This window comes from Streptacidiphilus albus JL83, from assembly GCF_000744705.1.
Lineage (GTDB): Bacteria > Actinomycetota > Actinomycetes > Streptomycetales > Streptomycetaceae > Streptacidiphilus > Streptacidiphilus albus.
Genome location: NZ_JQML01000001.1, coordinates 6,690,045 through 6,747,715 on the forward strand (window position 1 = coordinate 6,690,045; position 57,671 = coordinate 6,747,715).

Consider the following 57,671-nt stretch of genomic DNA (forward strand, 5'->3'; position numbering starts at 1 on the left):
GCCGGAGCGTGCGGTTCATCCCGTCCAAGCTCGCGGACAACCCGCACGTCAACGCCGAGTACGCGGACGACCTGCGGAATCTGCCCGAGCAGCTCCGCCGGGCGTTCCTCGACGGCGACTGGGACAGCTTCCTCGGCCAGGCCTTCGGCGAGTGGTCCCACGACCGGCACACCCTGGACCCCATCACCCTGCCGCCGTCCTGGCGCCGCGTCATGGGCCTGGACTGGGGCTTCGCCGCACCGTGGGCCGCGCTGTGGATCGCGGTCGACGAGGACGGCCGGGCGTGGGTCTACCGCGAGGCGTACAAGACGAAGGTCGGCGAGGAGGACCAGGCCCGCCGGATCCTCGCGGCTGAGGCCCCCGGCGAGCACGTCGCACCGCGCTGGGCGGACGACGCGATGTGGGCCACCCGCGGCTCGGCCCGGCCGATCGCCTCGATCTACGCCGAGCACGGCGTCCACCTCACCGAGGCCGGCAAGGGCGGCCGTGTCGCGGGGTGGCAGCGCCTGCGCTCGTACCTGGGTGACGCCCCAGCGTGCGCGCACCACCGGGCGCTCGGCTGGGACGAGTGCCCGCGGCTGCACGTCTTCCGGACCTGCGAGAACCTCACCCGCGAGATCCCCGCGCTGCCGTTCGCCACCTCCGGCGACCCGGAAGATGTCGACTCCACTGCATCGGATCACGCGGCCGATGCCCTGCGGTACGCGCTGATCAACCTCGGCGGTGGCCCCAAGTTCCCGATCCACGACGAGGCGCCGACGCCGGCCCGCCCGGACGAGCTCAAGCAGCCGTTCGGCGGCCGATACGCGGTCAACCCAGATCCTGATGGACCCGACGACGATCCCGATGAGCAGCGGGGGAAGGTGGCGGTGTCTCCGTGGGCGCAGTGATCGACGCCGTGAAGCGGTTCGCGAAGCCGTTCGGCGAGGCCGCACCCGTGCAGGTGCTGGCGGGCAACGGGCGGCCGACTGCCGCGCAGGTCGCCCGGCGCGGCTACGAGTACGGCATTCCGCGCGGCGGCACCACCGAGAACAACCAGGGCGGCGGCGACCTCGGCGGCGACCGGCGCGAGCAACTGCAGCAGCTCTACCAGGTGTACGCCACCTGTACCTGGTCCTCGACGTGCGTGGATTCCATCGCCCGCACCGTCACCGCCGGCGGCCTGTACCTGGACTGGGCCTCCGACTCAGGCGAGGGCGACCAGGACGAGCCCGCCCGGCCGCCGGAGGTGCAGCGGCTGCAGCGGCTCCTGGACTACGTCAACCCGACCGAGGACATCCAGCAGCTGCTGCGCGGCATCGTCACGGACCTGGAGGTCGCAGCCGACGCCTACGTGGAAGTCATCTGGTTCCTCGGTGAGCCCATCGCGCTGTACAGCCTGGACGCGGCGAGCATGCGCGTGATCTCCGACCCCCACGGCGTCGTGACGCAGTACGTGCAGATCACCGAGGACGGCCAGAAGGCGTACTTCGAGCCGCACGAGATCATCCACATCACCAACGACACCCCGCGCTCCGGCCTGCACGGGATGAGCCCGACCGAGAAGGCGCTCCTGCCGATTACCACCTGGTTGTACGCGGCCGGGCTGCTGAAGGAGATCGTCCGCAAGGGCGACCCGCCGGTCCTGCACATCGACATGCCCGACTCGATGAGCGACTCCGCGATCAAGCGCTGGCTGCAGCAGTTCCGAGTGCGGATCCTGGGGCCGAAGAACCGCGGCGAGCCGATCGTCACCCAGGGCGGCGCGACAGTCGTCGAGCTCCAGCCGTCCAAGATCCCGGACCTGCACGCCACCAAGGCCGAGGCCCGGGACGAGATCCTGTCGACGTACGGTGTCCCGCCGGCCGAGGCCGGCGTCATCGAGTCCGGCAACCTCGGCGGCGGCACCGGCGATTCGCAGCGGCGGACGTTCCTGACGAACACCTGCGGACCGGTCGGCGGCCTGATCCTGGAGAAGCTCAACTACGCGCTGACCGACCAGGGCTTCGGCATCAAGGGCTGGACGCTGAAGCTCCGCGAGGTCGACATGCGGGACTCGCAGGTGATCGAGGGCATCCGGGACACCCGGATCCGCAACGGCACCTGGACGATCAACCGGGGCCGCGCGGACATCGGTGAGCCGCCGGTGAAGGGCGGCGACGACGCCGCGATCATCGACCGCCAGAACATGGTCCTCGTCAGCGACTTGGCCGTGATGTCGAAGGCGATCCTGGCGAAGGCCGCCGCGAGCGGTCTGCAGGCAGGGGCGCAGGTCGAGGGCCTCGACATGGCGCCGACGCCTCCGCCGCAGCCCGTGCCGCCGGCGCTGGCCGCCGCTGCCGCACAGGGCGGCGTCCAACTCACGGTGCCGGGCCAACCCCCGGCGCCGCCCGGGCCGCCACAGGAGTCCGTCACTGACTGGCAGCACTACGAGACGGACGGGGGCGACGACGCTGATGTCTTCCGGGACCGACTCCGCCGCGCCCTCGCCACAGCCGCCTGACCCGCCCGGCCCGACCAGTGATCTGCCGGAGCCGCCCCGCGAGGGCCCGGACCAAGCACCGGACGGCGCGTTGACCGCCGCCGGCGCGTGGGCGCTCGTCAGCAAGCGGGTGTTCTGATGGCCGACCGGGCGCCGACGCTCAACCTCGGTGCGCTGAGCGGTGTGTGGGCGTCGGTGTACGCGCTGCGGGACCGCCTGGAGGCTGCGGCCGACCGGGAGGTCATCGCTGAGTGGCGGTCCGTCGTGGAGGGCCTGGACCTCACCGACGTCATCGCGACCGTCGAGCAGAGCGCCCCGGCAGCGGGCGGGGATCCGGCGGCGGCCGCGCTGCGGCGCCGACACCTGCAGCAGGTCACGGCCGCCGCGGTCCTGGCCCGGCTCACGATGGTGACCCGCGCACCCGGGTGGCCCGCGCTGATCGCCGTCCTGGTCGCGGCTCTCCGCCGGGCACGGGCCGCCGGGCAGCGCGCCGGCCACGCCGTGGGCGACGGCAGCGACGACGGTCTCGACGACGACGGCCAGGACGACGACGCCAGCGGCGATGACGCGCGGGACCAGGTGTCGGCCTACGACGTCGCCGCCGCCGCGCTCAAGGCCCTGGCCGCGGTCGTCGCCCGGCAACTGCTCGCGGCCGTGGCCGGTGGGAGCTCGACCAGCGCCCTGGCCTCCCTGGTCGCCACCGCGCTCAGCGACGGCCTCGTGTGGACGCTGACCGTCACTACCGCGCTCGGCGTGGTTTTCACCACCGGCATGGGCACCGCCTACGCCGCCCGCGGCGTGCTGCAGTTCGACTTCGTCACCGCTGGCGACGCCAGCGTGTGCGCGACCTGTGCGGACGCCGAGGACGCGAACCCCTACCCCGCAGCGAGCGTGCCGTTCCCGCCGCTGCATCCCAACTGCCGCTGCTCGATCGAGCCAGCCGGATCGGAGGACTGATGGCCCGTCGGATCGCCACCGTCCGAGGCATCGCCCTGGCGCCGGGCGTGAGCAAGAACGGTCGCCTCTACACGCCGGAGAACATCGGCAGGGCGTTCGAGCGCGCGAGTACCCGCCTCGCTGATCCCAAGGCGCGCCCACTGACGATGTTCACGCACCACGACGGCGCGGGCAACCCAACCCACCTCGTGGGCCGAATTGCCCAGCTCACCAAGGACCGATCCAGCACGGTGCGCTTCCGGTCCGACATCGCAGACACAGAGCACGGACGCGACATCGCCAACCTGACTGCTACTGAGGATGACCAACCGGCTTTCCTCGATGGTGTCAGCATCCGAGGCCGTTGGATCGGGCCGGTGCGTCGGGTGCGGTTGCCGGACGGGTCCATGGTGGAGACCGCTGACGACCTGGAGATCCTCGGTCTGGACTACACCGACCGGCCCGGCGTGGACGACGCCCGGATCGAGTCCAGCACCCCGGTAGGCCCCGATGACCCGGCCGAGGGCGAGCTCGGCGGCAGCCTGATCTTCGAGTCTGTCGACCGGGTGCTCGTCGAGGCGACGTCCGCGCCCTACGGGGAGGTCCCTTACGCCGATCCCGGCTATCAGAAGGACCGGAAGAAGCGGTACCCGATCGACACCAAGCGGCACGCCCAGGCGGCGTGGGCCTACATCAGCCAGGGCGACAACGCGAAGCCGTACACGGCCAGTCAGCTCAAGCGGGTCAAGGGCCGCATCCGGAAGGCACTGAAGGGGTTCGGAGTGACGACATCAGAGGCGGCACCGTCGGTGCCGCTGGCCGAGGACGCCGCGTACGAGGCCGTCACCGAGTGCATGGGGGACAGCGGCGCCGGGTTCTCCATCCAGGCCCGGAACGGGCCGATCAGCGTCAGCATCAGCGCCTACGACGGCATCGAGCCCGCCGAGCTGGAGGTCATCGCGCAGGCCGCGATGGGTGCAGCGTGCCTGGCGCTGAAGGCCATGGACCCGGACATGGACGCCGACATCGATGTCCCCGGCGCACCGGACGCCGACACCGACGCCTCGATGGAGGCGGCTAACCAGCGGCCGGACGACGACCAGATGGAGGCCGCGCCGCAGGTCAGCGACCGCCTGACCGAGGACCAGCAGCGCGCCCTGGCCGCCGCAGGGCTCCCTCCCGGCACCGTCGTCACACCCGCGGTCCTTACCGCAGCCCTCGCCCAGACCGCCCCGCCCGCGCCTGCGGCCGGGGCCCACCCGATCACACAGGAGGTGCCCGCCGTGAGCGAGCCCCAGACCCCGGCCGTCGCCGAGCAGGCACCTGCCACGCCCGCGCCGGCCATCACCCTGACCGCCGAGCAGTTCCAGCAGCTCCTCGCCGGCCGCGCGCCGGTCGCCGAGTCCGCGCCCGCGGCCCCGGCCGCCCCGGTCGTCGAGACCGAGGACCAGCGCGTCGCACGCCTGGTCGCCGAGGGCATCGCGGCCCAGCGCGGCGCGATCCTCGACGAGCTTCGCGAGGAGGTCCGCCAGACCGGGCCGGTGCGGAAGGGAATCCGGACCGAGCGGCCCGGCGGCCGGGCCGTTGCCGAGCAGGCCGAGGGCGGCACCGAGCAGAGCCCGGAGGACGAGCGCCGCGCCCGCAACGAGGCGCTCCTGAGCTGGGTCTCCAACGGCCGCTACAGCCTGGACGACTGACCCGAGACTGACTGCCCCACCTGACCGCCGCAGCACGGGCTGCGGTGCCGACACCGGCAGGAATGGTCGCCAAGCCCCGCCATCGAGCGGGGCTTTCGCATTTCCCCCATTCCCTGCCCTGGAGGCACCCCTATGTCTGCGGAACTCCGCGAGGCCCTGAATGCTGCTGGCGCATCTGCGCTGGTCAGCAAGGTGATCGATCCGAATCTCTTCGAGCTCTTGGCGCGGTACTCGCCGTTCATCGAGTGCCTGCCGTCGCAGAAGATCAACACGACCACGTACTACTACAACACCCGCAACCAGGTCGCCTCCGGTGGCGCGGTCACCGACGGCGGCGCCCGCGCTGTCAGCGTCGGCAACTACTTCCAGAGCTCGTTCACCGTCAAAAACCTGCAGGTCGTCGGGGCCGTGACTGGCTTCGCCGAGGAGGTCACCGCCGACGTCATCGGTGACCTGCGAGCCCGAGAAATCATGGGCGCGATCAAGGGCCTGCGGTGGGACACCGAGCAGATGCTCGTTGCCGGATCGGCTGGCGCGACGCAGTTCGGTCCCTACCCGCAGTTCGACGGCCTCGCGTCGCTGATCAACCAGTTCACCGCCAGCGGCAGCGCCGGCCAGAACGCCCTGGACGCCGCTGGCTCGAACATCAGCATCTCCCTGCTGAACCAGCTCATCGACATGGTGGAGTCGTACACGGCGGCGCAGGTCACCAACCCGGACTGGATGCTCGTGATGTCCTCGACCTCCGAGGGCGCGCTAAGCAGCCTGCTGACGAACCAGCAGCGGTTCGTGAACACGACCGAGGTCATCCCGGGCCTGATCGTGCCGTCGTACCGCAACATCCCGATCGTGCGGTCGTCCTACCTGGGCACCAAGGGCAACAGCATGGGCACCGTCACCGGCACCCCGGCGACGACCGGCGGTGTGCTGCCGGCGGGCACCTACTACTACAAGCTGGCGCCGGTCATGTCCCGCCAGGGCGAGGCCGCGGCCTCGGCCGAGGTGACCGTCACCACGACTACCGCTACCAGCACCGCGACCCTCGCGTTCACCCCGCCGACCGGGTTCCAGAGCTCAACCCCGCAGCACTACATGCTCTACCGGGGCACTGCGTCCGGGGCTGAGACGCTGCTGGGCGCGGTCGACGCGGTGGTCGGCCTCGCGGCCGACAACATCACCCCGATCCTGACCACGTCGATCGTGGACACCGGCAGCTACCTGGTGCCGCAGAACGGTGTGCAGGTTCCGGCGCAGGGGCCGACCACGTACATCGGCACTAACGCCGGGCTCAAGCCGCGGTCGACGGGGCAGGAGGACATCTACCTGACCTCGCGGGACCGCGACAACGTGTTGCGGCCGTACGTCCGCGACATTCAGCCGAAGGACGTCTACCCGACCACGGCCAGCCCGGACTCGATGCCGTTCGCGGTCGTGTCGGACACCTGCCTGGCCGTGCGCGGCCCGGAGTGGATCGGCCGACTCACCCGCGTCGCGCCGGCGCTGTAGCACCTCCTCCCCGGTCACCCCGCCGAGTCCACGGGGCGACCGGCCCCCTTCGTCCTGCTGGGAGGCAGCGATGTACGTGAAGAAGAAGCGGCCGGGCGGCACGAGCCACGGCTACGTCTGGCCGAAGGCCGGGATGTGGGTCGAGATGAGCCCCGAGCACGCCCACGAGCTGGTCAGTATCCAGCCGGACGAGTTCGAGGCCGAGCCCGAGCTCCCGCGCGGCGCGAAGGTCCACAAGCAGGGCGACGACAGCGACGGCTCGACCGATCCGGATCCGGAGGAGTAGCCGATGGCCACGGACACGCCCACGCCGCTGTGCACCTGGGCACAGCTCACCGAGGGCGCGTTCGCCGACCTCGTCCGCGGCTACACCAACCCGCAGGCGCAGACGGACGTCCTGTCCGAGGCCACCCGCATCTGCGAGGGCTCGGAGGGTGCCGGGCGGCGGCTCGCACCGTTCACCGGTCTGGTGGAGACGGAGCGGGCCACCGGCATCGACCCGGACGAGTACATCGACGCGGGCAACGTGCCGCTGGACTTGGCCGGCACGCTGGGCCTGTCTTACGCCTACTCGATGGGCACTACCAGCCTGGTCCGGCACGGCTGGCTGTCTCAGTACGCGCCGCGCTACCCGGACCTGTGGACGTACAGCGTCGAGTCGATCCTGATCAGCCGGTCGTACGGCGGCGATCAACTGGTGAACCTGGCCAACGTGCGCGGACCGTACGCGGACAGCGGCGAAATCTGGTTTCCGATCGGAACGTTCCTGCCCGTCGGATCGATCATCACCTACACCTACGGCGGCGGGTACTCCACGATGCCCGCCGACGCCTGCCGGGCCGGGAAGCTCATGACGGCCTCGCTCGTGGCCCGTGAACTCGACCCGACCGGCCAGCAGCACGGGCACGACCCGGACGTCCTGGCCGCCGAGGCCACGGCGATCCTGGACGGCTACCGGTGACCTGGGGCGTCCATAGCGCGGCCCACCACACGGTGAAGCGGCACATGTCCGCCGCCGCGCGCAAAAGGCTCTCCGAGCGGATGAAGGGCAAGCACCACAAGCTCTCCGCTGCGGCGAAGGCGAAGATCCGGGCGAAGCTCAAGGGCAAGCACCACAAGGGCCACAAAATGAGCGCGGCCGAGAAGGCCAAGATCCGCTCCAAGCTGAAGGGCCGCCACCACAAGAAGCACCACCTGTCCGCCGCGGCCCGGGCCAAGCTCTCCGCAGAGCGCCGAGGCAAGCGCCACGCTCACCGGGGCCACGCGCTGTCGGCCGAGACCCGGGCCAAGATCAGCGCCGCGCTGAGGGCAAGGCGCGGAGGCTCATCCGGGGGACGTCGATCGCGCCGGGCGCATCCGGCCGGCGCACCGCGCCACCTCCGGTCCGGCTACCGCAAGGCACGGCGGCTGCGCCGGGGGCACCGCCATCCGGACCGGCACGGGCACCGGCGCGTCCACTGGACCCGGGCCGGTCACCGGCACCACCACTGGCAGATCGTCGGCCACCACGGCAAGCAGGGCGGCCCCGCGCCGCGCCGCCTGCGCGGCGGCAGCCGCATCGCTGCACGCGCCGACCGCGCGAAGAAGCTGCAGAAGTCACGACGGACACGGAGGCGGCGTTGAGTCTTGCCGATGCACCCGACCGGGAGGCCGCGTGGCTGGCCACGACCGGCGACGGTCTGCCGTCCCTGCTGACCGCCGACGGCGGTCCGTGGGACGTGATCCAGGCGTACGCCCCGCGCACGCCGAACATGCGACAGACACAGCTGTACGTGATCCGCCGGCGCTACCCGACGGCGCGGTTCGCCCAACAGCGGCGGATGGCGACGCATTACCTCCAGCTCACCGCCACCTGGCCAGTCGGGCAGGGCAGCACCGGGACCGGCATTGCCGAGAACGAGCAACGCGCGCTCGACGTCGCCCTGGCGCTCGTCGTCACGCGCCTGGAGGGCTTCGTCGCCGACAAGTCCCACGGCGGCCGGTTCTTGAGCGTGGGCGAGGCCCCCAACGGCTCGGCCTTCAACACCGAGCTCGGCGACCCGATCGCGGGCATCGCCAACGGCCTGCTGACGGCGACGATCACGTACACCGCAGACGACGACGAGTACATCGAGTAGAGGGGAGGCAGCTGTGCTCCAGCGGAACGCCACGGATCATCCGTTGGACGTGATGGCCATCCCGGCCACTGTCCAGCCCGGCGAGCAAGTCGACTGGCCTGACCGGATCGTCGGGTTCGAGCCCGAGTCCGACGGCGAGGACCAGGGCGTCGACCCGGCGCCGACCAAGAGCGTCCGCAGGACGTCCAAGAGCGCAGAGGGGACTGACTGATGGCGCTTCTCGCACGCCTGGGCACACTGGCCATGGGCAAAGAGGCATCGGGTGCACCGGGGACGTACGTCACACCGACGGTCGGGATCCCGTATACCGGGAGCTCCGGCTTCGAGGACGTCATCGCGCAGCTGCGCGACGAGTCGGTGCGCGCGGATGACTCGGTGCTGCACGGCTCGTACCAGGGCCCGGCGCACTCCGAGTGGTCCATCGACGTCCTCGCCTACCCGGATCTGGCTCCGTGGTTCTTCGCGGCGGTGATCGGTCCGGACGTCGTAACGGCGGGGACTTCGACCACACTGTCCGTCGGCACTGCAGCGGGGGCCAAGCTGGTCTCCCTTCCAGTGTCGCTGGCGGCGGGCACGCCCGTGCGTCTGGACTCGGCTGCGCTGCAGGAGTACGCCGTCACTGTCGGTGCTCCGACTGGCACCGGGCCCTACGTTCACACGGTCACCACGGTGGCCGGGCAGTCGGTGGGGCTGGCCTACGCGCACGCCGCCTCGGTGGTGGTGCAGACCCCAACCATCCACACCTTCCGGCAGAACCCGGCCGTGCTGCTGCCGACGTACAGCTTCACCTACTTCGACACCGTGGCCCCGGTGAGCTGCTCGTATGTCCGGTTCTCCGACCTTCAGATGAAGATCGACCCGAAGGCGTCGGTCTCGCTGAGCGTGAAGGCGATCGGTTTCCCCAGCGTCCCGCAGACCGCGGCTACGGGGGCCTACACGGCCTACGATCCGTGGCTGGGCTGGTCCTGGACGCAGACCATCGGTGGCGCGGCCTCGACGCGCGGGCTGAGCTACGACGCCACCTTCAAGCGGGCCACGGAGGCCATCGCGGGCTCCGACGGCACGCAGGCGCCGAGGGAAGTCTTCGCTGCCGCGCTGGAGTACGACGGGACGCTCAAGTGCGTCTACGAGAACAGCCTCGACTTGGCGCTGTTCCTCGGCAACACGCAGCTGCCGCTGGTGATGGGTCTGCAGCAGCCGATCAGTCGCGGTGGCCAGTCGCTGACGCTCACCAGCAGCAAGAGCGCGGCCTTCAAGGGCAAGCGGGACCTCAGCGGCCCGTACGCTGCGGCCGACTTCAGCGTGTCCGGTGTGGCGAACACGACCGATGGCGGCGTGGTCCAGGCCGTCGTGCAGAACTGGCAGACCACCGCCTACTGAGGCGGCCCCACTGACTCCCGGCGTGCTGGCTGTGGCGCTGACGTGTGAGGGCGCGGGGAGCGCCCCCAGCACGCCGGGACACCAACCCCCTGATCCCTCACCCCAGGAGCAGCACGATGAGTACTCCCATCCCGGCCGACCAGGTCCCCGTCTACTCGCAGCCCGTGGCGGTGGCCGCGCCGATGCCGGTGCCGGCGGCGTTCCTCTCGCCGCCCCCGGCCGTCGCACCCGCGCCGGTCGTTGAGCAGCCGACCGCACCGCAGCCGGCGCCGCTGCCGCAGATCCAGGCCGTGCAGTCGATCGAGCCGTCCGTACAGATCCCCGAGGGCGGCTACGCGCGCCGGATCGTGCGGGTGCCGCTGCCGCAGCTCCACCTGGAAGGGATGGCCGAGCCGTGGATCGAGATGCGCAATCCGGGGCTCATGTCGACCGAGGCCCTGGAGCAGATCGGTAAGGGTCTGCAGGGCATCCGGGTCGCGGAGGGCGAGGAGCCCACGGCGGAGGACGAGGGGGTCATCTACGAGACAGTCGCGCAGCTCCTACGCCGCTGGTGCATGTGGGACGGGTCGAGCGTCGAGGACACACCGTCGATGCTGCCCGAGATCCCCACCGCCGCGCTCCTACGGCGGGTCCCGCTGGTGGTGGTCCGGCAGATCGTGCGCGCCTTCCAGGAGCTGCAGGACCCTCAGTAGAGCTCGACTCCAGCTACCTCAACGATGTGCTGTGGCCTGCGGAATCCGTCTACGGCGGGACGTGGTCGAGCGGGCCGGTGCCGGTTGAGGTGCAGTGGGTCGAGCTCATGCTCGCCTACCACTGGTCGTGGGACCAGCTGGTGGCCACGCCGCCGTACGTGCGCCGGGTGTGCTGGGATCTGCTGGACGCGCGCCGACGAGCGCGGCAGGAGGCAGAGCGTCAGCGGAACGGGGGGTGATGGCGGTGCCGGAGTTGGAGCCCGGGGTGCTGCGGGCTGCGCTGGAGCGGATCGCCGAGGCGGGTGTTCAGCGGGCCCGGGCCGGGCTGGAGCTCCTGGCCGTCGAGGTCGAAGACCAGGCCCGGATCACCGCGCACAACGGGGAGCACTCGTACGGCACGCCGACGCCGGCACGGCCCGGCGAGGGCCCGGCGAAGATCAGTGGCACCCTGCTGGACTCCATCGGGCACAACGAGATCGCACCGAGCCCAGAGGGCTGGTCGACCAAGGTCGGTCCCCGCACTGGGTACACCCCGCCGTACGGTGGTCGGCGTCGCACGCCGGCGCACATGTACGGCTACTACCTGGAGACCGGCGACCACGGCATCACCTATCCGTGGCTCAAGCCTGCCGCCGACACAGCTGCGAAGAGCGCCGCGCTGCTGTTCGCGAAGGCCTTCAACGAGACCGACTGGGCCTGAGGCAGTCAGTGCTGCGGCGCGACGGAGCAGCCGTATGAGGTGCCGTCGGTGGCGGTCAGGTTGCCGCCGATGTCGGTGATCTGCGACAGCGGGACCGGCGCCGCGAAGGCGTTCGGGCCGGGGCTGACCTGGACGTCGTGGGGGTAGAGGTTGCCTGCTGCGTCGCCCGCGTGTGTGATCAGCTCGCCTGGCACGGTGACGGTTGCGGTCCAGCTCATGCTGCCGTCGCCGCGGTCGCGGTAGGTGATGGCGCATTGCGGGTCACCGGGGTAGACGAAGGTCGGCTCAACGGCCGGTGCTTGCGAGGCCTTCGCGGGCGCACTGGTTGTCTGGCTTGGGGATGGCGTGGTCGCCGATGCCGGCGGGGTGCTGGGTGCTGATGTCGTCGTCGACTTCTGCGGGTCGACGATGGCGACCAGGACGGCGACGCCGCAGAAGACGGCGATTCCGACGCCGATCTTCTGCCCCTTGGTCATGGGTTGCTTCTGCACGCCTCGGTGCCCGCTCATCTGTTTCCACCCCCGTGCCGTGCGCCCCTGTGGGCATGGCCGTTCCGCACCGTAGCCCGTCCCGGTGATCATCCGCACGCAATCCACACAACTCAACAGCGGGGCCGGGGGGCGAGATGTCGAGCGAGGTCGGGGACCTGTTCGTCACCCTGCGGGGTATCACCGACCCCTTCACCACGTCCCTAACGGACGCTGCGGGTGTCGGCGAGGACGCAACCAGCACGATCGCCAAGGCAGCTCAGGCGATGGCCGAGCAGCTCGACGCGTCCTCGAAGGTCGCCGCCGACAGCTTCAAGATCATCCTGGATGCGGCGGTCGAGCTGGCCGAGGGCATCGTCGAGCCGCTGGCCAGCGTGAAGACCAGCGTGCGCAGCGTGGCCTCCGCGCTGCGGGCCCTGGCCAAGGCTGCGGGTACTGCGAGCGATGCTGCAACGCCCGCTCTCGGGGCGATCAGTGGAGCGGCCGAGGAGATGGCCGCGACCGTCCGCGAGAGCCTGGCGACAGTCGATTCGTCCCTGGCTGGGATGGACAGCGGCTTCGGCACAGCTGCGGCCTCGGCGACCGCTTCAGCGACCGAGATGAAGGGCGCCAGCGCGGAGGGCGCGGCGGCGGCTGCTGCCAGCGGGGATGCCGCAGCCGCGTCGGCCGAGAAGTCGTCGGCCGCGATGAGCGAGACCGCTGGCGGCCTCTCGAAGTACGCCCTGGGACTCGCCGCAGCTGGCGTCGGCGTGTTCGAGGCGATCAAGGGCGCGACGACGTTCAACAGCGAGATGGCGCGCCTCAACACCCAGGCCGGGGTGAGTAAGTCCCAACTGGTCGGTCTGGGAGACGGAGTGGAGGCGCTCGCGGGGCAGGTCGGCCAGAACCCGGACAGCCTCGCCGAGTCCCTCTTCCACGTCGAGAGCAACTTCGCCAGCCTGGGCATCAAGGCACCCGCAGCCCTGAACCTCGTCAAGATCGCAGCCGAGGGTGCGGACGTCGGCAATGCAAACCTGGTCGACGTCACCAACTCGCTGACGGCGGCGGTCGCGTCGGGCATCCCTGGCGTGCAGAACATGGGCCAGGCCATGGGCGCGCTGAATGCAATCGTCGGCGCGGGCGACATGCAGATGCAAGACCTCGCCGACGCCTTCGGCAGCGGGATGGTCGCGACCGTCAAGGGATTCGGCCTGTCGCTGGCCGATGTCGGCGCGGCCTTGGACGTCTTCGGCGACAACAACATCAGAGGCGCGTCGGCCGGCACCCAGTTGCGGATGTCCGTCATGGCCCTGGCGCAGCCTGTCTCCACGGGCGCATCGGAGTTGGCCAAGCTGGGGCTCACGACCACCACACTGGCCACAGATATGCAGCACGGCGGCCTGCTGCCCGCGATGAAGGACCTCATGGCGCACATGAAGGCTGCCGGGGTCACCGCACAACAGCAAGGCCAGGTGATCACCGAGGTCTTCGGCCGCAAGGCCGGCGCCGGGCTCAACGTGCTGGCCGACCAGATGGACCGTCTTGAGTCCAAGTACCCGGCGATCGCGGCCGGCGCGAAGGGCTTCGGCAGCGCGTGGGCGACGACATCGCAGACCATGTCGCAGGAGTTCGACGACCTGAAATCTGGCCTGGAGGCGCTGGGCATCAAGATCGGCCAGATGCTGCTGCCGCCGCTGACTAAGGTGCTCGGCCTGGTGCGGGACGGCGTGGCGTGGGTGGCCTCGCACAAGTCGGCCGCGCAGGCCTTGGCGGCGGTGCTGGGCGGCGTCCTGGTCGCGGCGCTGTGGGAGGTCGGGGCCGCGCTGACGGCGATCGAGCTCAACCCAGTCGTGCTGGGCATCACTGCCGTGGTGGCGGTGACCGTACTGGCGTACACCCACTTCAAGGCCTTCCGCGAGGTCGTGAACGACATCGCCGGCTTCCTGAAGACCGTGCTCGTGGGCGCGCTGCACCTGGCGCAGGCCGCGATCAGTGGCCTGATCAGCTGGTTCACCGCCCACAAGAGCGCGTTTGTGGGGGCGTGGGAGGACCTGGTCCACGCAGTCCAGGCGGCGGTGAAGTGGTTCGACCAGAACGTGCTCCAGTGGATCATGGCCAGGGTCAGCGACCTGATCGGCTGGTGGCGGTCGCACAGCCAGGAGATCGCAGAGGTCTGGTCGGCGATCTGGTCGGTGATCGCGACCGACGTCTCGATCATCTGGGATGGCGCGATCCGCCCGATTCTCACTCAGATCGTCGCCACGTGGCGGCTCGTGTGGGGCCTGATCCGTGACTCCTTCGAGCTGATCTGGGGCGTCGTCAAGGACGTCATCACGCTCGGGATGCACTACATCCTCAACATCATCGGCATCGTCCTGGACCTGGTCACCGGCCACTGGTCGAAGGCCTGGTCGGACGTCAAGCACCTGGTTTCGCAGGGCCTGGCCGACGTGACCAACCTGATCGGCGATTTCGCCTCCGGGGCGCTCCACCTGCTGGAGGACGCCGGAAAGAACATCATCAAGGGCTTGGTCTCGGGCATCGAGTCGGCTATCGGCGGGGTCTCCGATGTGATGGGCGACGTCACTGGGGAGATCAAGAATTTTCTGCCTTGGTCGCCCGCGAAGAAGGGTCCGCTGTCGGGCTCAGGGGCACCGAACCTGTCCGGGGCGAAGATCGGCTCGATGGTTGCGGACGGGATCGCGTCCTCGACCCGGAAGGTCGGCCAGGCCGCGCACAGCATGGCTGCCGCAGCCGGTCTGACGATCGGCAGCAGCGGCACGTACAGCTCGCTGGCCATCACCGCGAACAGCGCTGCAGGGGCCTCGGCTGCCGGCGCGGGGCAGCCGATCATCGTCCAGGTCGACGGCCGGACGCTCTTCAAGATCATGCAGACGCAGGCGCTGCAGAACGGCAAGCGCAACCCGACCACTGGCCTCGTCTATGCGTCCTGAAGGGGGGTCGCGATGACGAACCCACTGCTCGGCTCGCTGGCCGACGCCTTCACCGAGTCAGCGCTCAACACCACGATGTGGAACGCCTCATCGACTGGTGTGGTCCTGGCGGCGCGAGGGCGGGTGTCGGTGCCGGCCACGTCGGTGCCTTCGGCGCTGGGCGCGGCCGGGCCGTTCGAGGCGACCGGGCAGGCCTTGACCGCGCGGGTGACTCCGGCGCCGGGCGGGACCGGTGGCCAGGTCGTGCAGACGGTGATGCGGGTCCAGGCGGACGCCGCCGATGCGGCGTATCTGCTGTGCCAGCCCGGGACCGGTGTCTGGCAGGCGGTTGTCGTCAACGCCGGGGTGGCTACGACGGTGACGCTGCCGACGTACGACCCGGTGGCGCACGCCTGGTGGGCGATGGCGGAGAGCAGCGGGTCCTGGCTGTTCTACATCTCGCCGGACGGAGCGGCATGGACGCAGGTCGCGTCGATCGCCTACACCTGGTCGCCCCATGCCGTCTCGGCGTACATCAGCGCCGGGTCGACGGCGGCGGCCGGGCAGGCGGCGAGCGTCGAACACGTCAACACACTGGTGGGTGCGTCGTCGCTGATGCCGTCGTGGCCGCAGGTCCGGTTCGGCGTTGCGTTCAATTCGAACGCCTCGAACGCCACCACGCCGTACTGGACAGACCTCACTGCCCGGCTGCGCGGCCCGTGGAGTGCCGAGCAGTCCGGGCGGCAGTACGAGTTGGACGAGGTGCAGTCCGGGCAGCTCACGCTGTCGCTGTGGAACCTCGACGGGGCACTCGACGCGGGCAACGCGTCCTCGGTGTACGCGCCGAACCTGCTGCCGATGCGGCCGTGCCAGCTCACGGCGACGTGGCCGGTGACCCGCAATCTCCTGCCGCAGAGTCTCGCGACGGGCAGCAGCCTCGCGTACGCCGAGGCGACTGCGGGCACGCTGAGCACCGCGGTGCCGGCCACGGCGTCTCCGGTGGGTACGCAGCAGGCGATCACGTGGGTGATCCCCGCGTCGACCGCCGCCGGGGCCGCGGCTCTCGGACTCGGCGAGACCGTCAGCGTCTTCACCTCGTCCGACCCGGCTGCGGTGCCGGTCACTGCGGGCAGCACCTGGACCGGATCGGTCTACCTCACCGCGTCGGCCTCGATCGGCCTGGTGCCCACCATCACCTGGTACGGCCTGTCTGGGGCCGCGCTGTCCTCGACGACGGCGGCGACGGTCAGTGTGGCCGCTGGGGCATGGGTGCGCGCAGTGGTGTCGGGGACGGCGCCGGTGGGTGCGGTGTGGGCGCGGATCAGCGTCGCCAACGCTGCTGCCGTCTCCGCGCTGACGACGGTGTCGGCGATGGGGTGGCAGTTCGAGGTGGGTACTGCGGTCTCGCCGTGGGTCGCGCCGGGTGTGACGTACCCGCTGTGGGCCGGGTACGTCGAGCGGTGGCCGCAGCAGTGGGACATGTCCGGCACCTACGGCACAGCCGACCTGACCTGTGTGGACGTGCTGGCGTCGCTCTCCGATTTCACGCTGCAGCCCAACGTCGAGAGCCAGCTCCTGTCGATGGGGCCGGACCGGCTGTACCCGCTGGACGAGCCAGCGGGTGCGACCAGCTGGCGAGACCTGACCGGTAAGCACGGCCACGCGAACCTCGGCAACAGCACCGCCGGGGCCGGCAGCGTCACCTCAGGGTCCAGCATCACTGGCACCGGGTTCGAGGGAGGGACCGGGCCGGTGACGACGATCGCCAACCCGGCACCGACGATCGCCCAGGAGGCCGGGTCGTTCATCAACCTCGGCCAGCCGAACGGGCCGCCTTCCAGCGGGGGCTGGACCAGGATCATCTGCTTCCGGACGACGACGGTCCCCGCGTCCGGGGTGTCGATGGCGCTGTGGATGGCGTCGGACCGCAACGGCGCGGCCGGGGCGGTCGCCGGGCTCATCATCGACTCGTCCGGGCACGTCAACGCACTGGTGGCGAACTCGGCGGGGGCGTCGATGACGGTCGCTGTGCCGGTGTACGTGTGCGACGGGAACTGGCACATGGCCGCCATCATCCTGAGCCCCGGTGGCATGCGGCTCGACGCCAACGTGGACGGGGCTGGGTACTTCGCGACCTCTACGAGTACTTGCACTCCAACCGGCATCGTGTCGGACGCGATCGGGATGTACGTCGTTGCCCCCCAGAATCACTACGGTCTGGCCTTCAGTGGGGATCTCGCTTTCGCGACCGAGATCCCCACCAACCAGGTGCCGTCGTTCCCGGACCTGGCTGCGGGCTTCTCGACGGGCTGGGCGGGCGAGACTAGTGCGGCCCGGGCCCAGCGGATCCTCAACCTGTCCGGGTACGGCGGCCCGCTGGGGACGATGGATGCGGTCACGGCGATGGGCGGCGCGGACCTGGCGACACTGGATGCCACGAGCGCCCTGCAGCTGGTCGGTGACAGCGAGAACGGGCAGGTCTACGCGGATGCATCGGGGTCGGTGCAACTCGCCGCTCGGTCCTGGCGCTACTACCAGTCCGCGCCAGCGCTGCTCCTGGGCGAGCAGCAAGCGGCCGGTGAGATGCCGTACCTCACCGACATCGCGACCGGGTTCGACACCACGCACATCTACAACCAGGTGTCGGTGACGAACTCGGGTGCGCCGGGCTCGGCGCAGTATCCGACGGCGCTGGCTCCGAACGCTGCGTCGTCGGCCGCGTATGCGCCCCGCACGCTGTCCCGGACGATCAACGTGCTGGACCAGACGGTGCCGCAGTATGCCGCCAACTACCTTGCGCAGCAGTATGGCCAGCCTCTGGCCCGGGTGGCGCAGCTTACGATCGATCTGGCGTCCAACCCGGCGCTGTGGTCGCAGGCGCTGTCGCTGGGGTTCGGGTCGCGGGTGCAGGTGACCCGTCGGCCGCCGCCGCAGTACGGGGCGCCGCCGGTTGTGCTGCAGCAGTTCCTGGAGCAGTTGACGTGGAACGGTGACGACCAGGGGAATCTCAAGGCGAGCCTGCAACTCAGCAGTGCGACACCATTCCTCAACTGGTGGGTCGTCAGCAGCTTGCACAGCACGCTGCAGGTGCAGGCGACGGCCTCGACGAACACGATCACCTTGGGCCCGCTCACAGGGGCATCGCTCAACCCTGCCTCGGCGGTGCTGACACCAGGGACGGTGCTCACAGTCGGCCAGGGCACCTTCCTGGCAGAGACGGTGACGGTGCTGTCAGTGGCACCGACGGCGGCCGGCTACACCAGCGTGGTCGTCTCGCTCACCACCAACCTGGTCAGCACTCACGCGGTCGGGTCTGTGGTGTGCCAGCCGCTGGGCTCGGCCTACACGCTGCCCGCCCTGCCCGCGAGCACATTCCCCGCGTCGCTGGACGCCGGCGCGACGCTCAGCGCCACCGGGCCCCGCATCACCTACTGACCTGCGCACCACCTGACCGCTCGCCCCTCGGGGCGCGGCGGTTCTTGTGCTGACCCGAGCCGCCTGGAGGCGCCGATGCCGGGACTCGCTGTCCCCGTTCCCTATCAGTGGCAGGTCGGCGACACCGGCAACGCCGCCCTGCTCAACGCCCAACTGTTCAACGGGCTCACGTTCCTGCTCAACCCGCCGCTCTTCCTGGCCCAGCAGTCCAGTGCCCAGTCGTTCGCGAGCGGGGTCCTGGTCGCGATGACCTGGCCGACGCCGACGATCGACACCTACGGGGGCTGGGCGTCCGGCTCACCTACGCGGTACACCCCGACGGTCCCGGGCTACTACAGCGTCACGGGCACGGTCGCCTGCGTGGCCAACGCGACCGGGAACCGGGACGCGATCATCTCGAAGAACGGGACAGCGATTGCGCAGGTGAGCACGCTCGCGGCCACGGTTGCCGACAGCACGAACGTGCAGGTGAGCACCGTCGTTTACTGCAACGGAACCACCGACTACGTCGAGGTATACGGCGTCCAGCGCTCCGGCACACCGCTTACCACTGTGACTGGCACCACGCAGGTCAGCGTGGTGTGGATCCACACCTGATCGACCCCCGAGTCCTCTGACGATGGAGTAGCAAAATGACCACGTCCGACACGTTCACGACCTTCGACTTCAGCTTCAACAGCCAGGAGCCGAACGGGACGATGAACACGGCTGGCTTTCAGCTCGTCACCCGCGGGTCCATGACCGACGCCATGGCGTTCGCCCTGGTCGATGCCTTCACCGGCCTGGGCTGGCCCAGCGGCACTACGGTCTCCGCGACCGTCACGAAGGACACGGTGACCGACGTCTCGTTCACCACGAACCTCACCACGCCGCCGACGTTCACCTGACCTACTGCCAGCCCACCCCCATGCCCCGCCAGCGCGCGGGGCTTTTCCATTCCTGGAGGCTCTCATGTCCCCGCCTGAGCACACCCACCGCCCGGTCGACGCGCACGACCAGGCCCTCACCCACCGCTACACCGTTAGGTTTCCCGAGCACGCCCCACGTGAGGGTGATCCGCACTACGCGGCGTTCAGCGCCTACCGGCGGCACTTCCTTCCCGGGGCGCTCTGCTACGTCGGGCAGCGCGCGGGGGCGTCGCAGTGCACCGACGACCGCCCGCTGGAGCTCCACCACGCGACCTTGGAATTCGCGGTCGTGAACGCAGTGTCTGCCGAGGCCCTGCACCGGGACTTCCCGGAGATCAGCGAGCACGCCACGGCCGAGGAGATCGCCGCGTGGGCGGAGTCCTCGCCGGGTCAGTTCCGCTGGCTGTGCCAGTTCCACCACCGTGGCCACGGCGGCGCACACACCGCATCGCACGCGGACTGGACGGCACAGCTCTACGTCCCGGAGCTGATCGAGTGATCGGCGTCCGGGAGTTCAACGACCGCATCGCGGCACGGGCCACCCGAGCCTTCGGCAGCATGTGGGTCACCTACGGCCTGTTCCTGTACGGGTTCCTGCCGATCCTGCTGCCGTCGCTGATGGTGACGCTTCTGTACTGGAGCAACACCGTGCAGCTTTGGAGCCTGCCGCTGCTGATGGTCGGGCAGCAGGTGCTGGGCCGGGTGGCCGAGCGGCAGGCCCGGGAGACCCACGACGCCGTGATGGAGGAGCTCCGGCTGCTCCGTGCTCGGCTCACCGACGCCTCGGAAGGGACCGGCTGATGGCCCGCACCATGTACGACGCCGTGACCGTGTCGGCGATCCCGGACGGGTCGGTGCTGGTGGCCGGGTATGTGAACGGCTCCTACGCGAACCTGTCGGGCCTGCGGGCGCGGTTCCCGCACGCGCTGGTGGTCGGGGTGACCGTCACGGCGGGCGCGGACGAGGGCCAGGTCCTCGACGTCGAATCCGGCGACGCCTCGCCAGCCGAGGCGCCGGGGTGGGTAGAGCGGCGGCGGGCGGCGGGCGCAGACCCGACCGTCTACTGCAACGCCTCGACCTGGCCTGCCGTCAGGGCTGCCTTCTCTGCCGCTGGCGTGGCCGCGCCGCACTTCTGGATCGCGGACTACGACGGCGACCCGGCTATTCCGGCCGGCGCGGTCGCCAAGCAGTACGCGAGCAACGAGAACTACGACGCGTCCGCCGTTGCGGCCTACTGGCCCGGCGTGGACCCGACCCCGGAGGACACCATGCTGCTCACCGCTCAGGACCAGGCCGTCATCAAGGAGATCGTGACCACTGTCGTGGCCGCCGCGATCTCCGCCAACCGGGGCCAGGCCGTCAGCGACGACCTGTACTGGTTCGCTGCGGCCGTTGACGGCCAGCCGCCGACGGGCGCGCCCGCTGTCGACGTGGCCTCGATCAAGACCCTGCATGCCGCGCTGGCCGCACCCGCCGCGCAGGCCGCGGCGAACGGGGCGGCGCTGACTGCGCTGACCGCGAAGGTCGGTGCACTCCAGGGCGCGATCGGCGCCCTGGCGGCGGGCGGCGGCATCACGGCGGCGCAGCTCACCGCGGCGGCCGAGGCTGGCGCGACGGCGGCGCTCGCTGAGCTGGGCCATGTCCTGGTCGGCACCACCCCGGCGGCCACGACCGCCTAACCCTGCACCACCCCTGTCTGCCCCGCCGGCGTGCGGGGCTTCGTCATGTCTGGGAGGACATCATGAGCAACATCGTCAACGAGTTCCGGGCCGAGCTCGCGTCGGCGCATCTGCAGGCGCAGGTCGGCCGGTTCGTCCGGCTGGCGGTCGTGACCTTCGGCGCGCAGCTGGCGGCGCTGGGCACCGGGCACCTCTCGCGGGACGCCCTGGCCGGTGTCGCGGTGGGTGCGGTGGAGGCGGCGTACCGGCAGTGGGCACCGGTCGTGCCGTGGGCGGCGATCGCCGCGCGGCTGCACCTGCTCGCGGCGCAGCAGCCGTCCGCCGTCGCGCCGACCCCGGCCAGCGTGCCCGGCCCGGCCGCGGTGCCGGCGGCGCCGCAGGCGACCGTGACCGCGATCAAGCCGCCTGTGAGCGGCGAGTGAGCGGCGACCCGCCGGACGGGTCCGTCATCATCACGCCGACCGCGATGCACGAGCAGCTCCAGACGCTGGGCGCGACGGTCGGCCGGATGGAGACCAAGTTGGACCTGGCGCTCGGGGAGCAGGCCCGGACCATCCTCGATCATGAGGGGCGGCTGCGGCATCTGGAGGAGCGGCGGCTGCCGCAGTCCACGATGTCGTGGCTGTCGCTCGTGGTCGCGGCCGGCGTGGGCGTCCTCTCGCTCTGGCCGCACCACTGATCAGCGCCCCCGCTTGGCTTCGGCCGGGCGGGGGCGCTTGCGGCGTTTCCCGTTCGATAGCAGCCCGGTGCAGGAGGGGCCTTGGGGCGTATCGTCCCTCGCATGCCTCATCACCTTGATCCAGCTGTCACTGCGGCCTGGATCGCAGCCGGAACGTCCATCGTGAGTCTGGCCGGAACCGTCTTCGTTGCCTACCGCGGGTTTCGAGCAACGGAGAAGGTAGCAACGGAAGCCAATCAGTCGGCCGAACGGAACACCGAACGCTTCGTCGTCGCAACTCGCGATGACCACCTCTGGGAGAAGCGGGCAGACACCTATGTGGAGGCGTTGAGCTACGTTCACCATCGGGGCGCTACACGCCAGCATGCGCAGCGCGGCTACCGGATGGATCAGGAATCTGAGGCTCGGATCGCCGCGCTGCTTGATAGCTACGATCCTGGTTCATGGTTCGAACTTGAAGGCCGACTCACAACGTTCGCGTCTGACGAGGTGGTGGCCGCCAGCAATGCGGCTCACCAAGCAAACCAGAAGGCGCTCATAGCCCTTGGAGCTTGGCAAGAACTCGAGAGACAGGCTCGTGAATCGACCCTGGGTGGTAGCGCCGGACCGACAGGCGAAGCCGTCCTCTCGGCCCGGGAAAGCTCCCTTGAAGCCACGAAGGCGGCCGAAGCAGAGGATCTGCTGCTGATCACCCAGATCCGTCGGGAACTGCACAGCCATCCTCGGCAGTGACCTCGCGCCGCCCGGCAGCATCTACTCCTGGGCTGCCTGTTGGGCCCGGTGTGCGTTGAGCGCCCGCAGCGCGGCCATCGTCTCGCCCCGGAGCCGCTCCAGCTCGGCGGTCTGCTCCGGCGGCCACTCCATCCGCTCGACGATCTGGTCCTCGGCGGGGAACTGCTGACGGCGCCCTGCCTGGACCTGGTCGGCGTAGGCGGTGGTGGCGGCCTGGGCTGCGTGGAATGCGGCCTTGAGCTCGTCTTCGGTTGTCTGGGGCTGATCTTCATCGGGCACGGTCGGAGCATACGGCCGGGGTCCGACAGCCAGTCCGAAGACGCTCCGACGAAGCTGTGCCACCGGTTGACCGAAGTCGATTCGGATGCACCAGCGCCCTTGACGGTGAGACCCAGTCAGCGAGACTGTCGTGCAAGGCAGAGCAACGCTTCAACTGAGGAGATAGCCATGCCCTTGCAGTACATCGGAATCGACCCCAGTACAGGTGGCGGCGGTTCGCCCACCGTGCTCGTGGACAGGGAGAACTTCGACTTCGTCCTCCAGGGGTGGAAGGTTGACGAGAGCTCGGGTATCCCCTCGCGCGAGACCGTGATCCGCATCCCGGCCCGTATGGTGCCGCTGATTCGAGAGGCCTGTAACTTCGCTGAACGAGGATCTACCGGACTGCAAAGCACGGGCGGCGGCTCGCCCACCGTGCTCGTGGACAGAGAGAACTTCGACCTCATCCTCCGGGGATGGAGGGTCGACGAGAAGACCGAGGCGGAGGTGGCGGCGATCGAGGTCCCCGGGCATATATCGGGTATCCCCTCGCACGAGACCGTGATCCGCATCCCGGCCCGTATGGTGCCGCTGATTCGAGAGGCCTGCAATGTCGCTGAACGAGGATCTGCCGGACTTCAATGAGCTGCTTGGCGCCGCTCGGCACTCCGCAGTGCATTTGGAGATGCGGGACTCATACGGGGTCGCCGACGAGGCAGAGAACCTCGCGGCGTTCCGTCGGGGCGAGTGGACGGAGGCGATGGAGCGGGTGGACCGTCAGTCCTGGCTGGACCTTGTCGCCTCGACCATCGCTCGTGGGGTTGTCATCCGGCGGGCGCGGATCGTGTCGGAGCCCGTTACGGACTACATTCGGTTCGAGCACGCAGGCACGCAGATGAACATCGATGCTGGCGAGCAGATTCGCTGGCTGCCGCGTCGGCAGACGCTCGGTATCCCGCTCCCGGGCAGCGACCTGTGGCTGATCGACGGCGAGCGGGTGAGGTTCAACCACTTCACCGGCGACGGCGACTGGGCGGTCCCGGGCGTCGAGGACAGCACCGACCCGGACGTCGTGCGCCTGTGCTCGACAGCGTTCGAGGCCGTGTGGGAGCGGGGCATCCCGCACGCTGACTACAAGGTCTGACGCACAGAAATCCGCAGGTAGCCAGCTCATGCCATCGTCTCCGCTGTCCAGTGTCAATACCGCCCGAGCGGCGCTTGCCGAGCGTCTGAAGGAGCTGCGGCTGGATGCGGACCTCAACGGGCGTGAGCTGGCTGCTCGCTGTGGTTGGAGCGCGGCGAAGGTCTCCCGGATCGAGAACGGCAAGACGCCGCCGTCGTCCGCAGACATCCGGGACTGGTGCCGGGAATGCGGGGCGCAGGGCAAAGCGGAGGACCTGATTGCGGCGGCCCGGAGCGTCGGGTCGATGTACACCCAGTGGCTCCGCGAGCACCGTACCGGGATGCGCCACAAGCAGGACCTGATCCTCCAGGGGTACGAGCGCACTCGGACGTTCCGCATCTACTGTTCCAACGTCATCCCCGGCATCTTCCAGACCCCGGAGTACGCCCGCGCTCTGATGACGATGATCACGCGCTTCCAGGGCACACCGGATGACGTCGAAGACGCGGTAGTCGCCCGTGTGGCTCGTGGCCGGCTCTTGCGCGAGGGAGACAGGCGTTTCGCTGTGCTCTTGGAGGAAGCGGTGCTCAGGCATCGGCTGGGCGACGCTGAGGTGATGGCCGGACAACTCGGATACCTGCTATCGGTGATGTCTCTGCCGTCGGTGTCCCTGGGGATCATTCCGTCAGGAGCGGTCCGAGAGATGTGGCCGCTGGAAGCCTTCTACCTGTGCGATGAGCGGGACCTGGAAGTCGAGACGCTCACAGCGGAGATCAACGTCACGGCGCCCGGCGAGTTGGCTGACTACGCCCGTGCCTTCGGGGAACTCGCGAAATCTGCTGTGCACGGCTCCGCCGCGCGATCGCTGATTACGAGCGCGATCGACGCGCTCGGGTGAATCCGTGCAACCTCATGCAACTTCATAGCCACTCGATCTGTGCCGCTCATAGCGTCGATCTCGGCGGACTCCGCCTCCCTGCACCAGCCTGACAGCGGGCTCTGGGGTGCGGGGCAGGACCAGATCACTGGGGGCGCGATGGATACCTCGACCGAGCGGTGCAGTCGGCTCACGCCGCCTCAGGACTTCCGGATACGGATCGCCCGCAACGACCTTGAGAACGCCCGCAAGTTGAGCGTGGCCGAGGCGCCGCAGGAGGAACTGGCCCTGGTGGTCGGAGCGCTCACGGCGAGCCTCTACAACGTCCTGCAGCTCGTCGATGACCTGGCCGCCGGGGAGGAGCCGTGATCCCCTTCGCGGAACATCGGCCGGCCTCGGTCAGCGAGAGCACGTGGGTGGAGTACGTGCGGCTGATGACCGCCGCCAGCTACGGACGGATCACCCCGCCGGGAGTCGCGCAGTTGGACGCGATCTACGCCCAGGCGCCCGAGATCCTCGACGCGGGTCGCGAGCTTGAGTTCGGACCGGTGCCGCGTATGACCATACATCCGGAGGACGCCGGATTCCTCGACGCTCAGCCATGGGCGGTGCCGGGGAACCGCCCGTACTGCGATGGCTGCGGCGCGGCGGCGGCGACGGTGCCGGTGGGGCTGATCGAGCGGGGGTCCGGGGCGGCGTACGAGGTCCGAAACTGTCGGTTCTGCGTGGCCACGCTGCTCTGGGAGGGGCGGCGGGCGGCCGAGCGGCGCCGGGAGCGGTTCACGCCGGCGATCCCGGAACGGGCCCGGCTGTGAGGTCAGGGGTGGCCGTCGGTGGGGCTGTCGCGCGAGGTCGGCGGAGGCTTGCTCGGGAGGTCGAAGGTAAGGCGCAGACGCCATCGGTCGGCTGGCAGCAGCATGTCGGCGGTATCGAGCGGCCGTCCGGCGTGGTCGGTGTGCGTGCGGATGAGGTGGAGCGCGTGCGTCTCTCGGGCCAGGCCGAGCGCACTGGCCTCATCGTTGGCCAGTTGCCTGCTGTCGACGTCGAGTGTCACGGCGGCCGGGCTCGCTGAGAGGCGGCCTCGGTGCCAGATGGTGACGAGGTGCGATGGCCGTCCGGTCGCGTCTAGGTACTCGATGCGCTGCCGCTGCACCCGCGTGCCGGTGCGGAGGTGGAGACGATCGGCGACGTCGGCGGGTGCTGCGGTCCGAGTCGTCTCGATGTCTCCGTGTCCGTGCGGCCAGGGCGCGTCGGGGTGGGTCAGGGTGTGCACGGTGATGGGGTGAGCAACCGTCAGACGGGCTCGTGGGTGCCCCTCAACGAGCCCCTCGCGGCGGAGCTGCTCGATGGCGAGGCGCACTGCTCCCTGGCCGGTTCCGAGTGCCGCTGCCAGCGTGCGCCAGGAGGGAAGTGCGGTCCCGGGGGATAGCGTTCCGTCGGTGATTTGCTCCCGTAGAGCTGCGGCGATGCGCTGATATGGCGCGTCGCTCATCCCTGCCCCAGTCCGTGATCAAGCCAGTGTTGGGGCCGACGTTAGGGAACTAGGGCATTTCTGCTACGTAGCAGATGCGAGCCGAATCCGTGGCACTAGCCGCCGGACTGCATCCGCCCGCACCAGTAGCCCATCTGTGCTGCTGACACCGGGCCGCCGCTCGGATCGATCACACGTTTGATTTCGGTGATCGTGCGCTCGATCTGCCGGACGCTCATCCCGAGGCGCTGCTCCAGGCTTCGCTGCGTGGCACCCCCTACGAGACCCAGGAGGACGTCCTGCTGAACCTGCGACAGCGCCCCTATGGCTGTGACCTGGGCGTTTTCGGTGCCGTCCCACGTGCGCGCCTGAGCCCAGTCTCGCTCGAACTGCGCGACAAGCTCGCCGACGACGCCGGCATCGTGGACGATTAGGGCGGCGCCGTGGACCGGCTGAGGCCCTCCCAGGCGGGTCCGGTCGGAAATGACTGCGATTCTCTGGTCGATGATGATGGTTTTCATGAATGCGCGTGGCATAGTCCGAATTTCCGCGCCACGGCGAGTGGCCTCCGCTACCCATTGCTGGATGTGTGGATATTCTCGCTCGCTATCCATGTAGAGGGTCCGCATTTTGATGCCTCGGGAGAGGGCGTAGAAATCGCGATCGGCGGATGATTCGAGTGTCGCCTCATCGCGGTGCCCTGGCTGCATGGTGAGCAGGTCCTCGGCTGCCTCGGCGAGGACTGCTGCGATGCGTCTGTTGGCATCGCCGATGCTGGCCGGACGCTCGATGCCCTGGCTCCATAGGTCGGCTCGGGCGGTCCGGTGTGTGGCCGTGAGCTCGTGCTGAAGGGGAACGATCGCATCGGCATCGTCCATCAGGGCGCGTGCCGCCTGGTGTAGTTCTTCCCTCCGTCGCGGCAGTACCTCCTGGGGGTCGACAGTCATCAGACGCTCGGGGGCGCCGGGGAGGGGGACTACGAGGCCGACGGATCGGAGCTCTGTCACTGCCTCGGGGAGGTGGGAGGCGTCGCCGCCGGTGGCGATGATGCGGTAGGCCTCGACGGCCGCTTCGGACACGAGCCGCCTCCCGTTATCGGAATCGGACGATTCAGACAAAACACTTCCCCCTCGATTGGCGGAAAACCACCTGGCGGTAAACCACGGCTCTGTGAGCTTGACTGCACGGTGTCACTGGCCGACTGTAGATCGCACGGAATCAGCACAGCAACTCTAAACACCCTCCATTTTCACCGGCGGGTGGACCGGGGGGTTGCGTCATGGAAAGGGTCCGATTTTGACTCGAACTGCTACCCATCGCCCCGCGCTCATCCTGGCCGCGCTCGCTGCGGCGGCTGTCGCTACCCTCGCCGCCCACTCGGGCGCGCAGACGCACGCCCGCGCCGACTCCATCTGGACAGTCGACAGCGCCACCCCGAGCCCGTCGCCGAGCGGCACTGCGGGGACGGTCAGCCCCGCCGACTCGATCTGGACTGGCTGACCAGACAGCGCAGAGGGCCAGGCCACCGATCCGGCAGGCTCCCTCGCGGCCGTCCGAACCGAGAGGTTCGGATGCTCTCCTGCCTCCTGTAGGCACCATCACGCCAAACAGCACGACCTAACGAGGGGACGGCCCCGTCTCGGCCGCTGTCGAGGCAGCCGTGACGGGGCACTTAGGAGAATGGCGCTGTGTACGGAGAACCATCTGAATCTGAGGAGGTACTCGCCCTCTATCCATGGTCAGAGGGCGCGTGCTTTCGCTGTGCTCGCGGGGGCGTGCTGACGACTGTCGTCGGCAGCCTGCACCCACCAGACCTACCCGCGCCCTTCCCCGTACGCGCATGCCGCCCGTGCACAGTCCTGATGGAGGAGGAGCGCCGCGAGGCTGCGGCGCGGCACGGGCTCACCTATATAGCAGGGCCCCGACGGCCGGCAGAGACCGCCGCAGCGTGAGCCCCAGTGCGAAGCCCCGTCCCCTGTCGATACATGGGGAGCGGGGCCTCGTTGCTGTCATGGATCGGGGCAGTTCAGGGCATGTATTTCAGGGGGGCGCTGGGGAGCGTACGTAGAGATCCACTCCCCGTAGGGCGCTCGTAGGGGCCCAGCTGTCTCAAGTTGAGATCAAGTCGTCCCAAAGCGTCAACGCACGTCTATGCACGTCACAAGGCCTTTTTGCCCTCCACGCGGCCATGACCAGCAAAGATCACCCGCAACGCGCAAGATAGTACGGCTACTTCATGCGCAGGCTGGCCGAGCGCCCGGCCAACCTGGCCTTCTTCCTCCGGGCGCTGGCCACCCGGGACTGAGCGTCCGCCGTGGACCGGGGGCGCCCGGGATGCGGGTCGGCCCGGTATGGGGCAGGGTCGAAGACGGCGCTCTGACCAGGGCGCCGTTCCGGAGAACGGAGTTCGTGATGAGCGATCTGTCGAACAAGGCCCAGGACGTCACCGGGAAGGTCAAGGAGAAGGTCGGCGACGTCACCGGGAACGACGAGCTCAAGGGCGAGGGCCAGGGGGACCAGGTCGAGTCGAAGGCGAAGCAGGTCGCCGACGATGCCAAGGACGCCGCCAAGGGCGCCGTCGACAAGGTCAAGGGCCTGCTCCACCGGGGCTAGGCAGCCTTCCTCAGGAGGCCGCCGCGACCGCCGTCCGCGAGGGACGGCCGGTCCGCGGCGGCCTTTCGGCCGTCCGCGGCTCAGAGCGCCTTCGCGCCGGGCTTGACCATGCCGCGCACGGTCTTGGAGTCGACGTACTCCTCCAGTGCGGTCATCACCCACTCGCCGGTGTTCATCCGGATCAGCTTGCACATCAGCACGCCGGTGTGCGGCTCGGCGCGGGTGAGGTCGAAGCGGACCAGCTCCGCGCCGGTGGTGGCGTCCAGCAGCCGGCAGTAGGCGTTGGCGACCTCGGTGAAGCGCTGGCCGGAGAAGCTGTTGACGGTGAACACCAGCCCGGTGACCTGCTCCGGCAGCGACTGGAGGTGGACGGTGATGGCCTCGTCGTCGCCCGCGCCGTCACCGGTGAGGTTGTCCCCGGCGTGCTGGATGGCCGCGTCGAAGGCGTGCAGGTGCATGAACCAGACCTTGTCCAGCTCCCGGCGGCGGCTGTCGTAGGCGATCACCGAGGCGTCCAGGTCGATGTCCCGACCGCGCTGGGCGGGCTCCCAGCCGAGGCCCATCCGGACCGAGGACAGCAGCGCCCGACCGTTCTTGATCAGCGATACCGAACCGCCCTTGGTGAGCGAGACCCGGCCCTTGTCCAGGGTGATCCGGCCGTCCGAGGGCGCCGCAGGGGCAGGGGCAGGGGCAGGGGCAGGGGCAGGCGCGGGTGCGGGGACCGGCGGCGCGAAGTTCACCGGCGGCGCGACCACGGTGACGGGCGGGGCGACGGGCGGGGCGACGGGCGGGGCGACCGGGGTCGGCGGCACCGGGGCGGGCGGCACCGGGGTCGGCTGCGCCGGAGCGGGCGGCGTCGCCGGGCCCGGGTCGTCGACCGAGACGCCGAAGTCGGTGGCGATGCCGGCCAGGCCGTCCGCGTAGCCCTGGCCCACGGCGCGGAGCTTCCACTGCGGGCCGCGCCGGTAGAGCTCCACCACGATCAGCGCGGTCTCCGGGCCCAGCCGGGGCGGGGTGAAACTGGCCAGCTCCTCCCCGGTCGCGGCGTCCCGCACGGTCGCGGTGGGCTCCGTCCCGGCGAAGGTCGCGGCGGCGTCGTCGAGGCTGGCGGTCACCACCACCTTGTCGATCTCGGCGGGCACCAGCGCGGTGTCCACGGTGATGCCGGCCGGGCTGTAGCCGACGCCCGGTCCGTTCGGGGCGTTGAAGAACACCAGGTCGGCGTCGGACCTGACCTTCCCGGAGGCGGTGACCAGCAGCGCCGAGACGTCGATGGCCCGGGGCGCGGCGACCGCCACCGACAACCGGGTACCGTCCAGCGGCAGATTGCCACCGGGAGTGAGGACTGTGGACACGGCGCCCCTCCAAAGGTCCGCTCGGGCTTCCTGGCTGCTCCCGACCGCGTACCGCCCACGGTAACCGGCGTGGCCGATAATCTGGCCGTTTCCCTGCTCTTCGGGAGGTCCCACGGCGACGGCGTCAAGCAGTCGTCAGCAGTGGATGCCGCATACGGCGCTGTGGCTATGCTGTTCGCCGACGACTGCTACTGATCATCCACGGCCCTCGGCGTGTGCCCGGGGAGCACGGCACGGGGGGAAGGTCGATGGACGGGTTCGAGGCACCACCGCAGGGCGATTTCCAGTCGTACGAGAAGCTGGTCGGACAGCAGGGCGGCCATCTCGGCGCGCTCAACAAGTGGAGCTCCAACCAGTGCGGGGACACCGACGGCCTCGACGGCCTGCTCTACCTGCTGCGCGGGGCGGTCACCGGCACCTCCCACTTCTTCGCCGGAAAGCTCGCCCAGAGCGAGCGCGGGATGGGCGTGGTCGCCGGCAAGGTGCAGCAGACCAGCGCCAACTACACCGGGACCGACCAGAACACGGCGGCCAACCTGCGCAGCCTCTATCCCACCCCGCTGCCGGGGTTCCCGGACATCGGCGCCCTTCCCGGGATGCCGCGCCTCGGCAACTTCACCGACGAGCCGGTGACCCTGACCGAGCCGACCGGCGCCGACGCGGACACCGCCAAGAACATCAAGCACCAGCTGATGACCATGCGCAGCGGCTTCAGCAGCGGGCCGCTCTCGACCGCGCAGAGCGTCTTCTCCTTCTTCACCGGCCAGAGCCTGGTCGGGCTGCTGCTCGACCCGCTGGTCGGGGACTACGGCCGACTGCTCTACCTGCACGACGCCTACCAGGAGCTGGGTGCGGGCAGCTACACGGTGGCGGCCACGCTGCGCAAGGGCTCCTGGTCGCTCGCGGACGAGTGGACCGGCCAGGCCGCAGTGGGCTTCGACTCCTACCTCTTCCTGTGGACCATGGGGATAGGCGGCATAGGCGACGCGGCCAGGGTGGCCGCCAAGGTCTACAAGGACGGCTACGACACCGTGGTCGCCCTCGTCTACGTGGCACTGACGAAGATCAACCAGCTGCTCGGCGACGAACTGGAGCAGCTCGCGGAGCAGGGCGGCGAGCTGGTCGAGGGGGATGCGGCGATCGAGGCGGTCGGCGGCGGGCCCGAGGACCCGCTGGCGGACATCGGGGCCGGAATCTTCAGCGCCTACAAGCTGTACAAGGTCTACAAGCTGATCAGCAGGATCGTCTCGATCATCGACGACATCGAGACCGTCTTCACGAAGATCAGTGAGTCGGTGCAGGCCGTGGAGAGCGGCATCACCGCGATCGAGAAGATGATCGACTCACCGATGCCGACGCTCGGCAGCCTGGTCAACGACGTGGAGCAGCGTGGCTTCTCGTTCGAGCAGAACGGCGCCTGGGACCCGACCCTCGGGGCGGTCCGGATCGCCATGCTCCCCTCGGCCTGACGGATTGGATGGACGACATGGCGAGTTCCCCCTCATTCGGCTCCTTCGGCCGGTCCACGGCGGACTGGGGCGCGAGCAGCGGTCCGGCCCCGGAGCCCGGGCCGACGACCCCCTCGGCGGCCCGGCAGCAGCGGGCCGTGGAGCAGTTCGCGACCGGGCGCAGCCCGCGCCAGGAGGAGATCGCCCGGCGCATCTACACCCGGCTCCGGGCCGGCGACCAGGTCGACGACCTCAGGGGGTTGATCGCGGAGCTGAGCCGGGAGGCGACCGGCGAGGCGGCGCGCCGCCGGGTTGCCGGGCCGACGGGGCCGACCGGCACCGGCACGGGCAGTGCCCGGATCGGTCTCGGCGGGGTGGTCTCGTGATCCCGCCGCTGACCTCCTTCACCGTCCTGCCGGAGTACGGCCGCAGCTGGACCGTCTACGACGTGGTGCCCAAGGGCGAGTCCAGCCCCGTGCTCCGGTTGCGGAAGGAGAGCCGGTACGACAGTCAGCAGCCGTTCCACGCCTTCACCGGTCCGGGACTGGACCAGTTGGACGGCTATGTGACGGTCGGCGCGGCGATGGGCGCGGACCGGGTCAAGCACGGCACGGTCGGCCACCGCAACGGGTCCGCGCTGCGGTCCGAGGAGTGGAGCTTCGCCCAGGCGGGGCTGCCGGTGCTGGAGGGCGAGCCGGCGGGCGCCAGCGCCCTGCGGCACTCCTTCCCGCTGCGGGCGGTGCTGGCCAACGGCATCGCCGACAGCGCCCTCTCGTTCCGGCTCCGCTACCGGGGACCCGGCTCGGCGGGGTTCGAGTTCACCCGGCTCGCCGGGGCCAGGGCCCGCTACACGGTCGAGGTCCACGACGATCGGCTGAGTCGGCTGCTGGTGCTGGCGGCGGTGCTGCGGCACAGCGTCTTCTCCGACAGCGACGTCCGCCAGTACCGGGTGGACCTGACCACCAACCCGCTGAAGGGCTGAGCCGGACCGGTCGTCGCGCGGGCCCGCTCACCGGTCGGGCGCTGTCATCTCGGTGAAGGCGCCGCCCAGGTACTCGTACTCGGCGCTGCCGGGGGCCGGTTCGCCCCGGGCGGCGATCAGCGCGGCGGCGTAGGGCTCGGCGTCGTCCTGCGGCCGGTAGCCCAGGGCGCGGGCCGGGGCCAGGTCCCACCAGCCGCGGGTGTTGGCGGAGGTGCCGTAGACCACGGTGTGGTGCACGTCCGGCGCGCCGAGCGCGGCGTGGAAGAGCCGGCCGGCGTCGGCTGCGCTGAGCCAGGTGGCGAGCATCCGGTAGCTGGTGGGCTCGGGGAAGCAGGAGCCGATCCGGATGGAGACCGTGGACACCCCGAACCGGTCGGCGTAGAGCTGGGCGAGGGACTCGCCGAAGCACTTGGACAGCCCGTAGAAGGTGTCCGGGCGGTAGGGCGTGAGGACCGGCAGGTCCTCGGTCGGCTTCGCCGGTCGCGGGGTGTAGCCGACGGTGTGGCTGCTGCTGGCGAAGACCACCCGGCGGACGCCCTCCTGCCGGGCCGCCTCGTAGAGGTGCTGGGTGCCCCGGATATTGACGTCCAGGATCCGGTCGAAGGTGTTCTCCAGCGAGAGTCCGCCCAGGTGGACCACGGCGTCCACGCCCCGGACCGCCTCGCGGACGGCGTCCTGGTCGCGGAGGTCGACGAGGAGCGCGTCCGGGTCGCCCGGCACCGGGACGATGTCGGTGCTGCGCAGCCGGTAGCCGTAGCCGGGCAGGCTCGCCCGGAGGACGGTGCCCAGCCCCCCGGCCGCCCCGGTGAGCAGCACGGTGCGCGGGGCGGTGTGCGCGTCGGCGTCGCCGTCGGAGCCGCCGTCGGGGCCGGTGTCGCCGTCGGCGGAGGAGGTCGGATTCGGTGCGGTCATGCGGGCCCCCAGGCGGTGGGTGGTGTGCATCGAGCGCGGGCGCGGTCACTGGCGAAGTCCATCCATGGATATGGATGCCATTCACATATATGGTTAGCCTAGAAGGGGTCACTCCGGACCGTCAACCGTTGTTCCCCGCCCGGCATTCGAGGAGAACTCCGTGCGCACCTCTGCCTTCCTCTACCCCTGGGACGTCCTCGGCGACCCGGCCGCTCCCGCGCGGCTGGCCGAACTCGGCCTGGACGGGGTGACGCTGGCCTCCGCGTACCACAGCACCCGGGCGCTGACGCCCCGTCATCCGATCACCCGGGTGGTCACCGCCCCGCACGCGGCGGTCTACTACCCGCCCGCCGCCGACCACTGGACCGGCCACGACCTCCGGCCCTACCGGCAAGAGTGGCTGCCCGGGGACGACCCCTGGGGCGAGGCGGCGGCGCTGCTCCGGGACGCGGGCCTGGACGTGGCCAGTTGGGTGGTGCTGGCCCACAACTCCCTTCTGGGGGACGACTATCCGTCCAGCTCGGTGTGCAACGCCTATGGCGACCGCTACCCCTGGGCGCTGTGTGCGGCCCGGCCCGAGGTGGTCCGCTACTGCGCCGTGCTCGCCGCCGAGGCCGGGGTCCGGCCGGGGGCGAGCGGCACCGAGCTGGAGTCCTGCGGCTGGTACGGGCTGGCGCACCTGCACGGCCACGACAAGATCGGCGGGGTCCCGCTGGACGCCGCCGCGCAGTACCTGATGTCGCTCTGCTTCTGCGACGTCTGCTCGACCGCCCACGCCGAGGCCGGTGTGCCGGACCTGGACGCCGCCGTCCGGGCCGCGCTGGCCCCGGTCTGGCGCGGCGAGGGTCCGCCCCCCGCCTCCGGCGGCGCGGCCGAGGAGTGGGCGGCGGTGGAGCAGTTGCTCGGCCCGGACCTCGCCCGGCTCACCCTGGAGTTGCGCGCGGCCCGCGCCCGGGAACTGCAGCGGGCCTGCGTCGGCGCCGTCCGCGCCGCCGCCGGGCCGGGGTTCCGGGTACTGCTGCACGCCGATCCGGCGCCGCACCGCACCGGCGCCAATGTCGGCGTCGAGCCGGCCTGGCTGCTGGCCGACGCGGCGGCGGGCGGGGGTGGGGCGGACGGGCTGGTGCTGCCCTGTGCGAGCGGCGCCGCCGCGCTGGACGCGGCCCGGGCCGCCGTCCCCGGGGGGATGCTGGCGGCCAACCTCACCGTCGTCTCGGGGATGGGCGGCGACCCGCGCCGACCGGCCGAACCGCCGGCCGGCGCGGACGAACTCCGGCTCTACCACGCCGGCTTGGCCTCGGACCCGGACCTGGCCGCGCTGCGCGCGGCGCTGGCGGGATGAGGCGGGGCCGCCGCGGGGCTCGGCACGAGCCCCGCGGCGGCATCTGATGACCGATCGGTCAGTTGAGCCCGGTCAGCGGCGGCGGGTTGTCGCCGATGGAGGTGGCTGCGGCGGGGGACAGGGCGGAGTTGTAGACGTGGACGTCGGAGATCTCGCCCGGGAACTCTGCCTCGGTGCCGTTGCTCGCGTTGTCGCTGGCGCCGATGAGGAAGGGGCCGGTCGCACTCCAGGGGCTGGGGTCGTTTCCGGTTCCGGCGAGATGCCCGTTGATGTAGAGGCTCATGGCGTCGGTGCCGGAGTCGAAGACGGCGACGAGGTGGGTCCAGGCGCCGACGGTCGGGTGCTGGTGCTGGCCGGCGCTGTAGTAGGCGCTGGGCGTCGAACTGTCGTTGCTGGGAGCGACGAAGGTCCAGCCGTCGAGGGCGGGTGAGTACTGCAGGTAGAAGGCGCAGCGGGCGCCGGTGGCGTCACGCTGGCAGAGGGCGGTGTGATAGGTGCTGGTGTCGTTGAGCTTGACCCAGGCGGAGACGGTGTAGCTGCCGGTGGTGGCGACGACGGGTCCGCTGGTACCGGCGTAGCCGGTGGTCCCGTCCAGGCTCAGCACGGTGCTGCTCGGGTTGGCCGGCAGCAGGCTGGGGTGGCCGGTGGTCAGCGTGGTGTCGGTGGCCCAACTGGCGGTGCCCTGCAGGGTCGCGGTGTTGGGTCCGCCGGTGCCCCCGATGCTGTCGGTGGCGGTGGTGCCGCTGCCGTCCTTCAGCTCCCACCAGGCCGAGGCGCTCGCGTACGCGCCCTGGAGGACCGGCGCGCCGAAGGTGGCCGTCCCGCCCACGGGCGCGGTGCCCGGGTAGTCGGTCAGTTCGCCGTCCGGGGCGGTCACGAACAGGTCCGGCTCGCCGAGTCCGGTCTTGTCACCGGGGGAGGCGAGTTGCGGGTAGGAGGCGGTCGGCAGGTTGGGCCCGAAGCTGACCGGGTCGGTCAGCGGCGGGAAGGGCTGTCCGGCCTGGCTCGTCCCGGTCAGCGCGCTGACGCCACCGGTCCAGTCCTGCTCGGTGCCGTTGTCACAGGTCCAGGTGATCAGCTGGATGGCGGTGTCGGTGTTGTCGCCGCTGGGGTCGGCCAGGCAGAGGCCGTTGTCGGTCTCCAACTGTCCGGTGGCGGTGGCGGTCCAGTGCTGGGTGCCCAGGCCGGTGGTCCGGCAGGGCTCCAGCTCCGCATGGGTGCCGTTGACCGGGGTGCTCGCAGTCAGGTCCAGGCAGTTGCCGCCCAGCGTGGAGATGGTGCCGTTGCTGTGCATGGTCCAGGACTGGGCGTTCGTCCGGTTGCACTCCCAGATCTGGATCGGGTTGCCGGCGGTGGTGTCGCTGTGGGTGTCGTCGGCGCACATGTGGGTGCCGTCACTCGCGGTGATCGGCAGGGTGAGCGTCAGCGTGGGAGGCGTGAGCAGCGGGAAGTTCCCGTTCGCGTCCTTGGCCAGCGAGAAGGTGTACAGGGTGCCGGTGGTGTTGTCGCGCGCCCACAGCGTCGGCGTGCCGGCGGTCGGGGTGGCGGCGTTGAGGTTCCCGCCGATGGCCCCCGGGGCGACCAGGGTGAAGTTGGACCAGTTGCCGGTGCCGAGCAGGATCGGGTCGGTGAGGTAGGACTGCCCCGAGTTCTGGTAGAGCCAGAGCCGTCCGCCCTCCATGGTGATCAGGTTGCCCTGGGCGAAGGAGGTGTTCCCGGCGAGGTCGCCGGGGGCGACCATCTGGGTGATGGAACCCCAGCTCGACGGGTTGCCGGCGTTCGGCTGCTGGACGTAGCCGCTGCAGCGGTTGGGGTCGGTGCAGGCCGGGCGGGCGATGGAGTGCAGGTCGGAGGTGATGGTGAAGTGGCCCGGGGTGCCGCCGGCCCCCTGGTCGTTGCTGTACATGTACATCTCGCCGGTGGTCCGGCTGTAGGCGATCAGGTCGTCGACCCCGCTGTTGGTCAGCGAACCCCGGTGTGCGATCAGGAAGTTGTTCCAGCCGTCGGGGGCGGCGGCGGTGCCGTCGGGGCTGGTGCCGGGGGTGCCGGCGATCTGCGAGGCCGCAGGGGAGCCCGGGTCGGTGTTGCCGGGGAGCAGGATCAGGTCGCCGTCGCTGCTGGTGGCCAGCAGGTCCGGGACCCCGTCGCCGGTGAGGTCGCCGGCCTTGACCGCGGTGTCCGGGTTCCAGGGCGCGTAGAAGGTGTAGCTGGAGGGGACGGTGGAGCGGTTGCCCGCGTTGTCCATGGACTGGACGTACAGGATGTGGGTGCCCCAGGTCTGCGGCGTGATCGGGGCGGTGGCGGTGCCCCCGCTGCCGGCTGCCACGTAGGCGGTGGAGGCGCCGCCGATGGGCTGGTCGAGCGAGTAGTAGTAGCCGGCCACGCCGCTGGCCGGCAGGCAGGCGGCCAGGGTGCAGGTGGCCGGGTTCGGGGCCGGGTCGGTGGCGTTGAAGGTGAAGGTGCTGGTCTGCCCGGCGTGCAGGTCCGGGGTGCCGCCGCTGCCGGCCGGCGGGAAGTCCGGGTCGGTGACGGTGGCCGTGGTCGGCGGCGTCAGGTCCACGTCGAAGCGGCAGTTGGCGATGGTGTTGGAGCTGAGGGTGCCGTCCGAGCCCTGGGTGTTCCAGGTGTACTGGTGGCCGTCCTGGAGCGTGACGCTGACGGCGGCCGACGCGGGCGACTTGCTGGCCTGGTAGGCCGTGTGGGTGTAGGTGACGGTCTCCGGGCTGCCGGCGTCACTGAGCATGTTGTCGCGCAGGGCGAAATAGGTCTCCACGGTGGTGCCCGAAATCGGGGACGTGGTGACCGAGTTCATCGTGACGGCGGAGCCGTTGCTGGAACTGGTCATGCCGATCCAGCCGGGGGTGCCGCTGTCGCAGGCCGGGCCGACCGGGGTCTGTGTGCCGTTGGCGGCGGTGGTGACCGCCGGCGGGCTGGTGTTGGCTCCGGAGACGGTGGGGGCGATGTCGTAGGTGGTGGTGATGTACGGGTTGGTGGAGAAGCGCATGTGGCCGTAGTTGGTCGAGGACGTGCTCTCGTTCCCGTACAGGCCGATGGTCAGCATGCCGCCGGCCACGTACTGGACCGCGTTGGCCAGACCGGTGAAGGTCGCAGACTTGTTGCCGCAGCTCGAACCGCTGTTGGCGCTGCTGATCTGCTGGGTGACGTTGTAGGCCGGGGTTCCGGTGGCCGCGCCCGGCCGGTTGTTCCAGTTGGTGGCGCTGCTGATCGAGCCGACCGTCTTCACGGTGACCGGCCAGGTGTTGCCGCAGCCGCCGTCGGCGCCGAAGGTCTCGGTCAGGCTCAGCGTGGCGGTGGACACCACCGCATTGCTGGGGACGCCGCTCAGGTTGATCGCGAAGAAGGACTCCTCCGCGCCGCTGTCGCAGCCGTCGGCCCACTGCGGCTGGACGTAGCCGATGCCCTCGCCGCCCGACTGCGCCACGTCGTAGGTGTCGGCGGTGGTGCAGTCCGGCGCCGAGTAGGCCTGGACGTAGTGGCTGGTGGGATCGGTCACCACGGTCGGGTCGAGGAACACCGGGTACGCGGCGTGCGCGCCGGTGAGCAGCTCGGCGTCGGGCGTCAGCGTCAGCTTCCCGGCGCCGCCGTGCATCGCGATCGGGGCGAACCGGGCGCCGGTGCCCGGGCCGTCCGCGCTGGAGGCGGCGGGGGTGTCGGCGCCGCCGAGGGCGGCGCTCACCGGCGCGGCCTCGGTACGGACGGCGGCGGACTTCGCCGACGGCTGGACGGGGACGGTGGGCGTCGCGGCGGCGCCGCTGGAGTCCCACATGGCCGGGGCCGGGCCGGAGAAGGCCACGGTGCCGTTGGCGGCGGTGGCCTTCAGGCCGCCCGCGGCGTCGGTGCCCACCGTCAGGCCGGTGCCTGAGGTGGCCAGGGTCAGGCTCTTCAGCGCCGGGTCGGCCGCTGCGGCCGCGTTGTGCACGATCAGCACGTCCCGGAAGGCGCCCTGGTCGTCCACGGTCGCCCGGAGGTCGACCCCCGGCAGCACATCGGCGTAGGTGGCCGTGTTCCCGCTGACGGAGGGCGTGGGCAGGGCGAACGGCAGCGTCAGCGACAGGCTCTGACCGGCCGGGTCGGTCAGCGTCACCAGCGGGCTGTCACCGCCGCCGGACAGGGTCACGCCGCTGGGGGTCGCCGCCGGGCTGAGGGAGCCGTCGGCGTTGGCGCGGAGCGCCGCCGAGACGGCGGTCCAGGAACCGTTCCTCCGCACCCGCACCGGCAGGGCGTTGGTGGTCTGGACGAGCGAACCGTCGGGCTGGGCGCTGACCGTGGAGGTCTCGGTTTCGAGGGAGGGGACGGCCACCGGGCGGCCGGTGGTCCTTGCCTTCAACAGGGCCGCCTGGATGGGGCTTCCGGCAGTGGGCGCGGCGACGGACGCCGGACCGGCGGGGCCGGTGTCCGCCTGCGCCGGCAGCGCCAGCCCGGCCAGCAGCAGCGAGGCCAGAGCCGGAATCGCAGCGATACGGTGAACCGCGGTCCGCCGCAAGTACTGCGGCGAGCTTATTGGTCTATTCATCAGAAACCTTTACTTGACAGTCAATTGCCGTGACTGACGTCACAGAAGTGCCGGGCGATCGCCAGGAACCTTTACCCGTAGGTGAAACGCGGCCAGGTGTACCGATTTGGCCTGCCGCGATTCGGGCAGATCGCCCTTCATGGGAAACGAATCCACAGGTGAGTGGGCGCGCACAGGGTATAGCCCGTGCTTTGCCGGATCCATTAGGTTCCTGTGGAGTTGATCTCCGGTCGCGTCGGTTTGGACGGCGCGCCGTCGATAGTCGTTTCTCTGTGCGGGGGACAAGTGGTGGGCAGACGGGTGCGCTGGTTCATGGGCGTTCGCAATCGGGTATGGGGGCGGACTCTCACCTTCGCCACGGCTGCGGTCGCGGCAGGAGCGGTCGTCACTCAGGTCGCGGTGGCCCAACCGCTGCCGCAGTACCACTACACCGGTGGCATCTGGTCGCCGTCGGCCCTCGCGGCCACCAAGAGCGTGCCGGTGCACCCGCTGAAGGCGACGGCCGGGAAGGCCGAACTCGCCAAGGGGCAGCTGCCGCTGGCCGTCTATCAGGCCAAGGCTCCGGTGTGGCCGGCCGCCGGCGTCGGCACGGCGTCGCTGACGTCCGCGGCGACCGCTGCGTCCGCCGCTGCGACCGCGAAGAGCGGACGCGCCGCCGCCGATTCGGTGGTGCCGGTGACGGCCCCGGTGCGGGCCGGGGCCCTGCCGGTGTGGGTGGCTCCGCACACGGTCGCGGCGCACGGAACCCGGGTCGCGGCCACGGCCGCCGCCTCGGGGCCGTCCTCGGTCCGGGTCCAGGTCGCCTCGCACGCGCAGACGCTGGCGGCGGGCGCGGACGGGCTGCTGCTGGGCTTCTCCCGGGCCGACGGCGGAACCGCCACCGGCCAGGTCCAGGCGGTCATCGACTACTCCTCGCTGGCGCAGGCCTACGGCGGCGGCTTCGCCTCGCGACTGGAGCTGGTCGAGGTCCCCGCCTGCGCGCTGACCACGCCCTCGGCCAAGGCCTGCCGTACCCGGACCCCGCTGGCCTTCACCAACTCGCCCGGCACGGACCAGCTGACCGCCACCGTCCCGCTGGCCGCCGCCGCGAGCACGGTCCGCGCGGGCGCCTCGGCGCGTTCCGCGGCGGTGGCGGCCGCCGTCACGCCGATGACCGCGGTCGAGGTCATCTCCGGCACCTCCGGAGCGGAGGGGAACTACGCCGCCACCTCGCTCGACCCGGCCGGCGGCTGGTCCGCCACCGGCGACGGGGCCTTCACCTACAGCTATCCGATCGACGTTCCGACACCGCCCGCCGGCACCGCCCCGGGGGTCAGCCTCGCCTACAACTCGCAGTCCGTCGACGGCGAGACCTCCGCGCGCAACTCGCAGTCCTCCGACGTGGGCGACGGCTGGGACTACGACCCGGGCTTCGTCGAGCGCAGCTACCGTTCCTGCGGGTCACTGCTGAACTCCGACGGCAGCCATGTGCTGAAGGACTCGGGCGACGAGTGCTGGGGCGGTGACGACGACACCATCTCCTTCGGCTCCCACTCCGGCGTCCTGGTGCCGACCACCATGGCGAGCAACGTGCCCGGCCTGGTCGCCCAGTGGAAGCTGCAGGGCGACGACGGCACCGTGGTCCAGGAGCTCTCGGGGGCTGAGAACGGCCTCTACCAGGGCATCTACTTCCGCGTGCTGACGACCGACGGCACCGCCGCGTACTTCGGCTCGGACCATGCGCCGGCCGGCACCTCGATCTCCTCCCCGCCGCAGTCGGGCACCCCCACCGACAGCTCGACCGACTCGGCCTGGGGCGTCCCGGTGCTGCACCCGGTCTCGGGCGACCCCTGCTACAGCTCCGCCCAGGGCACCGCCTCGAAGTGCGCACAGAACGAGGGGTGGCGCTGGAACCTCGACTTCACCGTCTCGCCGACCGGGTTCGTCCAGCGCTACGACTACACCAGTGAGACCAACTACTACGACCTCGGCGGGGGACAGGTCACGGCCCCGAACGGCTCGGGCACGCTGACCTCCTACACCCGCGGCGGCACCCTGGCGCAGATCTCCTACGGCTACACGCTGGCGGACGAGCAGGCCGGGAACACCCCTGCCGCCGCCGTGGTGTTCGGCTCCACGCAGCGCTGCCAGACCTCCAGCACCTTCACCGACTGCTCGGCCGGGAACCTCAACGCGAACACCGCCACCAACTGGCCTGACGTCCCGTACGACCTCGACTGCCCCTCGACGGACAGCACCACCATCCCCAGCGGCTCGACCACGATTCCGGCCAACGTCTGCATCAACGCCGGCCCCTCCTTCTGGGACACCACCCGGTTGAGCACCATCACCACCAAGGTCGACGTGGCCGGCAGCGGTCTGACGCCGGTGGACACCTACCAGCTGAACCAGGTCTTCTCCGACGCCGGCGGCAGTGTCGACCCGGTCACCGGCACCTCGGTGGACCCGAAGGACGCCGGATCGCTGCAGGCCGTGATGTGGCTGCAGTCGATCACCCACACCGGTGACGCGGACAGCTACGACGGCGGCGGCACGCCGCTGACGATGAACCAGGTCACCTTCACCGGAACCGAGATCGACAACCGGGTCGACGGCTCCAGTCCGCCCGCGCCGCCGCTCTACCACCCGCGGATCGCCACCGTCGCCACCGAGACCGGTGAGGACATCGCGGTGACGTACTACCCGCCGGACTGCTCGCGGGTGAACGGCACCATGCCGGCCTCGGCCGACAGCGACACCATGTCCTGCTACCAGGTCTACTGGTCCCCACCGGGTGCGGCCAAGCCGATCGCGGACTGGTTCAACAAGATCCGGGTGCAGAGCGTCGCCTCCTCGGACATGACCGGGGCGGTGACCGACACCAGTGGCGGCACCCTGTACGAGGGGTCCCCGACCGAGGTCACCGACTACGCCTACAGCGGTGCGGCCTGGCACCGCGACGACTCGGCCCAGACCGACGACCAGTACCGCACCTGGGACCAGTTCCGCGGCTACCGCACCGTCACCACCACCACCGGCACCGCGCCCGACCCGGTCACCCAGACGGTGACCACCTACCTGCAGGGCATGGACGGGGACTACCTCGCCAACGGCACGCAGCGCTCGGTCAGCGTCAACGCGGTCGTGGGCGGCACCACCACCGAGGGTGACGCCACCGCCTCCCCTGCGGTCCACGGCAGCCCCACCCAGGTGGGCGGCACCGTGGTGGAGACCGTCAAGGACAGCAACTGGCTGGCCGGGACGCCGCTGGAGACCGACACCTACACCAAGGCCAGCGGCATCGTCGACCCGACGGTCACCGGCGGCACCATCGAGGCCGAGTCGATCGCCGTCCCGCCGGACACCACCCAGACCGCGAGCACGCCGCAGACGCCGTGGACGGACTGGAACACCACCGACGACACCGGCACCGCACCGACCCTGTCCACCCTCCCCCCGCTGACCGCGCTGCGGGTCACCGACTCCGGCAGCCGCGACTACGCACTGCTGAAGAACGGCTCCTGGAGCGAGAACCAGACCACCACCGACTACGACTCCCAGGCCCGGGTGTCGACCGTGGACACCATCGCGGGCGTCGGCAGCACCGCCCCGCAGGAGCAGTGCACCACCACCACCTACGCGTCGCCGTCGGCCACCAACGCGATGATGCTGAGCTACGCCGACCAGGTCACCACGGTCTCCGGCGGCTGCGCCGCCCCGACGCCGACGACGCTGTTCTCGGACCAGCAGACCTACTACGGCGGTGACGGCAGCCTGGCGAACCTGGGCACCTTCGGCCAGTTGGACCCGCCCGACACCATGGGCGGCGGGACCGGCCTGGTCACCGGCACCAGGACGGCCACCAGCGACACCAGCGCCGGGGGCGAGACCTGGCAGACCACCTCGGCGATCAGCTACGACGGCGGCGGCCGGGTGGTGAAGACCCTCGACACCGACGGCTCGCCCACCAGCACCAGCTTCAAGCCGGCCTGGAACGCGGCCGGCGGCAACACTGCGGCCACCACGGTCACCTCCACCAACTCCCAGGGCTGGACCACCACCTCGACCCTGGACCCGCTGCGCGGACTGCCGACCGAGGACGTCGACGACAACGGCGGCATCACCGACATCACCTACGACGCGCTCGGACGCCGCACCGCCGTCTGGCTCCCGGGACGTTCGAAGGCCTCCGGACAGAGCGCCGACGAGACCTTCTCCTACCTGGTCAGCAACACCAGTCCCTCCGCGGTGACCACCAACACCCTGCGTGAGGACGGCTCGTACGCCCAGAACATCACCCTGTACGACGGGATGCTCCAGCCCCGCCAGCAGCAGAGCACCACGGCCGACAACTCGGCGGGTCGGCTGATCAGCGACACCTTCTACGACTCGCACGGTTGGCCGGTCCGGAGCTACGCGCCGTACGTGGACGCCACGACCAGCCCGTCGACGACCCTGGCCATCCCCGACACCGAGAACCAGATCCCCTCGGAGACGGTCACTGCCTACGACGGCCTGGGCCGCTCGGTGTCCTCGCAGCTCTACACCATGGGCGCGCCGCAGTGGGAGTCAACCACCAGCTACCCCGGTGCCGACGAGACCGACAGCACCCCCCCGGCCGGCGGCCCGACTACCGCGACCATCGAGAACGCCCTCGGCCAGACCACCAGCACCGTGGTCAAGAACACCAACGCCCAGACGACCCTGACCGGTGGCGAGATCATCCCGTCGGGCACCTCGCTGATGTCCGACAGCGTCCGGCTGAGCATGCAGGCCGGCGGCAACCTGGTGCTGTCCTCCCTGGCCAGCGGCAAGACCCTGTGGTCGACCGGGACCTCCAGCGCCGGTTCGTACGCCGAGTTCGGCACCGACGGCAACCTCGTGGTCGACAGCCCGACCGGCGCCCAGCAGTGGAGCACGGCCCTCGCCGCGACCACCGGCTCGACGCTGAAGCTGCAGGACGACGCCAACCTCGTCGACTACAGCAGCGCCGGCGCGACGCGGTGGTCCAGCGGCACCGCCGGCGCCGCCGCCGAGGCCGACTCGACCACCGGGTACACCTACTACCCGACCGGCCAGCTCCACACCGTCACCGACACGGCCGGCAACCAGTGGAGCTACACCTACAACCTCCTCGGCGAGGAGACCTCCCAGACCGACCCGAACGCGGGCACGACCACCTTCGACAAGTACGACGCCGACGGCGACGTGCTGCAGAGCACGGACCCGCGCGGCCAGGCCACCTCGTACACCTACGACTGGGACGACCGGGCGGTCGCCAGCTACGCCGCCGCCTGGTCGGCCACCCCCAGTGCCTCCACCCAGCTCACCTCGACCGTCTACGACACCCTGGCCAAGGGCTACCCGACCTCCGAGACCAGCTATGTGGGCGGGTCGGGCAGCACCGGGAAGGCCTACACCCAGACCGTCACCGGCTACAACGTCGCCGACCAGCCGCTGGGCGAGACCGAGACGATCCCGGCCTCCGACGGCTTCGCGGCCCCCGCCGGCACCAAGCAGGGCGCCGCCGGCACGGTCACCTTCGAGTCCGACAACAGCTACACGCCCAACACCGACGAGCTGGCCTCGACCAGCTACGGCCACGACGGCGGGCTGCCGGCCGAGACCGTCGGCTACCAGTACGACCTGCAGGGCCTGATGACCGAGTCGGGCAGCACACTGACCTCCTCGACCGGTGCCACCAGTTCGGCTTCGTACCTCGACGACACCAACTACACGCCGAACGGCCAGGAACTCCGCTCCACCTACGGGCTCTACGGCAAGCAGTTGGTCACCACCGACGCCTACGACCCGGCCACCGGCCGGCTGTCCTACAGCAGCACCAACACCCAGACCAGCACCAGCAACGCGATCGACGGCGTCTCCTACCGCTACGACGACTCCGGCAACATCACCGCGATCTCCGACGTCCAGTCCAACGGCAGCACGGTCACCGGCACCGACACCCAGTGCTTCAGCTACGACTCGATGCAGCGGCTGACCCAGGCCTGGACCGACACCGCGGGGATCAACACCAGCAGCACCAGTCCGGCCGACCCCACCGTGGGCGACGTCGGCGGCTGCAACACGACCACGCCGGAGACCACCGCCACTGCCCCGATCAAGACCACGACGGTCGGCGACACCGCCGGCGACGCCTACTGGCAGAGCTACACCTACGACCTGCTCGGCGACCGTACGAGCATGGTCAACCACGACACCGGCGGCAACGCCCTGGACGACACCACCCAGACCATCGGCTACAACGGCGCCGACGGCACCACCCCGGCCGCCCAGCCGGACCAGGGCAGCACCACCACCATCAGCAATCCCGAGCTCGGCACCACGGTCGAGACCGACACCCACACCGACACCGGGTACACGCCCAACGAGAACGCCGGCAACACCATGAGCCGGAAGCTCAGTGCCGGACCGCTGAGCACCGGCCTCAGGAACAGTGCCGGCCTGCCGGTCTGCGCGAGCGACCCGTCGGCGAGCACCACGGCGGGGACCGCCGTGACCACCTACGCCTGCAGCCCCGGCACCGGACAGACCTTCACCCTGGGCACCGACTCGACGCTCAAGGTCGCGGGCATGTGCCTGGACACCACCGGCGGGGCCAAGACGGCCGGCACCGTGGTCGAGATCAACACCTGCAACAGTGCCACCACCACCCAGAAGTGGCAGACCGGTGCGACCGGCGACACCCTGGTGAACACGGCGTCCGGCCTGTGCCTCACGGACCCGGCCGGCAGCACGGTCAACAGCACCAAGCTGACGATCGCGGCCTGCGGGGTCGTCGGCCAGTCCTGGACCACGACCGGCGCCACCGGCGGCCAGGCTCCCGGCACCAGCCAGAACATCAGTTACAACGCCATGGGGCTCACCTCCGCGGTGACCACCACCAACGGCGGCAACAGCCAGACCAGCAGCTACACCTACGACGCCGAGGGCAACCTGCTGGAGCAGGCCAACACCTTCGACAACACCAAGATCCTCTACCTGTTCGGCGGAACCGAGCAGATCACCCTGAACGTGCCGAACAACTCGGTGACCGCGCTGCGCAACTACGCGGGTCCGGACGGCACCACCGTCACCCGCAGCAGCGCCGGTACGCTGACCTACCAGCTGAGCAACCTCCAGGGGACGGCCACCACGGCGGTCGACGCGACCAGTCTCGCCGTCACCCGCCGTGCCTACGACCCCTTCGGCAACGCCCGCGGCACGGTGCCCAGCACCTTCGTCGGCCCCTCCGAGAACCATGGTTTCCTGGGCCAGCCCACCGACACCAGCAGCGGTCTCGACCTGCTCGGAGCGCGCAACTACGACCCCACCCAGGGCCGGTTCCTCAGCCTCGACCCGGTGTTCGAGGCCGGTGATCCGAACCAGATGGGCGGCTACACCTACGCCGCCGACAACCCGAGCACCGGCAGTGACCCCGACGGCCGGATGTTCAGCGACGACGGCGGCGGTGGCGGCGGGGACTCGTCACCCAGCCCGGGGCTCACGCCTCCGCCCGACCCGTCACCGCAGTCGAACCCTGATCCCACGGCGACCCCGGACCCCTCACCCGAGCCCCCGGACCACTACGACCCCAACTGCCACGACTGCTCGTACCACACCGGCCTGCTCTGGGCGTTGAACATCGCCTCCTGGTTCCTCTTCCCCGAAGAGGACGCCGCGGTGGACGGCGCGCGGCTGCTGGCCGAGGAGGCCGCGAAGGAGGCTGCCGAGAGGGCGGCGAAGAAGGCGGCGGAGGAGGCCGCGAAGAAGGCGGCGGAGGAGGCCGCAGAGCAGGCGGCCAAGGAGGCGGCGAAGAAGGCGGCGGAGGCCGAGGCGGCCAGCGCCGCCAAGAAGGCCGCGGAACTGGCCGAGAAGAAGGCCGCAGCCGTCGCCAAGGCCGAGGCCGAGGAGAAGGCCGCGGCCGCCGCCAAGGCCGAAGCCTCCAAGGCCTCCAAGATCGACCCAGGGGCCGATGCGTCGGACGATCCGGTCACGGACGACAATCCGGGCGGATCGGGCTGCCACAGCTTCCTGCCGGACACCCTGGTCCTCATGGCGGACGGCACCGTCAAGGAGATCAAGGACGTCAAGCCCGGTGACCAGGTGCTGGCGACCGACCCGCTCACCGGAGAGTCCGTCACCCGGCCGGTCACCGACCTGATCACCACCCCCGAGGACGACGACTTCGCCGATCTGACCATCGCCACGAAGAAGGGCCCGGCCCACCTCACCGCGACGGTCACCCACCCCTTCTGGGTGGTCAGCTACCACGCCTGGATCGACGCCGGCCATCTCAAGCCGGGCATGGCCCTGCGCACCGCCGACGGAACGGCGACGTCGGTCCTCGCCGTCCGGACGTTCCACCACGTCTACCTCACCCACGACCTGACGGTCGCCACCACCCACACGTTCTACGTGCTGGCCGGAACCGCGGCGATCCTGGTTCACAACAGCAACGTCAAGTGCCCCACCGACGTGGCACTCGGCGCGCAGGACGAGGGCGTCGTCAAGTGGGCGAACAAAAAGGGCTTCACCCACTACATGGGGAACATGGAGGACGGGAGGACCTGGCAGGAGGCGGTGATGTCGGCCATCAGCAAGCCCGAAATCACCATGCGTGTCTACACCAAGGGATTCGACGGCGGTTTCCTCGCGTCGGCGCTGCGAGGGATGTCCGGAAGTGAGCGGGCGACCGAGTGGGAGATGTCGTGGCTCGCGAAGGCGGTGATCGAGGGCGAGAGACCATGGAGTTCGATAGTCTTCTACGACGCGGCGGGGGACGAGCTGCCAATGGAAGACGAACCGGATTGGGCGAACGATCCCGCTCTTTCCAAGATGTGGCAGAGATGGGGCCCGTTCGAGCCGTAACCCGGATTGCCGACAGGAATGAGAACCGTGGATAAGTCGGGTGCCGCCTTCGCAGAGGCTCCGGATGCAGCGTTCTATCCGGAGCTGGTCGAACAAGGTGGGCTGTACCGGGTGCTTCAACGCATCGGGGAGGAACGCGGTCTTGACCTGGGGGATGTGCGACCCGGTTCGGACCGGGGATTGGCGGTCTACCGGACCGCAAAGTCGGATTCGAGCCGGGGGGCCATCAGGATCAGCACCGTGCTGAACCGACGGGCGTTCTCGATTGTTTTCGACAGTGCGGTGGGCAGCTATGTCTGGGCGGAGGGAAGTGCCACCGAGCCGGACCAGGTGGCCGGAGTGATCGACTCCTGGCGCGGCGGCATGCTGCTGGTGCCGCTCCGGGAGGCCTTCCCCTTCATGCAGTTCTCGCCGATGTCTCAGGGGTACGAGCGCGGCACGCAGGTGGAGACCGCCTGGGGACTCCTGCTGACAGGTGACGCCCATGCCTCCCGTCGCGGAATGCTGACCGTCCTCCAGGCGGACTCCCTTGTGAGCGGGTTGTTCCCGTTCTTCTCCATGGGGACCCTGCGCCTGGCCAGGGACTGCTTCGACCGGGAGGCCGGCTCGATCAGCATCGACGGGCAGGAGGACGGCCGCTATTCCGTGCGGTCGTCCTTCGACGGGGCCCTGCTGGCCGATGTCGAGCTGTCGAACCTGGCTGATGCGGTGGCATCGTTGATCTGATTCCGGGCGTGCCGCGCGCCCCCGGAGCCGACTGCCGGCTCCGGGCGCGGGCGTTCGCCGTTACAGGTGCCGGGTGGCCATGGTGAGCCGGTCGCGGGCGGCGAAGAGGGCGTCGCGGATCATCTGCTCGCGGCCGGGGGTGAGCCGGGCGACCGGGACCGAGCAGCTGACCGCGTCCCGGGCCGGGGTGCGGTAGGGGATGGCGATGCCGAAGCAGCGCAGCCCGACCGTGTTCTCCTCGGCGTCGATCGAGTAGCCGCGCTCGCGGATCTCGTGCAGGTCCTCGATCAGCGCGTCCAGGTCGGTGAGGGTGTGCTCGGTCAGTGGTTCGAGCCGCTGCGGGAGCAGCCGGCGGACCTCCTCGTCGGTGTGGGTGGCGAGCAGCGCCTTGCCGAGCGAGGTGGAGTGGGCGGGCAGCCGGCGGCCGACCCGGGTGAACGGCCGGAGGTAGTGCTGGGACTGGCGGGTGGCCAGGTAGATGACGTCCGCGCCGTCGAGCCGGGCCAGGTGGATGGTCTCGGTGGTGTCGTCGGCGAGCCGGTCCAGCGCGGACCTGGCGGCTGCCACCACCTCGTCGCCGTCGATGTAGGAGGTGCCGACCAGCAGCGCGCGGACCCCGATGCCGTAGCGGGTGCCGGTGGACTCGGTCTCCACCCAGCCGAGCTCGACCAGGGTGCGGAGCAGCATGTAGAGGCTGCTCTTGGGGTAGCCGACGGCCTCCTGCACCTCGGCCAGGCTGTGCATGCCGGGGCGGCCGGCGAAGTACTCCAGCAGTTCGACCGTTCGCACGGCGGACTTGACCTGTGCGCCGCCGGCACCGGCGTCCGCGGGGAGGCTCTGGGCCATTGAGGGTTGACCCCTTTTCTGGGAGGGACGTATCGTCAGGGGCGTTCAGGGTACTGGACAGCGTTCACTATGTGGAATGTTCGCGTGCGGAGGCCGCCACCATGAACACCCTCCCAGTGTGGAGCGTCGACGCCCGGACCGGGGCCGAGTCCGCGCAGGTCACCGTCGAGTCCACGGCCGAGGACGTCGACCGGGCCGTCCGGGCCGCCCGCGCGGCGCTGCCCGCGCTCGCGGCGCGCCCGGCGCGGGCCGCGCTGCTGCGGGCCGCGGCCGAGCTGCTGGAGCGGCGGAGCGAGGCGCTGATCGCCGCCGCCGACCTGGAGACCGCGCTCGGCGCGGTCCGGCTGTCCGGTGAACTCGCGCGCACCACCTACCAGTTGCGGGCCTTCGCGGACGCGGTCGACGAGGGCGGCTTCCTGGACGTGGTGATCGACCACGCCGACCCCGGCGCCCGGCCCGCGCCCCGGCCCGACCTGCGCCGCTGGAAGATCCCGCTGGGTGTGGTCGCGGTCTTCGCGGCCAGCAACTTCCCCTTCGCCTTCAGCGTCCCCGGCGGCGACACCGCCAGCGCGCTGGCGGCCGGCTGCCCGGTCGTGGCCAAGGCCCACCCGGACCACCCGGCCACCTCCGAGCTCACCGCCGCCGCGATCCGCGACGCCGCCGAGAGCGTCGGCCTCCCCGCCGACGTGCTGGTGCTGGTGCACGGACGGCAGGCCGGGGTGGACCTGGTCCAGCACCCGCTGATCGGCGCGGCCGGCTTCACCGGCTCGATCCCCGGCGGCCGGGCGCTGTTCGACCTCGCGGCGGCGCGCCCGGTCCCGATCCCGTTCCACGGCGAGCTCGGCAGCCTCAACCCGGTCGTGGTCACCGAGCAGGCCGCCGCCGAGCGGGCCGAGGAGATCGGCGCCGGACTGGCCGGCTCCTTCACCCAGGGCATGGGCCAGTTCTGCACCAAGCCGGGACTGGTGTTCGTCCCGGCCGGGGCGGCCGGCGACCGGCTGGAGAAGGCGCTGACGGCCGGGGCCGAGCAGGCCGCGACCGGGGCGCTGCTGGACGCCCGGATGCGGGCCGGCTTCCTGACCGGCTTCGCGGCCCGGGCCGCACTGCCCGGCGTCACCGCCCCGCTCGCCGCCGAGCCCGTGGCGAACCAGGGGCAGGCGGTGCGGGCCGGGTACGTCAGCCTCCCGGCCCGGCTGCTCGCCGAGGACGCCTACGAGGCGCTGCTGGAGGAGTGCTTCGGCCCGCTCACCGTCGTCGCCCGCTACGACGGCCTCGGCGAGGTCGGGGCCGCGCTCGGCCGGCTCGGCGGCAACCTCACCGCGACCCTCCACGCCCAGCCCGGCGACCCGCACGCGCCCGAACTGCTCGCGCTGCTCACCGGCCTGGCCGGCCGGGTGCTGCACGGCGGCTGGCCCACCGGCGTCGCCGTCGCCCCCGCCATGCACCACGGCGGCCCCTACCCGGCGACCACCAGCACCAGCACCTCCGTCGGCGGCACCGCCGTCGAGCGCTGGCTGCGACCGGTCGTCTACCAGAACGTCCCGGCCGAGCTGCTGCCGGCCGAACTGCGCGACGAGAACGAGCCGGGCGTACCCCGGCGGGTGGACAACCTGCTGGAGCGCTGAGCGGACCTCCGTTGCCGGCCCCGGTCGGGGAGGAGGTCCGGTACCGGTGCTCGTGCTGGGCCCGGGGATGAGGCAGCATGATCTGCATGCCCGCACTGACTCGCGCCGAAGCCGTCGCCCGCCGCCTCCTCCTCGACGTCCGCAGCAGCACCGTGGACCTCGACCTCACCCGGGGACACGAGCTCTTCGGGTCCACCACCGTGATCCGCTTCGGCTGCGCCGAGCCCGGCGCGGCGACCTTCGTCGACGTCAAGCCGGCCGAACTGCTGGCGGTCCGGCTCAACGGCCGCGCGCTGGACCCGGCCGCGCTGGAGGACGGCAGGTTCCCGCTGGACGGCCTGGAGGCCGAGAACGAGCTGCTGGTCGAGGCGCTGATGGCGTACTCGCACACCGGCGAGGGCATGCACCACTTCACCGACCCCGCCGACGGCGAGGTCTACGTCTACACCCAGTGCTTCCTGGACGACGGTCCGCGCGTCTTCGCCGCCTTCGACCAGCCCGACCTCAAGTCGACCTACGAGGTCGCGGTCACCGCGCCCGAGGGCTGGACCGTGGTCGGCAACAGCACCGGCCGCCAGTCGGAGTCGGTGGCCGGGCGCTGGGAGTTCGCGCCCACCCAGCCGATCAGCAGCTACCTGGTCGCGGTCGTCGCCGGTCCGCTGCACTCGGTCCGCAGCGAGCACGACGGCATCCCGCTCGGGCTGCACTGCCGCCGCTCGCTCGGCCCCTACCTGGACGCGGACGCCGCCGAGATCCTGGAGCTCACCCGGCAGAGCCTGGACCACTACCACCGCAACTTCGGCATCCGCTACCCCTTCGACTCCTACGACCAGTCCTTCGTCCCGGAGTTCAACGCCGGCGCGATGGAGAACCCCGGCTGCGTGACCTTCCGTGAGTGGTTCGTCTTCCGCTCCGCCGTCACCGACGCCGAGCGCCAGCTCCGGGCCGTGGTGATCGCCCACGAGATGGCCCACATGTGGTTCGGCGACCTGGTCACCATGCGCTGGTGGGACGACCTCTGGCTGAACGAGTCCTTCGCCGAGTACCTCGGCACCGACACCGTCGACCGGGCCACCCGCTTCAACGGATCCTGGACCGCCTTCAACGTCCGCAAGGCCTGGGGCTACGACGCCGACCAGCGGCCCTCGACCCACCCGGTCGCCCCCTCCGAGGTCGCCGACACCGCCCAGGCGCTGCAGAACTTCGACGGCATCTCCTACGTCAAGGGCGCCTCGGTGCTGCGCCAACTGGTCGCCCGGCTCGGCGAGGAGGCCTTCCTCGCCGGCCTGAACGCCTACTTCGCCGCCCACGCCTTCGGCAACGCCGAACTGGACGACCTGCTCGGCGCCCTGGCCGAGGCCAGCGGCCAGGACGTCCGGGGCTGGGGCGAGCGCTGGCTGCGCACCACCGGCGTGGACACCCTGCGGGTCGAGGGCGAGCGGATCCTGCACACCTCGGCCGACGGCGTGCTGCGCCCGCAGCGGATCACCGCCGGCTGCTACGGACGCCGTGCTCCCGGGAACCTCGCGGCCGGCCCGCTCACCGGCGTCGCCCGGATCGACCTAGACCTGGCCGGCGTGCCGGACAACACCTGGGCCGAGCCCGGCGCCGACGAGCCCGACCTGCTGCTGCTCAACGACACCGACCTCGGCTTCGTCAAGATCCGTTTCGACGAGCGCTCCTGGCAGACCGTCAGGGACTGCCTCGGCGACATCCCGGAGGAGCTGGCCCGGGCCGTCGCCTGGGAGGCCGCCCGGGACCTGGTCCGCGACGGCGAGCTCGACCCGTCCGAGTACCTGCGGCTGGTCGCCGACCACCTGCCCGGGGAGGAGTCCCCGCACCTGGTCGAGGCGGTGCTCGACTTCGCCCGCAACAGCGTCGCCGACGGCTACCTGGCGCCCGCGCTCCGCCCCGAGGCGCTCGCGCTGATCGGCGGCGTCTGCCGGAAGCTGCTGCGCCGCACCGAGGGCACCGAGGACGGCAGCGGGGTGCGGCTGCTCGCGGTGCGCGCCCTGATCGGCGCCGCGCTCCGGCCGGTCGACGTGGCCGAGCTGCAGCAGTGGCGCGAGGAGGACACCGTCCCCGGCGGCCCGGTGCTCGACCCCGACCTCCGCTGGAAGCTGCTGCAACGGCTGTGCGTGCTCGGTGCGGCCGGTGAGCCGGAGATCGCCGAGGAAGTGGTCCGCGACCCCAGCTCCACCGGCGCCGAGGGCGCCGCCCGCTGTCGCGCCGCGCTGCCGGACGAGTCCGCCAAGACCGCCGCCTGGCACCAGCTCTTCCACGGCGAGGCCTCCAACTACCTGGTGATGGCCCTCGCCCAGGGCTTCTGGCAGCCCGAGCAGGCCGACCTGCTGGCCCCGTGGACGCTGCGCTACTTCGACGACGTCCCCGCCGCCGCCGAGCGGCGCGGCCCGGCGGTGGCCCGGCGCCTCGGCCACCAGGGCTTCCCGGCCTACGCCGCCACCGAGGAGGTGCTGCTCGCCGCCGAGGCCTGCCTCGGCCGCGACGACCTGACCGCCGCGCTCCGCCGCCACCTGGCGGACCAGGTCGACGACCTCCGCCGCGCGCTGCGGGCCCGCGAGGCGTCCAAGTGAGCGCCGCCGGAGAGGTGTTGCGGGTCAAGGGCCGGATACTGGTCGGTCCCGAGGAGGTCAGGGACGAGTTGTGGGTGGTCGGCGGACGGATCACCTTCGACCGGCCCGCGGCGGCCGCCGGGGTGCTGACCGTCGAGGGCTGGGCCGTGCCCGGCCTGGTCGACGCCCACTGCCATGTCGGCCTGGACGGCCACGGCGCGGTCGACGAGGCCACCAGCGAGAAGCAGGCGCTGGCCGACCGCGACGCGGGTGCACTGCTGCTCCGTGACGCCGGGACGCCGACCGACACCCACTGGGTGGACGACCGGGACGACCTGCCCCGGATCATCCGGGCCGGCCGCCACATCGCCCGCACCCGCCGCTACATCCGCAACTACGCCCACGAGATCGAGCCGGGCGACCTCGCCGCCTACGTCCGGGCCGAGGCCCGGCGCGGCGACGGCTGGGTAAAGCTGGTCGGCGACTGGATCGACCGGTCCACCGGCGACCTGGCGCCCTGCTGGCCGCGCTGGGCGCTGGACGAGGCGATGGCGGCGGCGCACGCCGAGGGCGCGCGGGTCACCGCGCACTGCTTCAGCGAGGACTCGCTGGCCGACCTGGTCGACGCGGGCATCGACTGCGTCGAGCACGCCACCGGGCTGACCGAGGAGACCGTGCCGCTGTTCGTCGAGCACGGGGTGGCGATCGTGCCGACCCTGGTCAACATCGACACCTTTCCCGGGATCGCCGCCGCGGCCGAGTCCAAGTTCCCCGCCTACGCCGCCCACATGCGGGCGCTGCACCAGCGCCGCCACGCCACCGTCGCGGCGGCCCACGAGGCGGGCGTGCCGGTCTTCGTCGGCACCGACGCGGGCGGCTCGCTGCCGCACGGCCTGGTCGCGGCGGAGGTCGCCGAGCTGGTCCGGGCCGGGTTGCCGCCGCTGGCCGCGCTGTCGGCGGCCACCTGGGCGGCCCGGGACTGGCTCGGCCGCCCGGGGCTGACCGAGGGCGCCTCGGCCGACCTGGTGGTCTACCCGGCCGACCCGCGCGCCGACGTCCGGGTGCTGGCCGCGCCGAGCGCGGTGCTGCTGCGCGGGGCGCCGGTGAGCGGCTCGGCGGTGGCCGGCGGCTAGCCGTGCCGGGCGGCGCGCCCGTGCCACCGCTCCCGCAGCGAGCGGAGCCGGTCCACCGGGTTCCACGGCGCGCCGCCCCGGCCCCGGGTCAGCGGGTAGCAGGCGAGACCGAGCAGCACCGAGGTGAAGTGCCCGACGTCGGTGAAGGTCCGCCCGTGCACCAGCGCCTGCCCGTACCAGGCCAGCACCCCGACCAGGTAGACGTACCGCCAGGGCGGGGCGATCCGGTAGGCCAGCACCGCCTGCGCCCCGGCCAGGGCGTAACTCACGCCCACGTCCAGGGTGTTGACGGCGGAGGCGGGCGCCCGCCCGTGGTGGATCGCCCAGTGGAGCACGCCCTCGCTCAGGTAGGTCGCCCCGACGTGGGCGACGGCGACGACGGCGAACCAGCGCAGGGTGCCGAGCCAGCGCTCGGCCGGCACGTGGAAGAGGTTGTAGAGCACGAACATGCCGAGCCAGCCGCCGCCGTCCAGCCACAGCGTGCTGGCGAAGAGCACCCGCACCGGGTTGGTCGCCAGCTGGTGCAGGTTGGTGGACCGCTTCCGGAGGAAGGAGTCGGCCATGGCCGGGTTGATCCGGTGCATCACGTAGGTGGTGAACAGCAGCACCAGCAGCCAGAGGTAGGTTCCCGGCGCGCGCCTGACGTAGTCCAGGACGGCTGCGCCGGGTCCACGGCGCTCGTGCAGGGGCGGGGATGCACTCATGAGGGTGATTCTGTCGTGGATGGGGTGCTTTGTCCTGAATCAGAAAGCAGGGCCACTGTGGCATTAGAGTGACGCCATGGCAGCGCGACCCTTGAGCGAGATCGTCGAACCCGGCTGGGCGAAGGCCCTGGAACCAGTGGCGGGGCAGGTGGCCGCGATGGGCGACTTCCTCCGCGCGGAGGTCGCCGCCGGGCGCACCTACCTCCCGTCCGGAGCGAACGTGCTGCGCGCGTTCCAGCAGCCCTTCGACGAGGTCAAGGTGCTGATCATGGGTCAGGACCCGTACCCCACGCCCGGACACGCGGTGGGGCTCTCCTTCTCGGTCGCGCCGGAGGTGCGGCCGCTGCCCGGCAGCCTGGTCAACATCTTCCAGGAGTACCAGCGCGACCTGGGCCTGCCGGCCCCGTCCAACGGCGATCTGACGCCCTGGACCCAGCGCGGGGTGCTGCTGCTCAACAGGGCGCTGACGACCGCGCCGGGCAAGCCGGCCGCGCACCGGAGCAAGGGCTGGGAGGCCGTCACCGAGCAGGCGATCCGGGCGCTGGTGGAACGCGGCCCGGCACTGGTGGCGATCCTCTGGGGACGCGACGCCCGCAACCTCCGCCCGCTGCTGGGCCCCGCGCCCAGCGTCGAGTCCGCCCACCCGAGCCCGATGTCCGCCGACCGCGGCTTCTTCGGCTCCCGCCCCTTCAGCCGCGCCAACGAGCTGTTGGTGCGCCAGGGCGCCGAGCCGATCGACTGGCAGCTGCCCTGAAACCGCCAGGCCTCGGCCGGCTGTCGGATGCCGTGCGGGTTGCCGGCTGAAGACCCAGGTCGGCCGCACCGCTATCGCCACCCGGCCGGGGGCGTCCTCGGGGGTGATCCGGGCGCCCTCGTAGCGCTCGGACATCGGCCGTGGTCTCGTCCTCCCGGTCGAGGACCGGGCGCACGCCGATCTCGCCCGCCGCGGCCGCCCGCTGCTCCGCTGCCACCGGCCGGGCCGTCTCCGGCGCGACCTGCTGCTGGATCCGGTCCGGGTCCGGCCGGCCGAGCGGCTCACCTTCCGGCGCGTGCCGGTCCTGGTCCGCTCCGAACTCGGCGACCTGGCCGGCTGCCTGGGCGCCGGGCTGCGGGCCTGGGGGACCGTGGGCCTGGGGGGACGTCCGGTTGACGGGCGGCTGCCCTGATCAGGAGTGATTTTTGGGGAAACCGAGGTTTCGTCACTCTTTTGGGTGAACTGACGCTGTGTGCCGTCAGAGTGACGCAGGGTTCGCCAAGGATAGGCCGAGTCCGAGATCACCTGTGGGCGCCCTGGGTTCCATGGGGGTGGGCGCCCTGCATCTTCCTGTGGGGGTTTCCTCTATGCACGCATCCGTCCGTCCCGCCGCCGCCCTGGGCGCGCTCACCGCGTGCGCCCTGCTGGGCGCGGCCCCGAGCGCGTTCGCCGGCAGCGGTGCCGGCCGTGGTCCCGCCGTCGGCACGGCCTCCGCCACCGTCGCCGCACTCGACCTGGACGTCAATCTGCTGAACGGCACCGTGGACATCCCGGTCAACGTCAGCCTCAACTCCGTTCAGGCCCCCGGCTCCGAGAACGAGACCCTGCTGACCGCCGGTGTCCAGGGGGTGAAGGGCGACAACGGTGGCGTCGGCGGCCCGCTCACGCTGGTGCGGGCCAAGGTCGCGCAGTCGGTCGCCTCCGCCGACGCCAACGGCTCGAAGGCCACCGTCGACCTGGCCAACGCCAGCGTCGGCCTGCCGGGGCTGCTCGGCACCTCGCTGCTCGGACTGGACGCCGTGCACGCCGAGGCCGACTGCCCGGCCGACGGGCGGCCCAGCGCGGACGTCCGGTTCGTCGGCGACGTGAAGGTCCTGGGCGAGACCGTGTCGGTCACCGCGACCGGTCCGACGCTGGTCAAGGTCCCCGGGCTCGGCCAGGTGAGTCTGTGGCTGTCCAAGCGGAGCTCCACCTCGACCACGGCCGCCGCCGTCGCCCTCGAC

General features: G+C 70.8%; 50 protein-coding genes (2 of these 50 cut by a window edge). 41 read left to right on the top strand and 9 right to left on the bottom strand.

Annotation, left to right across the window (positions count from 1 at the left end):
* The 13 genes from BS75_RS29435 to BS75_RS29500 all read left to right on the top strand — a co-directional run.
* Positions 1-890, top strand: the 3' portion of a protein-coding gene (locus tag BS75_RS29435) for a hypothetical protein (protein WP_081982694.1). The gene continues 691 nt to the left of window position 1, outside the view; 890 of the gene's 1,581 nt are visible here — the last part of the coding sequence; its start codon lies off the left edge, out of view; the stop codon is at positions 888-890.
* Positions 878-2,482 (top strand): phage portal protein, encoded by a 1,605-nt coding sequence (locus tag BS75_RS29440; protein ID WP_034090427.1) that lies wholly within the window; start codon positions 878-880, stop codon positions 2,480-2,482. The genes BS75_RS29435 and BS75_RS29440 overlap by 13 nt, the downstream gene beginning before the upstream one ends.
* Positions 2,483-2,599: 117 nt before the next feature.
* Positions 2,600-3,418: a structural protein gene (locus BS75_RS29445; RefSeq protein WP_034090428.1), complete on the top strand. Its 819-nt coding sequence runs from the start codon at positions 2,600-2,602 to the stop codon at positions 3,416-3,418.
* 386 nt (positions 3,419-3,804) lie between these two features.
* The gene (locus tag BS75_RS49525) at positions 3,805-5,094 is read left to right on the top strand and encodes a DUF6582 domain-containing protein (protein ID WP_174515017.1); all 1,290 of its coding nucleotides are present in this window, start codon (positions 3,805-3,807) and stop codon (positions 5,092-5,094) included.
* Between the two features lie 192 nt (positions 5,095-5,286).
* A complete protein-coding gene (locus tag BS75_RS29455) occupies positions 5,287-6,600 on the top strand; it encodes an SU10 major capsid protein (protein WP_197091966.1) in 1,314 nt (437 codons plus the stop codon).
* A 70-nt stretch (positions 6,601-6,670) separates the two neighbouring features.
* Positions 6,671-6,886, top strand: coding sequence for a hypothetical protein (locus BS75_RS29460; protein ID WP_034090430.1), 216 nt, complete (start codon positions 6,671-6,673; stop codon positions 6,884-6,886).
* Positions 6,887-6,889: 3 nt separating this feature from the next.
* Positions 6,890-7,561 (top strand): hypothetical protein, encoded by a 672-nt coding sequence (locus BS75_RS29465; protein ID WP_034090431.1) that lies wholly within the window; start codon positions 6,890-6,892, stop codon positions 7,559-7,561.
* A gap of 44 nt (positions 7,562-7,605) precedes the next feature.
* Positions 7,606-8,223 (top strand): NUMOD3 domain-containing DNA-binding protein, encoded by a 618-nt coding sequence (locus tag BS75_RS29470; protein WP_034090432.1) that lies wholly within the window; start codon positions 7,606-7,608, stop codon positions 8,221-8,223.
* Positions 8,220-8,717, top strand: coding sequence for a hypothetical protein (locus tag BS75_RS29475; RefSeq protein ID WP_034090433.1), 498 nt, complete (start codon positions 8,220-8,222; stop codon positions 8,715-8,717). Before BS75_RS29470 ends, BS75_RS29475 begins: the two co-directional genes overlap by 4 nt.
* Positions 8,718-8,730: 13 nt before the next feature.
* The gene (locus BS75_RS29480; RefSeq protein WP_034090434.1) at positions 8,731-8,928 is read left to right on the top strand and encodes a hypothetical protein; all 198 of its coding nucleotides are present in this window, start codon (positions 8,731-8,733) and stop codon (positions 8,926-8,928) included.
* Positions 8,928-10,097: a hypothetical protein gene (locus tag BS75_RS29485; RefSeq protein ID WP_034090435.1), complete on the top strand. Its 1,170-nt coding sequence runs from the start codon at positions 8,928-8,930 to the stop codon at positions 10,095-10,097. The genes BS75_RS29480 and BS75_RS29485 overlap by 1 nt, the downstream gene beginning before the upstream one ends.
* 116 nt (positions 10,098-10,213) lie before the next feature.
* Positions 10,214-10,789 (top strand): hypothetical protein, encoded by a 576-nt coding sequence (locus BS75_RS29490; protein ID WP_034090436.1) that lies wholly within the window; start codon positions 10,214-10,216, stop codon positions 10,787-10,789.
* A 235-nt stretch (positions 10,790-11,024) separates the two neighbouring features.
* Positions 11,025-11,489 (top strand): hypothetical protein, encoded by a 465-nt coding sequence (locus BS75_RS29500; protein ID WP_197091967.1) that lies wholly within the window; start codon positions 11,025-11,027, stop codon positions 11,487-11,489.
* Between the two features lie 5 nt (positions 11,490-11,494).
* Here BS75_RS29500 and BS75_RS29505 read toward each other — a convergent pair whose 3' ends face one another.
* Positions 11,495-11,965 (bottom strand): hypothetical protein, encoded by a 471-nt coding sequence (locus tag BS75_RS29505; protein ID WP_034090439.1) that lies wholly within the window; start codon positions 11,963-11,965, stop codon positions 11,495-11,497.
* Between the two features lie 149 nt (positions 11,966-12,114).
* Between BS75_RS29505 and BS75_RS29510 the strand changes: the two genes are divergently transcribed.
* The 10 genes from BS75_RS29510 to BS75_RS48615 all read left to right on the top strand — a co-directional run bounded on the left by BS75_RS29510 (position 12,115) and on the right by BS75_RS48615 (position 22,322).
* Positions 12,115-14,910: a phage tail tape measure protein gene (locus BS75_RS29510; RefSeq protein WP_034090440.1), complete on the top strand. Its 2,796-nt coding sequence runs from the start codon at positions 12,115-12,117 to the stop codon at positions 14,908-14,910.
* A gap of 12 nt (positions 14,911-14,922) precedes the next feature.
* A complete protein-coding gene (locus BS75_RS29515; RefSeq protein ID WP_034090441.1) occupies positions 14,923-18,324 on the top strand; it encodes a hypothetical protein in 3,402 nt (1,133 codons plus the stop codon).
* A gap of 75 nt (positions 18,325-18,399) precedes the next feature.
* Complete coding sequence (locus BS75_RS29520; protein WP_042436581.1) at positions 18,400-18,921, top strand: hypothetical protein; 522 nt, start codon at positions 18,400-18,402, stop codon at positions 18,919-18,921.
* A 35-nt stretch (positions 18,922-18,956) separates the two neighbouring features.
* Entirely contained in the window at positions 18,957-19,211 is a 255-nt protein-coding gene (locus BS75_RS29525) for a hypothetical protein (protein WP_034090442.1), read from the top strand.
* Positions 19,212-19,275: 64 nt separating this feature from the next.
* Entirely contained in the window at positions 19,276-19,731 is a 456-nt protein-coding gene (locus BS75_RS29530; protein ID WP_034090443.1) for a hypothetical protein, read from the top strand.
* On the top strand, positions 19,728-20,033 hold the full coding sequence (locus BS75_RS29535; protein ID WP_052069778.1) for a hypothetical protein: 306 nt from the start codon (positions 19,728-19,730) through the stop codon (positions 20,031-20,033). The genes BS75_RS29530 and BS75_RS29535 overlap by 4 nt, the downstream gene beginning before the upstream one ends.
* Positions 20,033-20,911, top strand: coding sequence for a glycoside hydrolase family 25 domain-containing protein (locus BS75_RS44920; protein WP_052069779.1), 879 nt, complete (start codon positions 20,033-20,035; stop codon positions 20,909-20,911). Before BS75_RS29535 ends, BS75_RS44920 begins: the two co-directional genes overlap by 1 nt.
* Positions 20,912-20,973: 62 nt before the next feature.
* Complete coding sequence (locus tag BS75_RS29545) at positions 20,974-21,333, top strand: hypothetical protein (protein ID WP_034090444.1); 360 nt, start codon at positions 20,974-20,976, stop codon at positions 21,331-21,333.
* Complete coding sequence (locus BS75_RS29550) at positions 21,330-21,590, top strand: hypothetical protein (protein WP_034090445.1); 261 nt, start codon at positions 21,330-21,332, stop codon at positions 21,588-21,590. The genes BS75_RS29545 and BS75_RS29550 overlap by 4 nt, the downstream gene beginning before the upstream one ends.
* Before the next feature lie 102 nt (positions 21,591-21,692).
* Positions 21,693-22,322, top strand: coding sequence for a hypothetical protein (locus BS75_RS48615; protein WP_152645583.1), 630 nt, complete (start codon positions 21,693-21,695; stop codon positions 22,320-22,322).
* Between the two features lie 21 nt (positions 22,323-22,343).
* On the opposite strand, the gene BS75_RS29560 is transcribed toward BS75_RS48615, so the two are convergent.
* Positions 22,344-22,601, bottom strand: a complete 258-nt coding sequence (locus BS75_RS29560; protein WP_034090447.1) for a hypothetical protein — start codon at positions 22,599-22,601, stop codon at positions 22,344-22,346.
* Between the two features lie 168 nt (positions 22,602-22,769).
* Between BS75_RS29560 and BS75_RS52300 the strand changes: the two genes are divergently transcribed.
* The 5 genes from BS75_RS52300 (at position 22,770) to BS75_RS29590 (ending at position 25,395) form a co-directional block, all read left to right on the top strand.
* A complete protein-coding gene (locus BS75_RS52300) occupies positions 22,770-23,225 on the top strand; it encodes a hypothetical protein (RefSeq protein ID WP_408022561.1) in 456 nt (151 codons plus the stop codon).
* The gene (locus BS75_RS29575) at positions 23,191-23,724 is read left to right on the top strand and encodes a DUF6879 family protein (protein WP_034090448.1); all 534 of its coding nucleotides are present in this window, start codon (positions 23,191-23,193) and stop codon (positions 23,722-23,724) included. The genes BS75_RS52300 and BS75_RS29575 overlap by 35 nt, the downstream gene beginning before the upstream one ends.
* Before the next feature lie 28 nt (positions 23,725-23,752).
* Complete coding sequence (locus BS75_RS29580; protein ID WP_034090449.1) at positions 23,753-24,601, top strand: helix-turn-helix domain-containing protein; 849 nt, start codon at positions 23,753-23,755, stop codon at positions 24,599-24,601.
* A 138-nt stretch (positions 24,602-24,739) separates the two neighbouring features.
* Positions 24,740-24,949: a hypothetical protein gene (locus BS75_RS29585; RefSeq protein ID WP_152645584.1), complete on the top strand. Its 210-nt coding sequence runs from the start codon at positions 24,740-24,742 to the stop codon at positions 24,947-24,949.
* Positions 24,946-25,395: a hypothetical protein gene (locus BS75_RS29590; RefSeq protein ID WP_034090451.1), complete on the top strand. Its 450-nt coding sequence runs from the start codon at positions 24,946-24,948 to the stop codon at positions 25,393-25,395. The genes BS75_RS29585 and BS75_RS29590 overlap by 4 nt, the downstream gene beginning before the upstream one ends.
* 2 nt (positions 25,396-25,397) lie before the next feature.
* On the opposite strand, the gene BS75_RS29595 is transcribed toward BS75_RS29590, so the two are convergent.
* The gene (locus tag BS75_RS29595) at positions 25,398-26,072 is read right to left on the bottom strand and encodes a GntR family transcriptional regulator (protein ID WP_081982696.1); all 675 of its coding nucleotides are present in this window, start codon (positions 26,070-26,072) and stop codon (positions 25,398-25,400) included.
* Positions 26,073-26,167: 95 nt separating this feature from the next.
* Positions 26,168-27,130 carry a phospholipase D-like domain-containing protein gene (locus BS75_RS29600; RefSeq protein WP_034090453.1) on the bottom strand — a complete coding sequence of 321 codons (963 nt, stop codon included), beginning with the start codon at positions 27,128-27,130 and terminating at the stop codon, positions 26,168-26,170.
* A 1,333-nt stretch (positions 27,131-28,463) separates the two neighbouring features.
* Here BS75_RS29600 and BS75_RS29605 point away from each other — a divergent pair.
* The gene (locus BS75_RS29605) at positions 28,464-28,664 is read left to right on the top strand and encodes a CsbD family protein (RefSeq protein WP_034090454.1); all 201 of its coding nucleotides are present in this window, start codon (positions 28,464-28,466) and stop codon (positions 28,662-28,664) included.
* Between the two features lie 80 nt (positions 28,665-28,744).
* Here BS75_RS29605 and BS75_RS29610 read toward each other — a convergent pair whose 3' ends face one another.
* Positions 28,745-30,019 carry a TerD family protein gene (locus BS75_RS29610; RefSeq protein WP_034090455.1) on the bottom strand — a complete coding sequence of 425 codons (1,275 nt, stop codon included), beginning with the start codon at positions 30,017-30,019 and terminating at the stop codon, positions 28,745-28,747.
* Positions 30,020-30,088: 69 nt separating this feature from the next.
* Between BS75_RS29610 and BS75_RS51635 the strand changes: the two genes are divergently transcribed.
* From BS75_RS51635 to BS75_RS29625, 4 genes are read left to right on the top strand one after another with little or no spacing between them, the layout of a single operon-like run.
* Positions 30,089-30,214 (top strand): hypothetical protein, encoded by a 126-nt coding sequence (locus tag BS75_RS51635; protein ID WP_267970409.1) that lies wholly within the window; start codon positions 30,089-30,091, stop codon positions 30,212-30,214.
* A 53-nt stretch (positions 30,215-30,267) separates the two neighbouring features.
* Complete coding sequence (locus BS75_RS29615; RefSeq protein WP_034090456.1) at positions 30,268-31,488, top strand: hypothetical protein; 1,221 nt, start codon at positions 30,268-30,270, stop codon at positions 31,486-31,488.
* A 17-nt stretch (positions 31,489-31,505) separates the two neighbouring features.
* On the top strand, positions 31,506-31,853 hold the full coding sequence (locus BS75_RS29620) for a hypothetical protein (RefSeq protein WP_152645585.1): 348 nt from the start codon (positions 31,506-31,508) through the stop codon (positions 31,851-31,853).
* A complete protein-coding gene (locus tag BS75_RS29625) occupies positions 31,850-32,449 on the top strand; it encodes a hypothetical protein (RefSeq protein WP_034090458.1) in 600 nt (199 codons plus the stop codon). The genes BS75_RS29620 and BS75_RS29625 overlap by 4 nt, the downstream gene beginning before the upstream one ends.
* Positions 32,450-32,476: 27 nt before the next feature.
* On the opposite strand, the gene BS75_RS29630 is transcribed toward BS75_RS29625, so the two are convergent.
* Positions 32,477-33,361, bottom strand: coding sequence for an NAD-dependent epimerase/dehydratase family protein (locus BS75_RS29630; protein ID WP_081983404.1), 885 nt, complete (start codon positions 33,359-33,361; stop codon positions 32,477-32,479).
* A 160-nt stretch (positions 33,362-33,521) separates the two neighbouring features.
* On the opposite strand from BS75_RS29630, the gene BS75_RS29635 reads away from it, so the two are divergent.
* Positions 33,522-34,703: a hypothetical protein gene (locus BS75_RS29635; RefSeq protein WP_034090459.1), complete on the top strand. Its 1,182-nt coding sequence runs from the start codon at positions 33,522-33,524 to the stop codon at positions 34,701-34,703.
* A 58-nt stretch (positions 34,704-34,761) separates the two neighbouring features.
* Here BS75_RS29635 and BS75_RS29640 read toward each other — a convergent pair whose 3' ends face one another.
* The gene (locus tag BS75_RS29640) at positions 34,762-39,237 is read right to left on the bottom strand and encodes a LamG-like jellyroll fold domain-containing protein (RefSeq protein ID WP_152645586.1); all 4,476 of its coding nucleotides are present in this window, start codon (positions 39,235-39,237) and stop codon (positions 34,762-34,764) included.
* 312 nt (positions 39,238-39,549) lie between these two features.
* Here BS75_RS29640 and BS75_RS29645 point away from each other — a divergent pair, with 312 nt between their 5' ends.
* Positions 39,550-48,087, top strand: a complete 8,538-nt coding sequence (locus tag BS75_RS29645; protein WP_152645587.1) for a ricin-type beta-trefoil lectin domain protein — start codon at positions 39,550-39,552, stop codon at positions 48,085-48,087.
* 27 nt (positions 48,088-48,114) lie between these two features.
* On the top strand, positions 48,115-48,813 hold the full coding sequence (locus BS75_RS29650; RefSeq protein WP_034090462.1) for a hypothetical protein: 699 nt from the start codon (positions 48,115-48,117) through the stop codon (positions 48,811-48,813).
* A gap of 60 nt (positions 48,814-48,873) precedes the next feature.
* Here BS75_RS29650 and BS75_RS29655 read toward each other — a convergent pair whose 3' ends face one another.
* Positions 48,874-49,659 carry an IclR family transcriptional regulator gene (locus BS75_RS29655; protein WP_034090463.1) on the bottom strand — a complete coding sequence of 262 codons (786 nt, stop codon included), beginning with the start codon at positions 49,657-49,659 and terminating at the stop codon, positions 48,874-48,876.
* 101 nt (positions 49,660-49,760) lie between these two features.
* On the opposite strand from BS75_RS29655, the gene BS75_RS29660 reads away from it, so the two are divergent.
* The 3 genes from BS75_RS29660 to BS75_RS29670 all read left to right on the top strand — a co-directional run bounded on the left by BS75_RS29660 (position 49,761) and on the right by BS75_RS29670 (position 54,990).
* A complete protein-coding gene (locus tag BS75_RS29660) occupies positions 49,761-51,284 on the top strand; it encodes an aldehyde dehydrogenase (NADP(+)) (RefSeq protein ID WP_034090464.1) in 1,524 nt (507 codons plus the stop codon).
* 86 nt (positions 51,285-51,370) lie between these two features.
* A complete protein-coding gene (gene pepN, locus BS75_RS29665; RefSeq protein ID WP_034094013.1) occupies positions 51,371-53,878 on the top strand; it encodes an aminopeptidase N in 2,508 nt (835 codons plus the stop codon).
* The gene (locus BS75_RS29670; RefSeq protein WP_042436597.1) at positions 53,875-54,990 is read left to right on the top strand and encodes an amidohydrolase family protein; all 1,116 of its coding nucleotides are present in this window, start codon (positions 53,875-53,877) and stop codon (positions 54,988-54,990) included. The genes pepN and BS75_RS29670 overlap by 4 nt, the downstream gene beginning before the upstream one ends.
* On the opposite strand, the gene BS75_RS29675 is transcribed toward BS75_RS29670, so the two are convergent.
* Positions 54,987-55,694, bottom strand: a complete 708-nt coding sequence (locus tag BS75_RS29675) for a rhomboid-like protein (RefSeq protein WP_042436600.1) — start codon at positions 55,692-55,694, stop codon at positions 54,987-54,989. The two genes, BS75_RS29670 and BS75_RS29675, sit on opposite strands and share 4 nt — an antisense overlap.
* 76 nt (positions 55,695-55,770) lie before the next feature.
* On the opposite strand from BS75_RS29675, the gene BS75_RS29680 reads away from it, so the two are divergent.
* Both BS75_RS29680 and BS75_RS29685 read left to right on the top strand, forming a co-directional pair.
* Positions 55,771-56,448, top strand: coding sequence for a uracil-DNA glycosylase (locus BS75_RS29680; protein ID WP_034090465.1), 678 nt, complete (start codon positions 55,771-55,773; stop codon positions 56,446-56,448).
* A gap of 587 nt (positions 56,449-57,035) precedes the next feature.
* On the top strand, positions 57,036-57,671 hold the 5' portion of the coding sequence (locus BS75_RS29685) for an SCO1860 family LAETG-anchored protein (RefSeq protein ID WP_034090466.1). Its footprint extends 462 nt past the window's final position; only the first 636 of its 1,098 coding nucleotides appear in the window; it begins with the start codon at positions 57,036-57,038; its stop codon lies off the right edge, out of view.

Bases quoted from the DNA above. Each gene is read 5' to 3' on its own strand.
- BS75_RS29580 (WP_034090449.1), top strand. From the start codon at position 23,753: ATGCCATCGTCTCCGCTGTCCAGTGTCAATACCGCCCGAGCGGCGCTT.
- BS75_RS29575 (WP_034090448.1), top strand. From the start codon at position 23,191: ATGTCGCTGAACGAGGATCTGCCGGACTTCAATGAGCTGCTTGGCGCC.
- BS75_RS29520 (WP_042436581.1), top strand. From the start codon at position 18,400: ATGCCGGGACTCGCTGTCCCCGTTCCCTATCAGTGGCAGGTCGGCGAC.
- BS75_RS29460 (WP_034090430.1), top strand. From the start codon at position 6,671: ATGTACGTGAAGAAGAAGCGGCCGGGCGGCACGAGCCACGGCTACGTC.
- BS75_RS29660 (WP_034090464.1), top strand. From the start codon at position 49,761: ATGAACACCCTCCCAGTGTGGAGCGTCGACGCCCGGACCGGGGCCGAG.
- BS75_RS29470 (WP_034090432.1), top strand. From the start codon at position 7,606: ATGTCCGCCGCCGCGCGCAAAAGGCTCTCCGAGCGGATGAAGGGCAAG.
- BS75_RS29485 (WP_034090435.1), top strand. From the start codon at position 8,928: ATGGCGCTTCTCGCACGCCTGGGCACACTGGCCATGGGCAAAGAGGCA.
- BS75_RS29585 (WP_152645584.1), top strand. From the start codon at position 24,740: ATGGATACCTCGACCGAGCGGTGCAGTCGGCTCACGCCGCCTCAGGAC.
- BS75_RS48615 (WP_152645583.1), top strand. From the start codon at position 21,693: ATGCCTCATCACCTTGATCCAGCTGTCACTGCGGCCTGGATCGCAGCC.
- BS75_RS49525 (WP_174515017.1), top strand. From the start codon at position 3,805: ATGGTGGAGACCGCTGACGACCTGGAGATCCTCGGTCTGGACTACACC.
- BS75_RS29630 (WP_081983404.1), bottom strand. From the start codon at position 33,361: ATGACCGCACCGAATCCGACCTCCTCCGCCGACGGCGACACCGGCCCC.
- BS75_RS29680 (WP_034090465.1), top strand. From the start codon at position 55,771: ATGGCAGCGCGACCCTTGAGCGAGATCGTCGAACCCGGCTGGGCGAAG.
- BS75_RS29465 (WP_034090431.1), top strand. From the start codon at position 6,890: ATGGCCACGGACACGCCCACGCCGCTGTGCACCTGGGCACAGCTCACC.
- BS75_RS29640 (WP_152645586.1), bottom strand. From the start codon at position 39,237: ATGAATAGACCAATAAGCTCGCCGCAGTACTTGCGGCGGACCGCGGTT.
- BS75_RS29490 (WP_034090436.1), top strand. From the start codon at position 10,214: ATGAGTACTCCCATCCCGGCCGACCAGGTCCCCGTCTACTCGCAGCCC.
- BS75_RS29510 (WP_034090440.1), top strand. From the start codon at position 12,115: ATGTCGAGCGAGGTCGGGGACCTGTTCGTCACCCTGCGGGGTATCACC.
- BS75_RS29620 (WP_152645585.1), top strand. From the start codon at position 31,506: ATGGCGAGTTCCCCCTCATTCGGCTCCTTCGGCCGGTCCACGGCGGAC.
- BS75_RS52300 (WP_408022561.1), top strand. From the start codon at position 22,770: ATGCCCTTGCAGTACATCGGAATCGACCCCAGTACAGGTGGCGGCGGT.
- BS75_RS29445 (WP_034090428.1), top strand. From the start codon at position 2,600: ATGGCCGACCGGGCGCCGACGCTCAACCTCGGTGCGCTGAGCGGTGTG.
- BS75_RS29545 (WP_034090444.1), top strand. From the start codon at position 20,974: ATGAGCAACATCGTCAACGAGTTCCGGGCCGAGCTCGCGTCGGCGCAT.
- BS75_RS29675 (WP_042436600.1), bottom strand. From the start codon at position 55,694: ATGAGTGCATCCCCGCCCCTGCACGAGCGCCGTGGACCCGGCGCAGCC.
- BS75_RS29615 (WP_034090456.1), top strand. From the start codon at position 30,268: ATGGACGGGTTCGAGGCACCACCGCAGGGCGATTTCCAGTCGTACGAG.
- pepN (WP_034094013.1), top strand. From the start codon at position 51,371: ATGCCCGCACTGACTCGCGCCGAAGCCGTCGCCCGCCGCCTCCTCCTC.
- BS75_RS29525 (WP_034090442.1), top strand. From the start codon at position 18,957: ATGACCACGTCCGACACGTTCACGACCTTCGACTTCAGCTTCAACAGC.
- BS75_RS29655 (WP_034090463.1), bottom strand. From the start codon at position 49,659: ATGGCCCAGAGCCTCCCCGCGGACGCCGGTGCCGGCGGCGCACAGGTC.
- BS75_RS29530 (WP_034090443.1), top strand. From the start codon at position 19,276: ATGTCCCCGCCTGAGCACACCCACCGCCCGGTCGACGCGCACGACCAG.
- BS75_RS29595 (WP_081982696.1), bottom strand. From the start codon at position 26,072: ATGAGCGACGCGCCATATCAGCGCATCGCCGCAGCTCTACGGGAGCAA.
- BS75_RS29515 (WP_034090441.1), top strand. From the start codon at position 14,923: ATGACGAACCCACTGCTCGGCTCGCTGGCCGACGCCTTCACCGAGTCA.
- BS75_RS29645 (WP_152645587.1), top strand. From the start codon at position 39,550: ATGGGCGTTCGCAATCGGGTATGGGGGCGGACTCTCACCTTCGCCACG.
- BS75_RS29605 (WP_034090454.1), top strand. From the start codon at position 28,464: ATGAGCGATCTGTCGAACAAGGCCCAGGACGTCACCGGGAAGGTCAAG.
- BS75_RS44920 (WP_052069779.1), top strand. From the start codon at position 20,033: ATGGCCCGCACCATGTACGACGCCGTGACCGTGTCGGCGATCCCGGAC.
- BS75_RS29505 (WP_034090439.1), bottom strand. From the start codon at position 11,965: ATGACCAAGGGGCAGAAGATCGGCGTCGGAATCGCCGTCTTCTGCGGC.